Genomic DNA, 55774 nt, shown 5'->3' with positions numbered 1-55774 from the left:
CATGTCGAGCCAGGCTTCCGGCTTGCGCTCGGTCGCCGTCGCGAGCTTTTCCGGGCCACGCGTCAGCCGGCCGTGGGCGCCCGGGCCGATGCCGGCATAATCGCCGTAGCGCCAGTAGGTCAGGTTATGCCGGCTTTCAGCACCCGGCCGGGCATGATTGGAAACCTCGTAGGCCGGCATGCCCTCGCGTGCGGTGATCTCCTGCGTCGCCTCGTAGAGCAGCGCCGATTGCTCGCCATCCGGCACGATCAGCTTGCCGGCCTTGTGCAGACCGTAGAAGGGCGTGCCTTCCTCGATGGTCAGCTGATAGAGCGAAAGATGGTCGACTGCATAGGAGATCGCCTCTTTCAGTTCCTTTTCCCATTCCTCGACCGTCTGCTCCGGCCGGGCATAGATCAGGTCGAAGGACATGCGCGGAAAAATGTCGCGCGCCAGCCGGATCGCCTTCAGCGCGTCGGCGACATCATGCAGCCGGCCGAGGAATTTCAGATCCCGGTCGTTCAGCGCCTGCACGCCGAGCGAGACGCGATTGACGCCGGCCGCCCGGTAGCCGCGGAAGCGTTCGGCCTCGACGCTCGAAGGGTTGGCCTCCATGGTGATCTCGATGCCGGCAGGCACATGCCAGTGCCGTGCAATGCCGTCGAGAATGGCCGAGACCGTTTCTGGCTTCATCAGCGAGGGCGTGCCGCCGCCGAGGAATATGCTCGTCACCGTCTTCGGCCCGCTGATCGCCCGGACTGCAGCCATCTCCGTCAGGAAGGCGGCCGTAAAGCGCTCCTGATCCACAGGCTGGTGGCGCACATGGCTGTTGAAGTCGCAATAGGGACACTTGGCCGCGCAGAAGGGCCAATGCACATAGACGCCGAAGCCCGGCTCACCGGTATCGGGCAAAAGTGCTGCATCGCGCAGCAGGCTTGGCGTGTCTGATGTGCCCACGGACAGACCTTATGCCTCCAGGCAGGTTTCGACAAAGAGTTTGAAAGCGCGGGCCCGGTGCGACAGCGCTTGCGGCTTGCCGACGGTCCAGCCGTGTTTTTCCTCGCCGCTCATTTCGCCGAAGGTGATGTCGTAGCCCTTGGGCTGGAAGACCGGATCGTAGCCGAAGCCCAGTGTGCCGCGCGGCGGCCAGACGACGCTGCCTTCCACCTCGCCACGGAACAGTTCCGTGTGCCCATCCGGCCAGGCAAGGCAGAGCACGCTGATGAAACGCGCCGTGCGCTGTTCCGGCGTTGTCGCGCCGGCATCCTGCAGCGCCTTTTCCACCTTGGCCATCGCCATGTCGAAATCGCGCGTGCCGTCGGCCCTCTCCGCCCAGTTGGCGGTGTAGACGCCGGGATCGCCACCAAGCGCATCGACCACCAGTCCGGAATCGTCTGAAAGCGCCGGCATGCCGGCGGCATTGGCCGAGGCGACCGCCTTGATCGTCGCATTCTCCTCGAAGCTCGTGCCGGTCTCATCCGGTTCGACGAAATTCAACTCCGCCGCCGATTTGGCAGTGAAGCCGAGCGGCCCGATCAGTTCCTGGATCTCGCGGATCTTGCCGGCATTGTGGCTGGCGACGACGATGGTCTTGGTTTCAAGCTTGCGCATTCAGATATCCTGTTCGATGCCCCAGATTTTAGCCTCTGCGCATTCCAGGCTGTTGCCGGCCGGATCGCGGAAATAGATCGAGCGGCCGCCGTTCGGCCAGTGCACCTCGGATTCGATCGCCACACCCGCCGCCGCCAGCTTCTCGGCCATGGCGTCGATATTGCTGCCGGACACCCGGAAACAGGCATGGCCCTGGCCGGTCGTGCCGTGCGGCGGCACCTGCAGTGCTTCCGGCGCCGGCGGCTTCACCGTTTCCTCCGGGTTGAAGATTAGCAGAACGCCAGGCCCGCAGCGGAAGAAGACATGCCGGTTGGCGGCGCGGGCGATCTTTTCCAGTCCGAGAACGTCTTCGTAAAACGCCTCCGCCTGGTCGAGATCCCGCGCATAGAGCGCCGTTTCCAACATGCCTTCCAGCATGGGGTTCATCCTTCGACGGCTTGCTTCTGCAGCGCCACCAGTTCGCCGATGCCGTTTCTGGCAAGCTGCATCAGCGAGGTGAATTCGCCCTCGCTGAACGGCGTGCCTTCGGCCGTGCCCTGGATCTCGACGATCCCGCCGGTGCCCGTCATGACGAAGTTCGCATCGGTCTCGGCCGAGGAATCCTCGAGGTAATCGAGATCGATCACCGGCTGGCTGGCGAAGATACCGCAGGAAATGGCGGCGACATGATCCTTCAGGACCCGATCGACCTTGATCATGTTGCGGCTTTCCATCCATTTCAGGCAGTCGTAAAGCGCGATCCAGCCGCCGGTGATCGACGCTGTCCGCGTGCCGCCATCGGCCTGGATGACATCGCAATCGAGCGTGATCTGCCGTTCGCCGAGCGCCTGCAGGTCGACGACGGCGCGCAACGACCGACCGATCAGCCGCTGGATTTCCTGGGTACGGCCGCCCTGCTTGCCGGCGGCGGCTTCGCGCTTCATACGTTCGCCGGTCGCCCGCGGCAGCATGCCGTATTCGGCCGTGACCCAGCCCTTGCCGGTATTGCGCAGCCATGGCGGCGTCTTTTCTTCGAGGCTCGCCGTGCAGAGCACATGCGTATCGCCGAACTTCACCAGGCAGGAGCCTTCCGCATGCTTGGAAAAATTGCGCTCGAACGAGACCTTGCGCATCTGGTCGATTTTTCTGCCTGAAGGCCGCATTCTTATCTCCTGGGGTTTATTTGACCGCTTCTACGATTGGCGGCGCTCATTTGCAAATTCCCTTTTGCCACGGGTGTTAGTTTGACTATATTTTCGGGAAGTATCATCAGCGCGGGTTCGAAAGCTTCATGGGCATCAGGTCGACGTCGGTTTCGGATGCCGTAGCTGCGCTGGACGAGCGCTCCCGGGAAATTTTTCGTCGCATCGTCGAAGGTTATCTGGAAAGCGGCGAGCCGCTCGGTTCGCGCAACCTGTCCCGAATCCTGCCGATGTCGCTGTCGCCGGCCTCGGTGCGCAACGTCATGAGCGATCTCGAAGAGCTCGGCCTGATCTATTCGCCGCATGTCAGCGCCGGCCGGTTGCCGACCCAGATCGGCCTGCGCTTCTTCGTCGATGCCTTCATGCAGGTCGGCGATCTCTCCGCCGAGGAACGCGCCAACATCGACCGTCAGGTGCGTGCCGAAAGCGGCGGCAATCCCGTCGAATCGATGATGAACGAGGCAAGCCGCATGTTATCCGGCATTTCGCGCGGCGCCGGCCTCGTCATCACCTCGAAAAGCGATCCGGTGCTGAAACATGTCGAGTTCATCCGGCTCGAACCGACAAAGGCGCTGGCCGTGCTCGTCGGCGATCACGATCAGGTGGAAAACCGCATCATCGAGCTGCCGGCGGGCGTCACTTCCTCACAGCTGACGGAGGCGGCGAATTTCCTCAATGCCCATATGTCCGGCCAGACCCTGCCGGAGCTCCGCAAACAACTAAGCCGGCTGAAGGACGACGTCCGCCACGAGCTCGATGCCCTGTCGCGCGATCTGGTCGAGCGCGGCATTGCTGTCTGGGCCGGCAGCCCGGACGAGGGAAAGCCGACGCAGCTGATCATCCGCGGCCGCGCCAACCTGCTCGAAGGCCTCGCCGGCGCCGAGGATCTCGACCGGCTGCGCCTGCTGTTCGACGATCTCGAGAAGAAGGACAGCCTGATCGAGATCCTCAATCTCGCCGAAAGCGGTTCGGGTGTGCGCATCTTCATCGGCTCGGAAAACAAGCTCTTCTCGCTGTCCGGCTCGTCGCTGATCGTCGCGCCCTATCGTGACGACGACGATCGCATCGTCGGTGCCGTCGGCGTCATCGGCCCGACGCGGCTCAATTATTCCCGCATCGTGCCGATGGTGGACTATACGGCCCAGCTCGTCTCCCGCCTTTCGCGCAATCAGCTTTGACGCAACTGCCAGGCACGCGGAATTTTCGCTTCTTTGTCACGCAGACTTGATTTTTTTCGGTCAAACCTCGATATCGGGCGCATCTGAAGACACCAACCGGAGACCGTCATGACCGATGACACGACGAAAAACGGACCTGACGCAACTGCGGCCGATGCCGCAGCCGACGCTGCCGCCTACGTCGAGAACGAAACTGCGCAGCAAGAGCCCGCCCAGCCGGACCCGATCGAGCTTTTGAAAGCCGAAAACGGCGAGCTGCGCGACCGCTATTTGCGCCTTGCTGCCGAGATGGACAATCTGCGCCGGCGCACCGAGCGCGAGGTAAAGGATGCCAAGTCCTATTCCGTCGCGGGTTTTGCCCGCGATATGCTCGCCGTGTCCGACAATCTGCGCCGCGCGCTTGATGCCATCCCTCCGGAGACAAAGGCTGCAGCAGACGCCGGCCTGAGCACGCTGATCGAGGGTGTCGAGATGACCGAGCGTGCCATGCTGTCGGCTCTCGAGCGCCACGGCGTTCGCAAACTGGAGCCGGTTGGCCAGAAGTTCGATCCAAATTTCCATCAGGCGATGTTCGAGGTGCCGAACCCGGACGTGCCGAACAACACGGTCGTGCAGGTCGTGCAGGCCGGTTTCACCATCGGCGAGCGCGTGCTGCGCCCGGCCATGGTCGGCGTCGCCAAGGGCGGCCCCAAGCCGGCCGAAGCCGAAACCAATTCCGTCTTCGACGAAAAGGACGCCTGAGATCGTTTCCTTCCTCCTCGCGAGGAAGGGAAACCGAAGTTTTAGATGCGGGCGAAGCGTTCGACCAGCAGATCGAAGAAGCCGTCCGCATCGACATGGCGCATGACCCTGGCATTGCGCGTGCGCTCGGTCACGTGCCACCAGTCGACGACGGTCATACCGACGGTAAGTTCGGACTGGACCTCGATCTCGACATTGCAGTCCCGGCCGTTGAAAAGCTCCGGCTTCAGCAGGTAGGCGACGACGGTCGGGTCGTGCAGCGGCCCGCCGTCGGAGCCGTATTTCTCGATGTCGAAGCGTTCGAAGAATTCCAGCATCTCGACCATGGCCTTTGCCGGCGCCGTGCCGATCTCGGCCATGCGCTTCACCCGGTCCTTGCGGGTCAGCAATTGATGCGTCACGTCGAGCGGCATCATCACGATTGGAACGCCTGAGCGGAAGACGATATCGGCGGCCTCGGGGTCGACATAGATGTTGAACTCGGCCGCCGGCGTGATGTTGCCGCCCTCGAAGAAGCCGCCGCCCATCATCACCAGTTCGCGGATGCGGGGGACGATGTCGGGCGCCTTCTGGAAGGCCATGCCGATATTGGTGAGCGGCCCGAGCGTGCACAGCGTCACCGTGCCTTCCGGCTCGCGGCGCAGCGTCTCGATGATGAAGTCGACGGCATGGCCGGGCTGCAGCGCCATCGTCGGCTCACTGAGATCAGGACCGTCAAGGCCGGTCTTGCCGTGCACATGTTCGGCGGTCACCAGCTTGCGGGCGATCGGCGCGTCGGCGCCGGCGAAAACCTTCGTCTCAGTCCGGCCGCAGAGCTCGCAGACGATGCGCGCATTGCGGCTGGTGAGCGAAAGCGGCACATTGCCGGCAACTGTGGTGATTCCAAGCACCTCCAGCTCATCAGGGCTGCCGAAGGCAAGCATGATGGCGGCCGCGTCGTCCTGACCGGGATCCGTGTCGATGATGATCTTTCTTGCGCTTGCCATTCCGATCGTTCCATCCTCGCACTGCGTGTTATCGGGCATGCACCGATTTCTTCACGTCCCGTCACAAATCAGCACAATCCGCGCGGGCATGTTTTGATGCGAGGCAGCAGGCGCTTTGTCAAGGAAAGAGCCTGACGCCATCGCCTTAAAATCAGAGGTGACGCCGGCGCGGCGCGTCCGATGCCTTGCAGCGCCGGGCTCCTCTCCCCATATTAGCGCCATCCGGATGCTGCCGTTAAGGTCCGGGATGGTCGCTTGCATCAAGGACTTGAAAAGAGATGAGCCGCATTACCCCTTTCGCCAGTCCGCTGCTTCTGGGCTTCGATGCCATGGAAAAGACGCTGGAGCGCATTTCCAAGGCGAGCGACGGATATCCGCCCTATAATATCGAACGTATCGCCGCCGACAGCGGCGCGCCGGAACGTCTGCGCATCACCCTTGCCGTGGCCGGCTTCAGCGAGGAGGAACTCGACGTCTCCACCGAGGAGAACCAGTTGGTGATCCGCGGGCGCCAAGTGGAACAGGGCGAGCGGGACTATCTCTATCGCGGCATCGCCGCCCGTCAGTTCCAGCGGACTTTCGTTCTTGCGGACGGCATGCAGGTGCTGGGTGCGGCCCTGAAGAACGGCCTGCTCTCCGTCGATCTAATTCGTCCGGAACCCGCGCGCATGGTCAAGAAAATTAACATTTCGGTCTCACAGTAGCACAACGGTTTGTCGAACCGTTGGTCCCTTCTCCCGGAGGAACAGGAATGTTGATGAAAGAAGCCACGTCTCACTTGACCAAATCCGAGCTTGCCCACATCGGCAACGGCGAGGTCGCCTATATCAGAAAAATGCGGACCGATGAGGTCGCCAAGTGCTTTCCCGAAGCGCCGGATATCGATCCGAACGTCGATCTCTGGGCACTCTTCGGCGCCGACGGCACGCCGATCCTTTTGACGGACAACCGCTCCAGCACCTTTTTCAAGGCTGCCGAGGACGAATTGAAGACGGTCAGCCTGCACTGACCGTCAAGACCGTCTGTCGCGTTTCACTGCTTGCGGTGCACGGTCGCTCTATTCGATTTCGCTGCGGTCGGGACGGATGTCGCGACATATGCGCGTAGCTCTTTCGACGCCTTATGCGCGATGACGTTGAAAATTCCAGGATTCGGCAGCATCTGCACCAGCCTTATAGAGCTATGGCAACTATGCAGTCTTTGCTGCCGTTGCATCCATTCTGCTTACCGCGTCGCCAGCATTGGTAAGATCAAACCCCATCCGGTCTGTTGGGGTGGTCCAGACGGTTCGAACCCCAACTTCTTGTAGACGGCTATCGCCCGTTCATTGTCTGGATGCGGATCGGTCGCGATCACAGGTGCGCCCTCATCGAAAAGAGCCTGCATCCTCATTCCGATAAACGCTGAACCATGTCCAACGCCGACCCTTTCGGGGTCTCCGATATATTGATCAATTCCCCGCGACCCTTTGGGAAGGCCGGCAAAATGGTGATCTTCCCATCCGTGGACCGTGTAGTCCTGCAAGAACGCAAATGGCCGTTCGTTAATTGAAATGATCCAGCGAGCCACCCGAGGATCAACCAGTTCTGCTTCACCATACGGCTCACCAGAACCCCACCATTCCAGGACATGCGGGTTCGACCGCCAGGCCTTCAGTAAAGCGAGATCATCCAGGGTTGCTCTGCGAAACTCGTACGGATTGGTCGCGAACATTAGATCACTCTAGCAGATTGTGCGACGGTGAGTCTGGGCCGAAAGCCGTCAGGTAGGCCACTCGAGGCTTGATTGAGATCTCCCGCGCGCGACGGGCTCTCTTACGCGAACCGAACCGCCGATCTCGCGCGGGCCTTTGCCGCTACCTCTTCGCGATCACGAGGAGGTTGAGACGTTTCCAGCGAATCGAGCAACTCACGGGCGCATGCCGCGATCGAATTGACCGCGCGCTCGAATGCGACCTCATTGCGCTTCGACGCTTTCGTCGTTCCGCTCACCTTGCGCACGAACTGGAGCGCGGCATCATGGACCTCGTCGTCCGTCGCTGGCGGATCGAAATTGAACAGGGGTTTTATATTTCGGCACATGACTTGCTCCCGGTCATTGTCTCTCCATCTGAGAGGAGGGTGGCCAGCACAGAAAATAGTCGCGTGAGCGCTAATGGCAACCGGTCCATCGGCGGAACTCTGCGCGCCGCAAGTGAGGGCGCAGCTCGTTCAGTCCGGTCTGTTGTCGGCTTTAGCTATTCTAGATCCGGATGCCGGAAATTCATCAGGCAAGCGTCCCACGCGATTGTTCGCAGCGATGAACATCACGGCGTGTTCGCCGACTTGCCGCCAGCCTCAGATCTTCCTGAAAGTCAGATAGGCCGAAGACCGGCCCTCGCGGCGGGCCTTGGCCTCGTAACGTGTGCTCGGCCAGCCCTCATAGGGGGTCAGCCAATCGGCTGCATTGTCGGCGATCCAGTCGAAACCGCCATGGTCGCGGCATTTGATCAGCGTCCAGTTTACATAGGTGTCGATGTCGGAGGCGAAGCAGAATAGGCCGCCGGGCTTCAGCGCGCGATGAAAGCGGTCGAGATTGGTTTTCGAGACGAAACGCCGCTTCCAGTGCTTCCGCTTCGGCCAGGGATCGGGATAGAGCAGATCGATCTGATCGAGTGAGCCGTCCGGCAGCCAGTCGAGCAGCTGCGTCGCGTCGTCATTGTAAACGCGGATATTGGAGGCACCCGTCTCGCCTATGCGCGACAGCAGCTTCTGCAGGGAATTGACGAAGGGTTCGACGCCGATGAAGCCGGTCGAAGGCCTCTCCAGCGCGCGGTGGATCAGATGCTCGCCGCCGCCGAAACCGATTTCCAGCCGTAATCTTTCGACGGGAACCGGGAAGAGGGATGTCAGCGGCTCCGGGGGAGCCGCTGAGAGATTGATCAGGAATGCCGGCAAGAGACTGTTCAGCGTCTCGGCCTGCTGTTCGCGCAGGGCCTTGCCCTTGCGGCGACCGAAGAAGGCTTCGGTCGCCCGGCCGCGGCGTTCCATATCCGTCATGCTTTATCTCAGGCCTTCACGCTTTCCTTGAGCGCCTTCACGAGGTCGGTGCGCTCCCAGGAGAACGAGCCGTCGCGGCCGGCCTTGCGGCCGAAATGGCCATAAGCAGAGGTCTTGGCATAGATCGGCTTGTTGAGGTCGAGATGGCGGCGGATGCCGGTCGGCGAAAGGTCCATGTTCTTGCGGATCGCTGCCTCGATCTGATCCTCCGTAACCTTGCCGGTGCCGTGCAGGTCAACATAGATCGACAGCGGCTGGGCGACGCCGATCGCGTAGGAGATCTGGATCGTGCAGCGGTCGGCAAGGCCGGCGGCGACGACGTTCTTGGCAAGATAGCGGGCGGCATAGGCGGCCGAACGGTCGACCTTCGTCGTGTCCTTGCCGGAGAATGCACCGCCGCCATGCGGAGCGGCACCGCCGTAGGTGTCGACGATGATCTTGCGGCCGGTGAGGCCCGCATCGCCGTCCGGTCCGCCGATGACGAACTTGCCGGTCGGGTTGATGTACCATTTGCAATCGTCAGCGATCTTCAGCTCGCCGAGCGCTTCGCGGATATAGGGCTCGACGACGGCGCGGACCTTCTTCGAATCCCAGCTCTCGTCGAGATGCTGGGTCGAAAGCACGATCGAGGTTACTTCCGACGGCTTGCCGTCGACGTAACGCACGGTCACCTGGCTCTTGGCGTCGGGGCCGAGCTTGGCGACTTCGCCGTCGCCCTTCTTGCGGGCAACTGCGAGCAGCTGCAGGATCTTGTGGGAATAATAGATCGGGGCCGGCATCAGGTCCGGCGTTTCGCGGCAGGCATAACCGAACATGATGCCCTGGTCGCCGGCGCCCTCGTCACCCTGCTGGTCGGCGGCGCTATCGACGCCCTGCGCGATGTCGGCCGACTGCGAGTGCAAGAGCACGTCGATCTTGGCCTTCTTCCAGTGGAAGCCGTCCTGCTCGTAGCCGATATCCTTGATGGCGCGGCGGGCGGCGGCCTTGAACTTCGACGGGTTGATGACGTCCTTGCCGTCCTTGTCCTTCTTCATCAGGCTCGGCGGCAGGCGGACCTCGCCGGCGATGACGACGCGGTTGGTCGTCGCCAGCGTTTCGCAGGCAATGCGCACGCCCCATGGATTGACGCCGGTCTTGGCCGCTTCGCGGTAGACCAGATCGACGATCTCGTCGGAGATGCGGTCACAGACCTTGTCCGGATGACCTTCGGCAACAGACTCGCTGGTAAAGAGATAATTCGCGCGCATTTCGGGATTCCCCTCAAAGAATAAAAGCCAGCTAGTAGGTACTCAGTTCGAGGGCCGATGACAAGCGCAGAAGGACATAAATATATCTTTATATCTGCGGCAAAGTGACAAATTTTGCCCTAAAAACGCAAAAAAGGCGGCCTTTCGACCGCCTTTCGAATTCTGCGCTTGTCTTGGTTCAGTCGGCGTCGGCTTCAGCGGCCAACGCCTTCACCAGCTCCACGACCTTGCGGCGAACCTTGGGATCGGAAATCTTGACGAAGGCGCGGTTGAGCTGCAGTCCTTCCGAGGACGACAGGAAATCGACGACGTAATTCGAGCTGGAAGCTTCCATGCCGCCGCCGGCAGTGGAATGTTCGCCGGGCGCGTCCTCGAAGAAAAACGACACCGGAACATTGAGGATGTTCGAGATGTTCTGCAGACGGCTTGCGCCGACGCGGTTGGTGCCCTTTTCGTATTTCTGGATCTGCTGGAAGGTGATGCCAAGGCTTTCGCCAAGCTTTTCCTGGCTCATGCCCAGCATTGTACGGCGGAGGCGAATACGGCTGCCAACATGGATGTCGATCGGGTTAGGCTTCTTCTTGTTTTCAATCATGGTCGTGCCCTAGCTAAGAATTTCAACCTGTTTCTAACCGGCATGCCCCTGATCCATCCCAAAACGCCACGTTGCAAGCGGTGAGGAACCCACCTTCAAACATACGTTAAGAACGCCGATTGACATCACTATGCAATTTTAGGGGTTTTTGGTCAATTCAACCCGGAAATAAAACCTCTGCGAGAAATTAGCGCAATCAAAAACAGCAGCGCCTCGGTCAACCAGAAGTATGTTTGCCGGGGGAATGTCGTTCCGACTCCAGTGCTGATACTATCGAGCGTTGCATCGACGAAGCCGGTTGCTCCAAGATCGAGGCCCGCAATAATTTCCCCATGCGCATTCACCAGCGCTGAAATGCCGCTATTGGCGTCGCGAATCAGCGGCAGGCCGGTTTCAACAGCCCGCACGCGGGCCTGCTGGAAATGCTGGTAGGGGCCGGGCGTCGTGCCGAACCAGGCATCGTTGGTGATATTGAGGATCGCGTTGGCGTCTTTTATGTCACCGGTCATTTCGCCGGGAAAAATGATCTCGTAGCAGATCAGCGGATAGAGATTGAGCCCGCCGGGCAGTGCCAGCAGATGCCGGCTTGCCGCGGCCGAAAAGCCGCCCGGGATTTCGACGACATTCTGGATGCCGAATTCGGTGAGCACGTCCTCGAAGGGCAGATATTCGCCGAAGGGCACCAGATGCACCTTGTCGGACGCGGCGATGATCTGTCCGCGGCCATCGATCACGTAGATGGAATTATAGTAGCGCGGCGGCGTGCCTGGTCCCATCTCCTCGGCGCGAACGGCGCCGGCGATCAGGATCTGATTGTCGTCGAGCGTATCGGCAATCCGCGTCAGCGCATCCTGATTGTCGGTCAGGATGAAGGGGATCGCAGTTTCCGGCCAGATGATGATATCGGGCTTGCGCCCGCCATTCTTCGGCGCTTCAGCCGAGAGTTTCAGATGCGTCTCGAAGATCGCGGCGCGGTCGACGTCGTTATCCATTTTCTCTGTCTGGTCGATCGCCGGCTGCACCAGCCGCACCACCGGCCGCTTGTCCTCAGGCAATGTGTCCGGCCGCGGCGCGAGATGGAGAGCATAGGCGCCATAACCGAGATGGGCAGCAAATAGCAGGGCGGCGAGCGCGATGCCCGTCCGCGCCCCTTGCCGTGTTCCGGCAAGGGCAGGCGCAGAAAAGACGAAGACGGCAAGGGCCGTCACGCCCATTGCCCCGATCACATGCGCCGACTGCATCATCAGCGGAACCGGCATGATGCCGTAGCCGATGGCGTTCCAGGGAAAGCCGGTGAAGATCACGCTTCGAAGCCATTCCATCAGCCCGAAGCCTGCCGCAAGCGCGGCGATCCGCCCCATGCCATCAGACCAGACGATGCGCGCAAGAGCGGCCGCCAGGCCGTAGAAGATCGCAAGACAGGCCGGCAGCCCGAGGATTGCCAGCGGCAGCGCCCAGGCGAATTCTTCCTGATCGACCAACAGCGCATGGCCGAGCCACCAGAGGCCGGCGACGAAATAGCCGAAGCCGAACAGCCAGCCGGTGGCAAACGCCGGCCACAGCCTGCCGATCAGGCCGCTTTCAGGCGAAGCCGCCGCCCCGTCGATCAGCCAGACGAGCAGCGTGAAGGACACGAACATCGCCGCGAAAAAGCCGATGGGCGGCAGCGCCAGGACCGCGAATGCCCCGGCGGCCATAGCCAGCAGCGACCGTTTGAAACCCCAGACGAGGATAACCCTGTCCGCAAGCCGCTCCATGCGCACTCCCATCAAACCGCGAATCAACCCATTCGCAGTCTTTCAAAAAAGCGGCTCTTTGTCCCGTCAGTTGGGTCCAGTCAGTTGGCGGCCGATTCCGCCGGCCGGTCGTCGCCGGCCTCGGAGCCGGGAGCGGCGTCGCCATCCGCCTTGGCGCGGCGGCGAACCGCGTGGCGCTTGCGGGTGATGCGCAGCCGCTTGATGCGGCGCGGATCGGCGTCGAGGATGTGGAATTCGAAGCCCGGCAGCGCCTGGACGACCTCGCCGCGCACCGGAATGCGGCCGAGTGCGGAGAAGATCAGGCCGCCCAGCGTATCGACCTCGTCGACTTGCTCGCTGATGTCGAAATCCGGCCCGATCGCTTGGGCGATCTCTTCCAGCTCGACGCGGGCGTCGGCGATGAACATGTCCTCGGCGACGCGCTTGAACATCACCTCTTCGTCGTCATGTTCGTCATCGATGTCGCCGACCACCATTTCGACGATGTCTTCATGCGAGGCAAGCCCATCGGTGCCGCCATATTCGTCGATGACGAGCGCCATCTGCGTGCGGTTCACCTGCATCCGGCGCAACAGGTCGGACGCCAGCATCGACGGCGGCACGAACAGGATCTTGCGGATGATGCCGGCCTCGGCCAGCGTCTTTTGCAGGTCGACGCGGGCGAGATCGAAATTCTGCTTGGCAGAACGCGTGGTCTTCTGAATGTTCTCGGGCGCAACCTCGATCGCCGGCACGACAGCGGCCGGTTTCGTCGGGCCACGGCGCTTGTTGCGCGCCTGCTTGGCGACATAGGAGAGCAGGTCGCGGATATGCACCATGCCGCGCGGATCGTCGAGCGTATCGGCGTAGACAGGCATGCGTGAGCGGCCGGATTCCTCGAAGAGGATCATCAACTCGCCGATGGTGATGTTCTGATCGACCGCCTCGATATCGGCGCGCGGCACCATCACGTCGGCGACGCGAACCTCGCGAAAGCGCAGGATGTTGTTGAGCATCGCCCGTTCGTCGGGCGAAAAGGCGTCGTCGCCGGCCGCATCGGTCATCAGCGCGTCGGCGAGATCCTCGCGCAGTCGCGAGCCCTGCTGCGGGCGAAGGATGCGCGCGGCGCGCGACCAGAAGGATTGTGATCGGCCGGATGGCCGACTACTACTGCCTGCCTCGTCCGAAGAGGAGGATGGCTCGGAGTCCTTGGCGTCTGCCGCCGGCTTCGTCGTAAAGTCGCTCATGGTTCCATTTTAAGGTCTTGACCCTCGTAGGGATCAGATAGGCCGAGCTGCGCCAAAATGCGAGTCTCCAACCCCTCCATAATTTCGGCTTCGGCACTATTCATATGGTCGTAGCCGAGAAGATGCAAGAAACCGTGCACCAGAAGATGGGTCAGGTGGTCGTCGAAACTCTTTTCGAGCTCGGCCGCTTCCCGCTCCAGCGTCTCCCGGGCGATGATGATGTCGCCGAGCATCGGGCCGGGCATCTTGCCGGGCTGAACCGGAAAGGCCGGAAAGGAGAGCACGTTGGTCGCCTTGTCCTTGCCGCGCCATTCGGCGTTGATGTCCTGGATCGAGGCATCGTCGGTGAAAACGAGCGAAACCTCGGGCGGCAACGTCGGGAAGGGCTGCTTCTCGCTGTCGCTGAGATAGACCACTGCTGCGCCGAGCACGCGTTCGCAAAACGACAGCAGCGTCTCCTCGCCGGGCCAGCCGATGTCCTCGACGCTGATCTGGATGTCGAGTTCGGCCATTAGCCCTGCCGGCTGACGTCTTCGGCGACGGCATAGGTGGAATCATAGGCCCTGACGATGCGCCCGACCAGCGGGTGGCGGACGACGTCAGCATCCGTGAAGCGCACGATCGAGATGCCCTCGACGCCGTTCAGAAGCTGCAAGGCCTCGACGAGGCCGGATTTGACGCCGCGCGGCAGATCGATCTGGCTCGGGTCGCCGGTGACGATCATGCGGGCATTCTCGCCGAGACGCGTCAGGAACATCTTCATCTGCATCGACGTCGTGTTCTGCGCTTCGTCGAGGATGATGGCGGCGTTGGCGAGCGTGCGGCCGCGCATGAAGGCGAGCGGCGCGATTTCGATGACACCGGCAGTGATCGCCCGGTCGACCTTGTCGGCAGGGATCATGTCATAGAGCGCATCATAGAGCGGGCGAAGATAGGGATCGACCTTTTCCTTCATGTCCCCGGGCAGGAAGCCGAGACGCTCGCCGGCCTCGACGGCCGGGCGCGACAGGATGATCTTTTCGACAGCGCCGCGCTCCAAGAGCTGGGCGGCATGGGCGACGGCGAGATAGGTCTTGCCGGTGCCGGCCGGGCCGACGCCGAAGACAAGCTCGGCGCGTTCCAGCGCCCTGATATAGGCGTCCTGGGTTGGCGTGCGGGCGATGATCGTCTTCTTGCGCGTGGACACCTGCGCCATCGTCAGCTTGGCCTTGCGCTCCATGGTCGGCAGGCTGAGCTGATCGTCGGCGGCGACCGCCATGCGGATTGCACCCTCGACGTCGGATCGTTCCACGCTGCCGCCTTTCTGAAGTTTTTCATAGAGATAGTCGAGCGTGCGCCGCGCCTGATTGGTGGTCACGATATCGCCGGTGATGACGACCGAATTGCCGCGTGCCCGCGCATCGATGTTCAGCCGTTGCTCGAGCAGCTTGAGGTTCTGGTCGAATTGACCGAAGAGCTCGCTGGCGAACCGGTTGTTCTCGAACGTCAGGACGAAGTGATTGGTATCGCTCGGCGTGCGGGGGTGGCGCGGTGAAGAAGAAACCAATTCTTGTCCGTTCAAGCGGTCGGGCTCCTTGGGTTAAACCGCAGCCTCTGCGCGTTCCGCAAACAGGCTGTTTGTTCCGGTTCCTGTGATTCGCACTTTAATAATGTCACCGATTTGCGATGCTTTTGCATCAACATTCACGGATTGAAGCCAGGGAGAGCGTCCGATTAGTTGTTCCGGCATGCGACCGGGCTTTTCGAGCAACAGGTCGATCTCTTTGCCGATGCAGGATTCGGCAAATTCCTGCTGCTGCTTCAGGAGAAGCATTTGCAGGCGTTCCAGCCGTTCTGCCTTGATCTCTTCCGGCACCTGGTCCTTCAGTTCCGCGCCGGGTGTGCCCGGCCGTGTCGAGTATTTGAACGAGAAGGCCTGTGCATAACGGACCTCCTCCACAAGTCTCAATGTATCCTTAAAATCCTCATCTGTCTCCCCCGGAAAGCCGGTGATGAAATCGCCCGACAGCGCGATGTCGGGCCGCACCGTGCGGATGCGCTCGATCAGCGTGAGATATTCGGCCGCCGTGTGACGCCTGTTCATCGCTTTCAGGATGCGGTCCGAGCCCGACTGCACCGGCAGGTGCAGATAGGGCATCAGTGCGCTGAGGTCGCGATGGGCATTGATCAGCCGGTCGTCCATATCGCGCGGATGGCTTGTGGTATAGCGCAGCCGCGCCAGGCCGGGGATCTCGGCCAGCCGGTAGAGCAGGTCGCCGAGGCTCCATGCCTCGCCCTGGCTCCCGGCGCCGTGCCAGGCGTTGACGTTCTGCCCGAGCAGGGTGATCTCGCGCACCCCGCTGTCGACAAGCTTTTCAGCTTCCTCGACGATCTGGGAAACCGGCCGCGACACTTCCGAGCCGCGTGTATAGGGCACGACACAGAAGGTGCAGAATTTGTCGCAGCCCTCCTGCACCGTCAGGAAGGCGGTGACGCCGCGGGCGCGGATCCTTCGGCTCTCGGCGATCGGCAGATGCTCGAACTTGTCCTCGATCGCATATTCGGTGTCGACGACGCGCTGGCCTTGCTTGGCCAGGCGTAGCGCCTCCGGCAGGCGATGATAGGTCTGCGGGCCGATGACGACGTCGACGGCGGGCGCGCGGCGCAGGATCTCTTCGCCTTCGGCCTGGGCGACGCAGCCGGCAACGCCGATCATCATCTCCCGTCCGTCCGCCGCCTTCTTCTTTTTCATATCGCGCAGCCGCCCGAGCGCCGAATAGACCTTCTCGGCCGCCTTCTCGCGGATGTGGCAGGTATTGAGGAGAACGAGGTCCGCCTCTTCCATATCTTCAGTCGGCTCATAGCCGTCGCGGGCGAGCGCATCGCTCATGCGCGTCGAATCGTAGACGTTCATCTGGCAGCCATAGGTCTTGATGAAGACCTTGCGGCTGTTGCTGCCGTCGCGGAGAAACGGCTCCGGGGCCTGGAGAAGGGCGCTGTCCTGTGTCATGGCGCGCTATTTAGTGGTTTTTGCCGCCCGAGAAAATCGAAATCTTCTTTCAGGAGATTTCTCGCCCGCGCAACCGGCTGTTCAGGAGGTTGCGGATGCGCAAGGCGATCGTCGCGCTCACCTCCTTGCGGCTGGTCTCGGCGCGGTAATCCACCGCCTCGCCGAAGGAAACCTCGGCGTCGATCGCGCCGCAGCGCACGATGTCGAGGAGGTGCGGCAGCAGCTCGATATCACCCGGCCACGCCGCGAGCGGCCGGTGATAGCGCCCCATGGCGATGCCGTGCACCCTGGTATAGGCAACCGCCACCGGCTGCACCACGACGGTCCCGGTCGGCGAATAGGGCACCGCCATCGCCGCGGCGCCGAACAGCGAGGACTTGACCTCGAGCAGCCGGTTGCCGTCCGAGGTCGTGCCTTCCGGGAAGAGCACGACGATCTCGCCGTCTGCCATGCGCCCGGCGATCTCGTTTGCCTGGTGACCGGTCTTGCGCCTCTCCTCGCGCACGACGAAGACGCTCTTCTGCAGCTTGGCAAGCGTGCCGAAGATCGGCCATTTGCTGACCTCGATCTTGGCGATGAAGGCGACGTCGGCAATGGCCGACAGCACCATGATATCCAGCCAGGAGGAATGGTTGGAACAGAGCATCAGCGGTCGGCGGTCTTCGAGCTTGCCCATCACACGGACGCGGATGCCGAGGCAATAGCATACGATTCGGTGCCAGACGCGCGGCAGCCTGCGCCGCAGCCGCCAGTCGAAGCGCAGCGCCAGCAGCTGCAGCGGCATGAGCACGATGCTGACCGCAAGGATGACAATCGCGGCGAAGGCGATGCGCAGCCAGGCGATCAAATGCTGGTCTCCCGGGCTGCCATTGCTTCAGAGATCTTCTTTCTTCAGCGGAACGCCGTAGAGCTCCAGCCGGTGGTCGACCAGCCGGAAGCCGTGCTCGCGGGCAATGCGCTCCTGCAGCGCCTCGATTTCCGGCGAGCGGAATTCGATGACCGTGCCGGTCTTCAGGTCGATCAGGTGGTCGTGATGCTCTTCCGGCACCGTTTCGTAGCGCGAGCGTCCGTCACGGAAATCGTGGCGGGCGATGATGCCGGCATCCTCGAACAGCTTTACGGTGCGGTAGACGGTCGAGATCGAGATCTTCGCGTCGACCTTCACCGAGCGGCGGTAGAGTTCTTCGACGTCGGGATGGTCTTCCGAGTCTTCCAGGATGCGCGCGATCACGCGGCGCTGCTCGGTCATGCGCATGCCGCGTTCGGTGCAAAGCTCCTCGAGGGTCTTGGCTACATCAGTCATCGCCGGCCTATAGAGATATTCGTGTTTCGACAACGCCGCTGGGGCATTTGCGCCAGCCTGCATGTCATCTCGCTGGCAGGAACTACCGAAGAACGCGCTTCATGACAAGCGCCGTGGAGAGGGCGCCGTTTTCCTGTCTGTAGTAACCCTGACGTTCGCCGACCTTTTCGAAGCCGAGCTTGCGGTAGAGGCCAAGCGCTGCCGTATTGCCGTTGTCGACCTCGAGAAACATGCTCTCGCCGCCGCGCGAGCGCGCTTCCCGCATCGCCGCCTGCATCAGCCGCCAGCCAAGTCCGGCACGGGCGACCTTCGCCTGCACGGCAATGGTCAGGATCTCCGCTTCGCCGGCGACATGGCGGGCGAGAATGAACCCCGGAAGCGGCTTTTTCAGGATGGCATTGGTCTGGCGCGCGACGAAGCCGAAGACGGTATCCTGCATCAGCAGGCCGTGAAATTCACCGTCGCCCCAGGGCCGGGCGAAGCGCTCGCCGTGCAGGATGGCGACATCGCGGCAATCCTCGCGCTCCATGGCGATGATCTCGAATTCCGGTTTCAGCGTCAGATAGGCTTCCAGCATCGTCATACTCGTCGGGCAATCGCATACCCGGCCTGCGGCTTGGCATCGGGTCCGCGCAGATAAAGGGGCTTCGGCTTTCCGGCATCGGGGGAGGCGGCAGCGCCCAGGCGCGCCACGACGGAGATCGGGAATCTGTTGGTGTGATCGCTGCCGGCGTCGGCCTTCAGGAGGGGCGTCGCCGAACCGGTGATCTCGCCGTCGAAGCCGGCAGCATATGCCTGCGCTTCTGCAACGCTGACTGACCTTGGCGCGTCGAGGGGCGAACCGTCGGCTGCGAAGGACTGGAGGTAGATTTCGTCCCGCTTGGCATCCATCGCCGCCAGCACGGCGCGATGAGGCGTCTTGTCGCGCTGGGCCGATGCCATGACTTCGAGGGTGGTGACGCCGACGGCCGGCACATTGAGGGAAAGCGCAAAACCGCGGGCTGCGGCAACACCGACGCGGATACCGGTAAAGGAGCCGGGACCGATGGTAACGGCAAGGCGGTCGACATCCGAAAGGGCCAGTCCCGCCTGATCGAGTGCGCGATCGACGATACCCATCAGATGTTCAGCATGCCCCTTGCCGATCATGTCCGATGCCTCCCCCAGCACCGTACTCCTGCCGCTGTCATAGACAGCGGCAGCGCAGTCCACACCCGCCGTGTCGAGCGCCAGAATGATCATGCCATCAATTTCCGAATAAACCAGTGTCGCCTATCGATAAATCCGTTCGACCGAACCTGAGATGAACGGCCGGACGAATTCAGGATTTTTATGCGGCGATCACTTCCTGCACTTCCGGAACGAAATGGCGCAGCAGGTTCTGGACGCCGTGCTTCAGCGTTGCCGTCGAAGACGGGCAGCCGGCGCAGGAACCCTTCATGTTCAGATAGACCTTGCCATCCTTGAAGCCGCGGAAGGTGATGTCGCCGCCGTCCTGGGCAACGGCCGGGCGCACGCGGGTCTCCAGAAGCTCCTTGATGGTCAGCACGATCGATTCATCGCCTTCGTCGAAGAATTCGTCGCCGGCATCGGCGTCTTCGGACAGGATGGAGGCATCGCCCATGACCGGCTTGCCGGACATGAAGTGCTCCATGATCGAGCCTAATATAGCCGGCTTAAGATGCTGCCAGTCGGCATTATCCTTGGAGACGGAAATGAAATCATAGCCGAAATAGACGCCGGTGACGCCCGATATTTCGAACAGGCGGGCAGCGAGCGGCGACGCTTGAGCCTCTTCAGTGCTGCGGAACTCGGCAGTGCCGTTTTCCATCACCACCTTGCCCGGTAGGAACTTCTGCGTGGCGGGGTTCGGCGTGGCTTCGGTCTGAATGAACATCTGATTCTCCATGCGGCCGGCCCATGGTCTCGGCCGTCTTTAGAATTCTTCAAAAGAAGATAAGCCGATTGACGGCTCTAATCAAGAGACTTGTACTCAAGAAATGCTACAGTTAGAGCATGATGTCGTCCGAAAACCGCTCACAGTTTTCGGGATCACGCTCTAGCAGAGAGCGTCGATTTCCTCGTTGGTCAGCGTATCCGGCAGCACGGTGACCGGGATCGGAAACGCCGCCGCGCGACCGGCGACCGAGGAGACCAGCGGCCCGGGACCTTCCTTTGCCGAACCGGCGGCCAGAACCAGGATCGCCACATCGCGGTCTTCCTCGATCACGGCGTTGATCTGTTCGGCAGCACCGCCCTCGCGGATGACGACCTCAGGCTCGATGCCGATGGTCTCGCGCACGATCTGGGCGATCTTGGCAACCACCGCCTCGGCCTCCTCACGCGCTTCGGCCCGCATGATTTCTTCGACGCCGAGCCATTGCTGGAAATCCCCATCCGGGATCACGTAGAGCAGCACCAGCCCGCCATTGGAATTCTTCGCGCGCCGGCCGGCATAATGAACGGCGCGTTGGCATTCGGGTGTACCGTCGATTACCGCCATGAATTTGCGGCGGTGACCTTCGAGCCGTGAGAGTCGCTTCGATACCATGGCGCGGACTCTGACACCCGAAGCGGAAAATTTGCAAGCCCAGTTTTTGCCCTGATGCCCGAGAAGAAATCCCCTTCTCCCCAGGGGAAGGTCCCCTTCTCCCCTGGAGGGAAAAAGGGGAGATCTATCTCAATAGAGGAAGCCGATGACGTCGCGCACTTGTTGCATCGTCACCTCGGCGCGGGCCCTTGCGCGTTCGCCGCCCTTGCGCAGGATAGCGTCGATATGGCTGGTATCGTCCATCAGCCGGCGCATTTCGCCGGTGATCGGCGCCAGCACGTTGATTGCCAGGTCGACCAGCGCCGGCTTGAAGACGGAGAATTGCTGGCCGCCGAATTCGGCAAGCACGTCCGCCTTCGATTTGTCGGCGAGTGCGGCATAGATCGCCACCAGATTGTCGGCTTCCGGACGGCCCTGCAGCCCGTCGATCTCGCTCGGCAAGCCGTCAGGATCGGTCTTGGCCTTGCGGATCTTCTTCGAGATCGCGTCCTCGTCATCCATCAGGTTGATGCGCGAGAGATCGGAGGGGTCCGACTTCGACATTTTCTTGGTGCCGTCGCGCAGCGACATGACGCGCGGCGCCGGCCCGCCGATCAACGGCTCGACCATCGGGAAATAGGCATGCACCGGCTCGTTGCCGACGGTGATGTCGACGCCGTAACCGGTCCTGCTGATATGCTCGGCATAGTCGAGGTTGAACTTCATCGCGATGTCGCGGGCAAGCTCCAGATGCTGCTTCTGGTCCTCACCAACAGGCACATGGGTGGCGCGATAGACGAGAATGTCGGCGGCCATCAGGCTCGGATAGGCATAGAGCCCGAGCGAGGCCTGCTCGCGGTCCTTGCCGGCCTTGTCCTTGAACTGGGTCATCCGGTTCATCCAGCCGATGCGGGCGACGCAGTTGAAGATCCAGGCGAGTTCGGCATGCTGCGGCACGGCCGACTGATTGAAGACGATATGCTTTTCCGGATCGATGCCCGCGGCGATGAAGGCGGCGGCGATCGAGCGCGTCTGGCTCGGCATGTCCTCATGCACGAGCTGAGCGGTGAGCGCATGCATGTCGACGACGCAGTAGATGCAGTCATTGCCTTCCTGCAGCGCCACGAACCGGCGGATCGCGCCGAGATAGTTGCCGAGATGCAGATTGCCGGTTGGCTGCACGCCGGAGAATACGAGTTTCTTGAATTCGCTCATGTCGTCCTCAATAGGCTGGTGGAGGGCCCACGCTGTCACATTTAAATTGCTGCAGAATGCAGCAGGGCTTTGCGCCCGTGTTGCTAACGCCGCGGCTTATGCACGGGCAACCGGTCGCAATCAAGGGGTTCAGGCAGCCGTGTGCTGGATCAGATCGAAAGTGTTGCCGTAGGGATCCGCAAACACCGCCACCGTGCCGTAAACCTCGTGACGCGGCTCTTCCAGAAAGCGCACGCCGACTGCCAGCATCGCGGCATGGTCGCGGGCGAAGTCGTCGGTCTTCAGAAAGAAGCCGACACGCCCGCCGGTCTGATTGCCGATGGCCGCGCGCTGCGTCTCGTCTGCCGCCTGCGCCAGCAGAAAGGCGGCTCCATCCCCACCCCTCGGCTTCACCACCACCCAGCGCTTGCCCTCCGGCTGCAGCTCGTCCTGCAGGCAATCGAAACCGAGACCATCGCAATAGAAAGCCTTGGCGCGGTCGTAGTCGTCGACAACGAGGGTGACGAGGAAAAGAGACTGGATGGTCATGTGCTGCCTCGCGTTTGAGATGTTTATTCCACTTTTGAGCCGCAATTCCCCGGATTTTAAGCCGAATTGATCAACTGCCTTACTCATAATTGAGTATAAAATTTCACAAAAAAGCTTTTTTTGAACCGAAAATCCTGCGCCTGGTGCTGGCGCCGTTGGGGTCGCTGGATAGCCGATCGGAGCGACCATGCAGAACGCAATTTTGCTCGCCATGGCAGGCCTTTTCGCCTTTCAATCAGCAACGGGTGCCGTCGGTCAAGACATGAAAAGGCATGGAGTTCATCTTGCAAAACATCAGGCACGTCTAGCCTACACGGTCCAGACCGTCAGCGTTCGTGCCGGCTGCTTTCCAGGGCGACTGCGAGCTGTCCTGTCGCATATTGCTGCGAAGACCGGCCGCCGCCCTGTGATAACCTCGGGCCACAGGCCGCATCCCCGCCGCCACGGGTCCCTGCACGGGAAATGTCTGGCGGCCGATTTCAGGATGCCCGGCCTGTCGGAGCGCACGATCATTGCTGCCGCAAGAAGCGCGCCGGGCATCGGCGGCATCGGCAGCTATTGCAACGGCATCATCCATGTCGACGTCGGACCGCAGCGACGATGGGTGGATTGCTGAGGAATCATCCGGTCCGCCTTTTCCCGTTCCGGTTCAGGGTCGCCGATTCAGCGGCGGCGAAAGGACCTGCCGCGACCACCTCTATTGGCCACTCCGGGGCGTCACCGCCACCCGCAGGAGGCGCATGAATAGTTTTGTATCGTCGTCGAGGCTGGAACCATTCCATTGCGCGTGTTTGATCCCATCCATTGCAGCCATCATGATATTGGCCAGTTGAAGAGGCGAGGCTTGCAGCGGTTTGAGATCGATTTCCCTGGTTTCCGCGGCGGCATTCAGCGTCTGCGTCAGCATCGTCAATAGCCGTGTCCGCGCGTCGAGCGTGATATCCGCAGCCAAGGCCATATTGGCGGCAAACAGTTCTTCTGCATCGGAACTGCCGCCAAAAGGGGCGATTAGCTCCCGCTGAAACACGGCTATGGCCATTTCCATGCGGTCAAACGCGTTTCCCTGTCCTGCCAGAGCCGCTCCCACCTCCTCCAGTGCGCGAGTATGCGCTCGCATGGAACCGGCTCGGAAAAGCTCTTCCTTACTGTTGAAGCTCAGATAGAGCGATGCTCGCGAAATTCCTGCGGCGCGCGCAATGTCGGCCATGGAAGTCTTGCGAAAGCCGAAACGCACGAACACCGGCAGGGCAGCATCCAGGATTTGGGTGATTTTCCGATCATTCTGCATCATTTGGACAGACTGACATTTCATGACCACTCTGTCAAAAGACGAGTAGACAACTAATGTTTATCTGTCTAAGTCGATGAAGGCGCATCGATGCGCAGTCAGGAGATACCCGTGAGTATCACGTCAGATAATTCTAACGATGCCACCGTACTGGTGACCGGCATTGGCGGATTTCTCGCAGGCCACATTGCCTTGCAATTGCTCAAGCGGGGGTATCGGGTCAGAGGAAGCCTGCGCCGCATCGGTACAAGCGCGGCGATAGTCGGTCAGCTTGGAGCGCACACCGACGGGCAACTGCAAAAACTCAGTTTGGTGCAGGCCGATCTTGACAGCGATGGCGGTTGGGCTGCGGCTGTCGAGGCATGCGACTATGTCATTCACACCGCATCGCCTTTCCCTCCGGGATATCCCGAAAATGAGAATGCGCTGATCCGGACAGCCCGCGATGGTGCGTTGCGCGTGCTTCGTGAGGCACATCGGGCACGGGTCAAACGTGTGGTTCTGACATCCTCCATAGCTGCCACCAACCATGGCGACGGACAGGCGCCCTTTACCGAAGAGAATTGGACCGACCCGGAAAGCCCGCGGGCGACGCCTTATTACAAATCCAAGACGCTGACCGAGCGGGCTGCGTGGGCTTTTGCTCACGAAGTCGGGCTCGATCTGGCCGTGATCAATCCAAGCGTCATCCTCGGGCCGTTGCTCGGCACAAACTTCGGGACGTCTGTTGGATTGATCCACCAGTTGATGACGGGACGATTCAACGGTATCCCGCGCTTTGGGTTCTCGGTCGTGGATGTGCGCGATACCGCCGATGCCCACATTCGAGCGATGACCGATCCTGCTGCCGGCGGCCAACGGTTCATCATCGGTGGCCGGTTTTTTTGGCTCAAGGACCTTGTGGCCATTCTTGCCCATTCCTTTCCCGACCATGCGTCCCGGCTGCCGTCCGGGGAAGTCCCTGATGAGATCGTTAGGGTCATGGCGCAATCCGACCCCAATGCACGAACCATTGTTCATGAGCTCAATCGCGATCTCAGCGTCAGTGCGGCAAAAGCCCACTGCGTCCTCGGGTGGAGCACACGCCCAGAAGAGGAATGCATCCGCGCCAGCGCCCAGAGCCTCATCGACTTGGGATTGGTGCCGGCCCAGCACGATGCGTAGATTCAAATAGCTTTTGCTTTCAATTGGAGAACGGACATGACAATCCCGACCGTCGACGCATCCTCGCCGGCCAGTGAGGCCAACCTTCTTCGCGAAACGGAGCACGCGAGGCTGCGCGCCCTGGTCAAAGCCGATATTGTTGGGGCACAACAGCTTCACGCTCCGGACTTCCAGCTGATCACGCCAATCGGTGCCGCGCTTTCAAAGGAAGAATATCTAGGTGCGATCGCCTCCGGGCAGATCAAATACCTGACCTGGCAGCCGGCCGATATTGCCGTGCGCCTTTATGACGGGGTCGCCGTTCTTCGATATCGCGCTCAGCTGGAGGTTGTCTTCGGCGGTCACAAGGTCGCTCTCAACGATTACTGGCACACTGACATGTATGAGCGCCATGACGAACGTTGGATGGTTGTCTGGTCGCAAGCCACAGCCATCAACTAGCCAGAGTCACGGTAGTTACGACTGGCCTCACCCGTCCTTAGCTGGCGCCGGCTTGCGGTTCAGATTGCGTCGGATCATGCCGAGATTTGCCCCGCCGACCAGGAAGGCGGCGGCGAAATAGATCAGCATGGCGATTGCAATCAGCAGCCCAAGGGTGCCGATCTTGGTGAGAAGCGGCGCGTCGGAAGCAAGCCACGGCGCCCAATATTGCTTGAGGAAGACGATGGCCGCACCCATGACCGCCGCGGCGACGATCAAAAGGGCGGTGCGCTTTGCCAGCGCCCATTCCCATGTCAGGTGACCGCGGCGCAAAAGTGTGGCGAACAGCAGCACGGTGCTGATCCAGCCGGCGGTGGCTTCGGCAACGGCGATGCCAGGCGCGCCCATATAGGGGAAGAGCGTCAGCGCCGTGGCGCAGTTGGTCGCAACCGCGATGGCCGAAAAGCGCATCGGCGTCTTGGTGTCCTCGCGGGCATAGAAGCCGGGCTGCAGCGCCTTGATCAGCACGAAGGCCGGCAGGCCGATGCCGTAAATCGCCAGGATCGACCCGACGACGGCAGTGTTTTCCTGATGGAAGGCGCCGCGCTCGTAGAGCACGCGGATAATCTCGTCAGACAGGATCCAGAGCGCGAAAGCGGCGGGGATCGTCAGGAACAGCACGAATTCGATCGAGCGGTTCTGCAGGTTTCCGGCCTCGCGCAGGTTGCCGCCCTTCAGCGCCCGGGCCAGTTCCGGCAGAAGCACCACGCCGACGGCGACTCCGACGACGCCGAGCGGCAGCTGATAGATGCGGTCGGCATATTGCAGCGCTGCGATCGCGCCGTCGCGGGACGACGCAATCGCCTGGCCGATCAACTGGTTGATCTGGGTGATGCCGCCGGTCACCGCAGCCGGCACTGCCAGGATCAGCAGCCGCTTGACGTTCGGCGTCATCTTCGGGAAACGGAAGCCGATGCTCATGCCGGCCGCAAGCACGCCGACATAGACGACGGCAAGCTGCAGGCCGCCGGCGGCAAGAACGCCCCAAGAGAGATACCAGGCGGTCGCTAGCGGATCGGCGCCGGTGTAAAGCGCATAAAACAGCGCCCCGATCATCACCACGTTGAGGAAGACGGGTGCGATGGCGGCGGCGAAGAAATGATGCAGCGAATTCAGCATGCCGCTCATCATCGCCGTCAGCGACATGCACATCAGATAGGGAAACATCACGGCCGCCATGCGGATCGTGATCGAGAACTTTTCAGGATCGTCGGCAAAGCCTGGCGCGATGACGAAGCGCACCAGCAGCGGCATGGCAAGCTCCATCACGATGGTGATGAGGAGCAGCACCGAAAACAGCACGCCGAAGACTTCTTCCGAAAAGCGCTTGGCGCCATCCGTGCCGTTCGCCTCGATCTCTTTGGCAAAGAGCGGCACGAAGGCGGCGTTGAAGGCGCCCTCGGCAAACAGCCGGCGGAAGAGATTCGGAAAGCGAAAGGCGGCGTAGAACACGTCGGCCATCGGTCCGGTGCCGAGGGCCGCAGCCATCAGCGTTTCACGGGCGAAGCCGAAGATGCGGCTGCCGAGGGTGGCGCCGCCGACGGTCGCGAATTTCTTGACCAGGCTCATGCGTTTGGGCTCATGCGTGGGGACTCATGCTTTCAAGCTCATATGGGGGAACCGGCCTTCTTGTCGGCGGCAGGCGGGGTCCGGGCGGTGGCGGCGGGTGCGATGATGCCGGAGGGCATGCGCTCGCGCAGCTCGTCTTCTTCCTCGGCCATGACGGCCTTCATCCGGGCGGTGATGTTGGCGCGCTTGCTGTCGCCTGATATTTTCTGGCCGACCAGATCGGTGACGTAGAAGGTGTCGATCACCTTCTCGCCGAAGGTGGTGATGCGGGCCGATTGGATGTCGAGCGACAGATCGGAAAGTACGGCGGTGATCTCCGACAGCAGCCCCGGCCGGTCGAGGCATTCGACTTCGATGACCGTGAACTTGTTCGACAGGCTGTTGGTGATGTTGACCGATGGCGGAATGACGAAGGCCTTGCTTTTCTTGCGGTTGCGCGCGCGTGTCGCGATGACCTCGGGCAGCCGCTTGCGGCCGGACAGCACGTCCTCGATCATCCGGCCGATCGTCGCGGCCCGGCGCAATTCGTCGGCATCGTCGGTGAATTCGCGGCTGACATGGATCGTGTCGAGCGCCCGCCCGTCCGATGTCGTGAAGATCTGCGCGTCGACGATGTTGGCCCCGGCCGCGGCACAGGCGCCGGCGATGACGGCGAGCAACCGCGGATGGTCGGGCGACAGCACGGTGATCTCGGTGATCGCGTGGAAACTGTCGGTGCGCACCGTGGTGGCGAGCGCCTGGCCCGCCTTATCCGCCTGGCGGATGAAATCAGCGTGGCGGATCTGGTCTTCCAGCGGCACGGAGAGCAGATAGGGCTGGTAGTGCAGCTTGGTATAGGTGTTGCGGTCCTTCTGGCTCCAGTCGGCGAGTGCTGAATGCAGCGCCTCGGCGGCGGCATTGGCGCGTTCCTTGCGGGAGACCTCCGAAAAGCCGCCGGCGAGCAGCAGCTCGGTTTCGTAATAGAGCGTGCGCAGCAACTGGCCCTTCCAGCCGTTCCACACACCCGGACCGACGGCGCGGATATCGCAGATCGTCAGGATCAACAGCATCTTCAGCCGATCGAGCGACTGCACGCGGTCGGCGAAATCGGTGATGGTCTTGCGGTCGGTGAGGTCGCGGGTCTGCGCCACCATCGACATGGTCAGATGTTCTTCGATCAGCCAGACGACGATTTCCGTCTGCTTCTGCGACAGGCCGAAGCGGGCGCAGAGCTTGCGGGCGACGCGGGCGCCGGCGATCGAATGATCCTCCTGGCGGCCTTTGGCGATGTCGTGGAGGAGAACGGCGACATAAAGCGCCTCGCGATCCTCGATGCCGGGCATCAGCTTGTTGGCGAGCGGATGCAGATCCTCGGCGCGTCCCTTGTCGATCTCGGAGAGAATGTCGACGGTGCGGATCAGATGTTCGTCGACCGTATAGTGGTGATACATGTTGAACTGCATCATCGCGACAATCTTGCCGAATTCGGGGATGAAGCGGCCAAGCACGCCGGCCTCGTTCATGCGGCGCAGGATGAGCGCGGGATCCCGCTTCGACGTCAGGATCGACATGAACAGCCGGTTGGCCTCGTCGTTTTCCCGCAGGCTGTTGTCAATCAAGGCGAGGGAACGGGTAACGCGTTTCAGCGCGTCCGGATGGAATTCCAGCCCGTTGATGTCGGCGACGTGGAAGAGCCGGATGATGTTGACCGGATCACGCTTGAATACTTCGGGGTCGGCCAGCGCAATGCGGCCGCGGTCTTCGACGAATTCGACGCTGCCGGCAATCTTGCGGTTGCGATGGGTGAAGCGGCTGATGACGCCGGTGAGGCCGGGGATCGACTTCGCCTGCTGGTCTTCAAGTGCGGCACAGAGGATGCGCGTGAGATCGCCGACATCCTTGGCGACGAGGAAATAGTGCTTCATGAAGCGCTCGACGGCCGAAAGGCCCGGGCGGGTGTGATAACCGAAGGCTTCGGCGATCTCGCGCTGGATGTCGAAAGACAGGCGCTCCTCGGCCTTGCCGGTCAGGAAGTGCATATGGCAGCGCACCGCCCAGAGAAAATCGTCGGCTTTCTCAAGCAGACGGTATTCGTGCTTGGACAGCACGCCGAGCTTGACCAGCTCCGCCTGGTCGCGCACGTGATAATAATATTTCGAGATCCAGAACAGCGTATGCAGGTCGCGAAGCCCGCCCTTGCCTTCCTTGACGTTCGGTTCGACGAGATAACGCGTGTCGCCCGCCTTGCGGTGGCGCTCGTCGCGCTCGGCAAGCTTGGCGGCGATGAATTCGGGACCGGTGCCGGTGACGATCTCCTTGTCGAAGCGAGTCTCGAGTTCCGTTTCCAGCCGCTGCAGGCCGCAGATATAGCGCATCTCCAGGATGGCGGTGCGGATCGTCATGTCAGACTTGGAAAGCGCAATGCATTCCTCCACCGTGCGGGTGGCATGGCCGACCTTGAAGCCCATGTCCCAGAGCACGTAGAGCATGAATTCGACCGCCTTGTGCGTCTCTTCGGCCGGCCTCGGCAGGAACAGGAAGAGCAGGTCGATATCGGAGCCCGGCGCCAGCGTGTCGCGGCCGTAGCCGCCGACGGCGGTGACCGCGAACTTGTCCTTCTGCTGCGGAAAGATGTGGGCGGTGGCGAAATTGTAGAGGACGGTGGTGATCTGGTCCTGCAGCCAGGAAATCCGGTAGGCACAATTCAGCCCGCCGCCGTCGGCCATCAGTGCCTCGCGCGCCTTCTGCCGGCCTTCGGTGCTCGCCTTCTTCAGTACCGCCAGAAGATCGGCGCGCAGGACGTCGGGCCGGTTCCGGTTGGCCTCGGCAACGGCGTCACACTGCTTCTGCAAGAGCTCGACGTCGAGGATATTGGAGAAATCGAGGTCGCGCATCGCTATCGCCGGGGCGGTTTCCTGTTCATGCCGGACTGCCGGTTCACGGCCTGCCGCTTGTTTCGTCTGCATGCGCTATAGCCCCTTTGCCCGGCGATTGACACGGGCCTTCATACTGCAAGAACCTTTAAATTTGGCGAAATGGTGTTGGTTCGCCGCAAGAGGCGACGGCGCTTTGACACAAGACGCCGGCTTTCCCGAAAATCGTCAGCCGGCGGCCCGCGCATTCAGCAAATGCAGCACCTGCCGTGTCTCGCGCATGATCTCCTCGAGCGCCTGCCTGTCGCATTCGCGATAGCCGGCCTTGGCAATCGACGTGCCGAGCTCTGAGATCACGGCGCAGCAGCGGGTGATTTTCAGCATGCCAATCGGCGACGTCCAGCCGCGGGCATTGCGGTCCTTATCGGCGCGCCGCATCGTATCGAGCATGGAGCAGATCAGCGAGAGGCGCTCGGTTTCGCGAACCAGTTTTTCCATGAACATGGCGCGCCGCTCCTATTTCAGCTTTTTCTTGAGGTCGTAAAGCGCATCCATTGCCTCGCGCGGCGTCATGTCGTCAAGGCTCATCGCCTTCAGCGCCTCCTCGACCTTGGAGGTCCCGCGGGCCGTTTCCTCGCGGCGCACCGCCACCTGGAAAAGCGGCAGGTCGTCGATCAGCTGGCTCGCCGGGTTCTTGCGGTCGGCATCTTCCAGACGGGTAAGCACGTCGCGGGCGCGTGCCACGACCGAGGCCGGAAGTCCGGCAAGGCGCGCGACCTGGATGCCGTAGGAGCGGTCCGCCGCACCCGGCCCGACCTCGTGCAGGAAAATCACGTCGCCGTCCCATTCCTTGACGCGCATCGTCGCGTTCGATAGCCGGCCAAGCTTTTCCGAAAGAACGGTCAGCTCGTGGAAATGCGTGGCGAAGAGCCCACGGCAGCGATTGGCCTCATGCAGGTGCTCGACGGCGGCCCAGGCGATCGATAGGCCGTCGAACGTAGCGGTGCCGCGGCCGATCTCATCGAGGATGACGAGCGAACGGTCGCTCGCCTGGTTGAGGATCGCCGCCGTTTCCACCATCTCGACCATGAAGGTCGAGCGTCCGCGCGCCAGATCATCGGAGGCGCCGACGCGCGAGAAAAGCCGGTCGACGATGCCGATATGGGCCGATGTCGCCGGCACGAAGGAGCCCATCTGCGCCAGGATTGATATCAGCGCGTTCTGGCGCAGGAAGGTCGACTTGCCGCCCATGTTCGGGCCGGTCAGCAGCCAGATCGCCCCGTCCCGGTCGCCGGTCCTGGGCGACAGATCGCAATGATTGGCGACGAAGGGGCCGCCCGCCTGCCGCCGCAGCGCCTGCTCGACGACCGGATGGCGCCCGCCCTCGATGGCAAACATCTTCGAGCCGTCGACCTGCGGGCGGCAATAAGCCTGCTCCTCGGCGAGAAGCGCCAAGCCTGCGGCGACGTCGATGACGGCGAGCGCCCGGGCGCCCGACTTGATCGCCTCGGCTTCCGCAACGACGGCCGCTGTCATTCTGTCGAAGGCTTCGAGTTCGATTGTCAGCGCCTGGTCGGCGGCATTGGCGATGCGGCTTTCGAGGTCGGCAAGTTCGGTCGTGGTGAAGCGCATGGCGTTCGCCATGGTCTGGCGGTGGATGAAGCGGGCCTTCGCCTCCGCCGTCTCCGTCATCGGCGAGGCGTTGCCGGCGGTGACTTCGATGAAATAACCGAGGACGTTATTGTGCTTGATCTTCAGCGACCGGATGCCGGTCTCCTCGGCATATTGCAATTGCAGGCCGGCGATGACGCGACGCGACTGGTCGCGCAGTGCCCGGACCTCGTCGAGCTCGGCGCTGGCGCCGTCGCGCAGGAAGCCGCCATCGCGTTTCAACAGCGGCAATTCGTCGGCGAGCGTTTCGGCAAGCAGCTTTTCCAGTGCCGCGGGAAGGGCCTGCAGGCCGGATAGCGCCTGGCCGAGCTCTTCGGGCAGCATCGCCTTGCCGAGCATGGCCGCAACTCCGCCCGCCGCGTCAAGGCCCTGGCGGATCGCCCAGAGATCGCGCGGGCCGCCGCGGTCGAGCGCCAGGCGCGACAGGGCGCGCGGCATGTCGGGCACATGTTTCAGCGTGTCGCGCAGATTGCCGCAGAGCAGGGGTTCGTCGATCAGGAAGCCGATCGAATCGAGCCGCGCATTGATGCGGGCGGGGTCGGTCAGCGGCGACATCAGCCGCTCGGCAAGAAGCCTGGCGCCGCCGCCGGTGACAGTGCGGTCGATCGCCTTCAAGAGCGAACCGTTGCGATCGCCCGAAAGCGTGCGGGCAAGCTCGAGATTGGCGCGGGTGGCGGGGTCGATGAACAGCGTCGAGGCCGCACTTTCCCGCTCCGGCTTTCCAAGCGGCGGCCGCTCGGCAATCTGCGTCTTCTCGACATAGGCGACGGCGGCGGCGGCCGCCGCCAGCTCGGCGCGTGAGAAGGTGCCGAAGCCGTCGAGCGTCGCGACGCCGAAATACCGCGCGATCCGGCCTTCAGCACTGGCGCTGTCGAAGAGCACGGCCGGCTGCGGCACGGCTGTCCGGCCGAGCACGTCGAAGACTAGCTTGAGTTCGGGATCGTGGAAGATCGTATCGGGCAGGATGAGTTCGCGCGGATCGATGCGCAGAATATCGGCAAGCAAGCGCGAGGCTTCGGTCTCGGCAAGCCGGAAGACGCCTGTGGAAATATCGATCCAGGCAAGCGCCAGCAGGGCCTCGCCGCTGGCGCGAATGCGGGTCAGCGCCATCAGATAGTTGGATTCCGAGGGCGAAAGCAGCTTTTCCTCAGTGATCGTGCCGGGTGTGACCAGGCGGACGACGTCACGCTTGACGACGGATTTCCCGCCGCGTTTCTTCGCTTCGGCCGGATCCTCGATCTGCTCGCAGACGGCGACGCGGAAGCCGAGCGAAATCAGCTTCTGCAGATAATCGTCGGCCGCATGCACCGGAACGCCGCACATCGGGATATCCTGGCCCATGTGCTGGCCGCGCTTGGTCAGCGTGATACCGAGCGCGCGTGAGGCTTCCAGCGCATCCTCGAAGAACAGCTCGTAGAAATCGCCCATGCGATAGAACAGAAGCGAACCGGGATTGTTCGCCTTGATCTCGATATATTGCTCCATCATCGGCGTCGCCGAGGCACGGCTTTCCGCCGTGGCGAGCTCGGCAGCCGAAAAGGCCTCATTCCCTGTGTCTATTCGTGCGTTCACGGAGGTGGAGTTTTTCCCAAAAAAACAGGTGCCAACCCTATCCGCGCGCCGCTATAGATGACAACAGCATTTGAGGAAGAGCAAAGCGTCGCCCACAGGACGTTGGAGGATTTATGCCCGATATTGATAAGAAGGACCGGCCGGTGACCTCGGTTACCGACCAGGAGGCGCTCGAATTTCACGCAATGGGCCGGCCCGGCAAGCTGGAGATCAACCCGACCAAGCCGATGGCGACGCAGCGCGATCTCTCTCTCGCCTATTCGCCGGGTGTTGCGGTGCCCGTCAAGGCAATCGCCGCCGATCCGCAGACGGCCTACGATTATACGGCGCGGGGCAATATGGTTGCCGTCATTTCCAACGGCACGGCGATCCTCGGCCTCGGCAATCTCGGCGCACTGGCGTCCAAGCCCGTCATGGAAGGCAAGGCGGTGCTGTTCAAACGCTTCGCCGATGTCGATTCCATCGACCTCGAGATCGATACGGAAAATGTCGATGAGTTCATCAACTGCGTACGTTTCCTCGGTCCTTCCTTCGGCGGTATCAACCTCGAGGATATCAAGGCGCCGGATTGTTTCGTCATCGAAAGCCGGCTGCGCGAGCTGATGGACATTCCGGTGTTCCATGACGACCAGCATGGAACGGCGATCATCGCCGCCGCCGGCCTGATCAACGCGCTTGAGCTGACCGGCCGCGACCTGAAAACGACGAAACTCGTCTGCAACGGTGCCGGTGCTGCGGCGATCGCCTGCGTCGAACTCATCAAGGCGATGGGTTTTGCGCCTGAGAACGTCATCCTCTGCGATACCAAGGGCGTCATCTACCAGGGCCGCACCGAGGGCATGAACCAGTGGAAATCCGCGCATGCGGCAAAGACCGACATGCGCACGCTGGAAGAGGCGATGAAGGGCGCGGACGTCGTTTTCGGCCTGTCGCAGAAGGGCGCGTTTTCGGCCAAGATGATCCGCTCGATGGCGGAGCGGCCGATCATCTTCGCGATGGCCAATCCCGATCCCGAGATTACACCGGAAGAGGTGGCCCGCATCCGCGACGACGCCATCATGGCGACCGGTCGTTCGGACTATCCGAACCAGGTCAACAACGTCCTCGGCTTTCCCTATATCTTCCGCGGCGCTCTCGATGTCCGTGCCTCCACAATCAACGACGCGATGAAAATTGCCGCCGTCAACGCGCTGGCAAACCTGGCCCGCGAGGACGTTCCGGATGACGTGGTGGCCGCCTATCAGGGCAACCGGCCGCGTTTCGGGGCGCAATACATCATCCCCGTTCCCTTCGATCCCAGGCTGATCTCGGCGATCCCGGTCGCGGTCGCGCAGGCCGCGATCGAAAGCGGCGTCGCCCGCAAGGTCATCACCGACATGGCCGGTTATGCCCGCGAGCTTTCGGCGCGCCGCGATCCGATCGCCTCGACGCTTGCCAGCCTTTATGAGCGTGTCCGTCGCCGCCCGAAGCGGATCGTCTTTGCCGAGGCCGAGGAGGAACAGGTCCTGCGTGCGGCGATGTCCTATGCCAACCAGCAGCTCGGCACCGCCATCCTGCTCGGCCGCGAGGACCTGATTCGGGCGACGGCGGAACGTGCCGGCATCGATCTCAACCGGCCGGGCCTCGAAATCGTCAATGCCCGGCTTTCGACCCGGGTCGAGGCCTATATCGACTATCTCTATGCGCGGCTGCAGCGGCACGGTTATCTCCACCGCGACGCCCAGCGGCTGATCCATAACGACCGCAACCACTTCGCCGCCACCATGGTGGCGCTCGGCGACGCCGACGGCATGGTGACGGGCATCACCCGAAACTATTCGACGGCGCTCGAAGATGTGCGCCGCTGCATCGACGAGAAGCCCGGCCACCGCGTCATCGGCGTATCCCTGGCGCTCTGCCGCGGCCGCACGGTCTTCGTCGCCGATACGGCAGTGCACGACATGCCGACGGCCGAGCAGCTTGCCGACATCGCCGAGGAAGCTGCAGGTCTCGCAAGGCGCATGGGTTATCCGCCGCGTGTCGCCATGCTGGCCTATTCCACCTTCGGCCATCCCTCGGGCGAACGCTCCGAGCGGGTGCGCGAGGCGGTAAAGATCCTCGACAAGCGCCGCGTCGATTTCGAATATGATGGCGAGATGGCGGCCGATGTCGCTCTGAACCGCAAGGTGATGGAGCAATATCCGTTCTGCCGCCTCTCCGGGCCGGCCAACGTGCTGGTCATGCCGGCTTTCCACTCGGCCTCGATCTCGACGAAGATGCTGCAGGAACTCGGCGGCTCGACGGTGATCGGCCCGATCCTCGTCGGCCTCGACAAGCCGGTGCAGATCACCTCGATGGGCGCCAAGGATTCCGACATCGTCAACATGGCGGCGATCGCCGCCTACGGCGGTTCGTAAACTCCTCCGCGCATATGAGATGGCATTCCGTGCCCGGCCGACCGCCCGTCGGCCGGGCACAGCGTTTTTGTGGATTGTCCTTACCCGGCTTCGCATAGGCTGCGATTTACGCTAAGCTGCCGATTGAACTGATTCGAGGGGGATTTTGCTTCTTGCGAAATCCAGATCCTTAAACTAAGTTGATTGAACTAAGTTTATGGATGCCGAAGCGACATGCGAATCATCAACATCCATGAGGCAAAGACTCATCTGTCGCGGCTCGTCGAAAACGCCGCGAACGGTGAGGTCTTCGTGATCGCCAAGGCCGGCAAGCCGCTGGTCAAGGTGGTGCCGCTCGATGCCGGCGGTGCGCAGCAGATCCGGCGTGTGGGTTTCCTGAAGGGGCGGATCTCTGTGCCGGATGATTTCGACCGCATGGATCTGCAGGATGTCGCAAGGTTTTCAGAGCCGCGATGAAGCTCCTGCTCGACACGCTGCTGCTGATCTGGCTTGCGGAGGATTCGTCGAAACTGCCGACTGCTGCGAAGGAGCTGGTCGCCGATCCCCTCAACCAGCTGTTCTTCAGTCCCGCAAGCTTTGGTGAACTCAGCGCCAAGCGCGCCGTCGGCCGCGACGATTTCAATCTCGATCCGCCGCTCTTCTACCGTGCCCTCATCGACAACGACTATTGCGAATTGCCGATCACCGTCATGCATACGCTGGCGGTGCATCGATTGCCGGCAATCCACGCCGACCCCTTCGACCGGATCCTCATCGCGCAGTCGATCGTCGAGGGCATTCAGTTGCTGACGACGGATGAGACCGTCGCGCTCTATCCCGGCCCGATCCGGCTCTTCCGTTAGCGCTCGTCCAGTCCGGCCGGACGACGGCGCTCAGCTGACGAAGGCGATCAGATTGCCGTCGGGATCGCGAACAATGAAAGTCTGGGCACCCCATGGCTCGATTCTCAAGCCCTGATGGAACGGGACCTCAGCTCTCGTATATTCCAGGAACAGTGCTTTGGCGTCGTCAAGCGTGATGGTTGCCGAAAGCGCGTCTTCCTCATGAAGCCGGAAATCCGGATGGAGAAAAGGCATGTCGACTGAGCGAAGATTGAGCCGCGCCGCACCCCGGAAGACCTGAGCATAGAAGGCGGGCTCGCCATAGGCGAAGGCAAGCTCAAAGCCGAGCTTGCCGATATAGAATTCGCAGGAGCTGCCGATATCCCGGACGAAGAGTTGCGGTTGCGCGTCGATGAATGTCGGTGTCGAAACTTTTGATTGTTGAGGCGTGTTCATCAAGGTCAGTCCCTGTTTCAGCGCCGTCCAGCTTTCGAAACCTTCCTTTGCCGCAACGAGCTCCTGCGCATCGGCGAGCTTGAACGCGCAGTCGAGAATCTGCCGATCGTCCAGGCCGCTGTAACGGGGGAGCCACCGCCGGATTTCGGCGGCGACAGGATGATACCTGTTCTGATGCCAACGTTTATAGAGCTTGGCTCTCTTGCGGAGGTTTTCAAAATTCGACATGGCGCATGGTTGAGATGTGTGGGCGGGCATAGCCCAGCCGGCACAATGCCGATGCGCCCCACGGAAAACGCGATGTCAGGATGAAGGGATGGCGGGGGATCGTCAAGCCTTACAACGCCGCGCCTTTTTTTCAGACGCGCAAAGGACGCTGCAACACTTTGAATTGCCGCCGGTCCTTGGCGTTTAGCTCGCGAAGCGGCCGGCGTCGGCGCCGTAATAATTCAGGTAGCGGTCCGAAATGCTGGAGATCGGCAGCACGATCAGCACGTCGGTCGTGTTGAAGGCATGATCGACGACCGCGTGGGAGCCGACCATCGCACCGAGGCGCAGATAGCCCTTAATCAGCGGCGGCAGGGCCATCAGCGCCCGCTTCGGGTTGATGGCCTCGATCGGCATCAGGTCCATGTTGCGGGCCAGATGCGGAAGGGCGCCGACGGCCCATTCGTTCTTCGCCAGCACATTGTGGTAGAGGAAGGACAGCGCCAGCGCGTGGCTTTCGAGATAGACGCCGGGGAAAGAGGCGCAGCCGAACATGGCGCTGACGCCATGCTTCAGGGCGTAGGCCCAGTTGCCCTGCCACAGGAGTTCGACGGTGCGCTTGGTGCGGTATTCCGGCAGCACGCAGGAGCGGCCGAGCTCCATGAAGCGCTTGTCCGGATGTTTGGCGATAAGGCCCTCGATTTCGAATTCGGAAGCCGAGTAAAAACCGCCATTGGCGATGGCGACATCCTGGCGCAACAGCCTGTAGGTGCCGACGATCTGGTCTTCGGGATCGCCCTCGATCGAGCGGTCGAGAACGAGAAGATGATCGCAGACGGCGTCGTAGGCGTCGACATCGCGCTGGCGGCGCATGGCGTCCAGCGGCAGCTGCGCTTTCATTTCGTCGACGAAGACCCGGTAGCGCACGGCCTGGGCGGCATCGATCTCGCGTGCCGTGCGGGCAAGGCGGGTCTCCAGATTGCCGATGCGGCCGAGGATATCGCCGTCCTTCTGTACAGCAGCCGTCGAGGGCCGTGCTGCCTCCGCGGTGGTGTCACGATTCAGGATGTCGATGGCGGACATGACGATTCTCCCGTTGCCGGCTTATCGACGCCATAAAACACTTCTCTACGACAGGAAAGTGACATTTTGAATTTCCAAGCGCAAGAAGCGTGCCGGTTTCCGAGGCGCTCAGCGCGCCTCTGCCCGACGGGCGGAAAGGGCGGCGACTGCCTGAACTTCGGTCAGCAGCCGAACCGGATCAACCGGCTTTATCATGACGCGGTTGGCGCCGTTGAGCAAGACTTGGCGGCGCGATTCGTCGCTCTTGTCGGCAGTCAGCACGATCACCGGCACAGAGGCGAGATCGAGCCGCCGCTCGTGGCCGCGCAGGCGTCCCAGCATGTCGATGCCGTTGCCGCCAGGCATCGAGAGATCGCTGATGATGATATCGGGCCGGGCATTGGCCTCGCAGAGCGCGCAGTCGAGCAGCGCCTCGAAATCTTCGACATGGCGCACCTTATGCCCGCCCTTTTCCAGAACGACACGCACCAGCATGGCATTGATCGGATCGTCTTCGCCGAGCAGGATGCTGAGCCCACTGGCGGCAACCAGCGTCTCCGCCACTGAAAGGCCGAAGCCCGGCTGGTTGTCGTTCAACGCGTCGCGCTTCTCCATGCCGCGCATGCGCCCGCGCAGCACGTCGATCAGCGACTGTTCGCGCAGCGGCCGGATGAGCCAGGCATCGAAGAGGTCGAGCGGATGGGCGCTGCGCTCTTCCGGATTGACGAGCAGGACCTTGCGCAAGCCAAGTGCGGCGATTTCGGCGCGATCGGCAAGATGGGCGGAAAATTCCTCCGACATGCGATGGTCGATGATAATATCGGTCGGCCGCTTTCCGCCTTTTGCCAAGCCGAGCAGCGTTGCCCGCGCGCTTTCGCCGTCGGCGACGAGATGGCAGAGGCCGCCGAGCGCGGTGATCGTCTCGGCGATGGCGGCGCGCGCCGCACCTGCCGGCGCCAAAAGCACGACGCTGTTGCCGGCAAGCAGCGTGTTTCGCCGGTCGGGGCGCTCGCTGCCGATATCGATGGGGAAGCGAATGGTGAATTCGCTTCCTCTGCCCTTTTCGCTGGCAACCGTCAGCGCGCCGTTGAATTCGCGCATGATGCGGGCGGAGATCGCAAGGCCGAGCCCGGTCCCGCTGCTCTTGTCGGCAACGCTCCCGCCCTGCTCGAACTCGCCGAAGACGCGCGCCTGCTCCTCCGCCGTCATGCCGGGACCGCTATCCGTGACGGTGATCGATAGGTCGTCCGCGTCGAGCGACACGCGGATGAAGACGCCGCCAACCTGGGTGAACTTCACGGCGTTGCCGATAACGTTGAACAGAACCTGGCGCAGCCGCGCCGGGTCGAAGCTCATATTTTCGGGCACGTCGGATGACACGGTGGCGCCGATCTCGATACCCTTTTCATGCGCCCGGTGGGCGAGCATCTCGACGACGCTTTCCAAGAGCTTGCGCAGCGATTCCGAGCGCGGATGCAGCGCGAAACGGCCGACCTCGATCGTGGAGAAATCGAGCAGGTCCTCGACCAGCTGCGTCAGTGCGTGGCCGGATTGGCGGATATTCGCCAGATAGTCCTGCTGCTCCTGCGTCAGCCGCGTCTCGGCGAGCAAGTGTGTCATGCCGAGGATGCCGGAAAGCGGCGTGCGCACCTCGTGGCTGACGGTGGCAAGCAGCCTCGATTTGGCGGCGCTGTTATATTCGGCCTTCTGGCGGGCCTCCTCGCGGCCCTGCGCGATCAGCCGCTCGTCGGTCACGTCGCGGGCAACGCTCTGCAGCAGCAGACGGCCGTTCGCCGGGTCGCGGGTGACGACGTCGCGCCAGAGGAAGATACGCTGGCCCTCCGGCGTCGAGATCTCGACATCGTAGCAATGCGGTATCGGACCGGGGCGGAAGGCAAGCCCGATCTCCTCGCAGGTGCGTCCTTCCGGACGCAACCGCCCGGTCAGGCGGCGAAAAGTATCGTTGGCGGAGATGATGCGCCGGTCCATGGTGCGGCCGACCGTAATATCGCCGAGCACGTCGTGCACGTCGGCGAACAGCTTTGCGCCGACGTTCCAATCCGGCATGGGTTGACCGGGGCGCTGTCCGGCCCCGCGCGAGCGAACCATCAGCAAGGCATAACTGGCGATGACGGCAAGGCCAAGAACGACGAGACCGCCCGAAAGCAGCAGCGGATCGCCGGCATGGGCAAGCAGCATCAGGATCGTTGCGGCAAGAAGGCCGGCGCCGCCAAGCCAGTAGAACAGCAGGCGCCGTGTCGGTGCAGGCCCGCCCTGGCGGTCATCGGCACCCCGGGGTGCCGCTGCGTTCGGCCGTGAGAAGACCGCCTCCATCCGCTTTTCATGCGGCTTGGCGGCGGGTCCACCGAAGGCGGCGGACAATCTTTCGTGCAACTGTCCCAGGTTCTGCATGCTATCTGGCTAACATGAGGCCCGTTCCGAATGCCTTCAGGATTTCGATAAGATTTTAGCGGCCGGCCTTTTTCGGCAACAGCAGCTCGTCGAGAATGACGCAGCCGGCCCCGATGGTGATGAAACTGTCGGCGAGATTGAAGACCGCGAAGGACCAGCTCTCGGTGTAGAAAAGAATGTAATCGATCACATGCCCATAGGCGAAGCGGTCGACGAGATTGCCGATCGCGCCTGCGATGATCAGCGCATAACCGAGATGGGCGATCCAGCGATCCTTCGCCGTGCGGTACCACAGCCAGATGACGAAGGCGACGATGACGAGCCGCATGCCGACGATGAACCAGCCGTCCATGCCGGACAGCATCGAAAAGGCGACGCCGAGATTGTAGGTCCGGTAGAGCGCCAGCATCGGAACGACGGGCACCGCCTCCTGCAGCGGCAAGTAATGATCAACAGTGATCTTGACGGCCTGGTCGATCAGAACGGCGACGACGATGAAGAAGAGGATCGGTGCCGGGCGCGAAAACAGCGCCGGGCGTGCATGCGTCTGTTCGGTCATTTGCCCTCGGCAAGTGAGAGGAGATGGCGGCGTGCCTCGAAAAGCATGACGGCGGTGGCGACGGCGAGGTTCAGTGAATCGGCGCGGCCCTGCTGCGGAATGCGGGCAAGCGCGTCGGCCTCTTTCGCCAGTTGCTCCGGCAGGCCGGATTGCTCGTTGCCCATCAACAGCACGACGGGCTTTTTCCGGTAGTCGATCGTCCGGTAATCGACCGCGCCGGCAAGATGCGTCGCGACGACGGAAACGCCGGCCGATTTCCGCCAGGCGATGAATTCCTCAGGCGTCGCCCGCGCGACCGGAACGGCAAAGACCGAGCCCATGGTGGCGCGTACCGTTTCGAGCGAGAAGGGATCGGTCGTCTCGCCGAGGAGAATGATGCCGGAAGCGCCGGCCGCATCGGCGGTACGGATGATGGTGCCGAGATTGCCGGGGTCGCGCACCCGGTCGAGCGCCACCCAGGTCTCGCCATCCATCGGCCGGATATCCCGGAGCGGCTTCCAGCGCTGCTCGAAGATGCCGACGACCATCTGCGGATTGTCGCGGCGGGTGATCGAGGCGATCACCTTTTCGCTGACCTCGAGCACCAGTCCGCCCGAGGCGACGGTCCTTGCCGCCATCTGCTCGACCAGCGGCTTGCCCTTGGCGGCCTTGGCATAGACGAGCGTGCGGATCGCCCAGCCGAGTTCGATCGCATCGATGACGAGCTTCAGTCCTTCGGCCAGGAACGTCCCGCTTTCCTCGCGCGATTTCTTGTTCGTCAGCGCCTTGATGTCCTTGATGATCGGGTTGGCGAGCGAGGTCACTTCCTTCACCTGCCCGACCCTGCGCGGTCCCTGATCGTGGAAGTCCTTGCTCATTTCGGCACCCAGCGGGAAAAGAGGGAGGTGGAAAGCGCGCGGCCCTGCGTTTTGCCGTCGGTGCCGGCTTCGCGAATCACCAGCTCGCCGGATTCGACCACGCCGCCGGCGCCCCGCATCGTCTCGCGCATCAGCTCGTGGATCGAATAGAAGCTGGCGCGGATCGAATAGGCCGTCAGCACCAGGCCCACTGCCTTCGGCGACAGGATCTCGCGGCAGACATCGAGCATCAACGGCAGATGCTCGAAAAGATGCCAGACTTCGCCATTTGGGCCGCGGCCGAATTTTGGCGGATCGGTGAGGATGATATCGTACTGGCTGCCGCGGCGCTCCTCGCGCAGGATGAATTTCATCGCATCCTCGCAGATCCAGCGGATCGGCAGCTTCTCCATGCGCCCGAGCGCCTGGTTTTCCCGCGCCCAGCCGATCGCCTTCTTCGAGGCATCGACATGGGTGACCTCGGCGCCGGCTGCGGCGGCAACCAGCGAGGCGACGCCGGTATAAGCGAAGAGGTTCAGCACTTTCAGCGGTCGGCCGGCCCTTTCGACCTGCTCTTTCATCCAGCTCCAGTGCACGATCTGTTCGGGGAAGACGCCGACATGGCGGAAGGAGGTGAAGCGGCCGAGGAAATCGACGCCGAGCAGATTGAGCGGCCAGGTCTCGCCGAGCGCCTCCTTCGGAAAGCGCCAGCGGCCGGTGCCTTCCTCGTCGGTATCGCCAGTGAAGGCGGCATCGACCTTTTCCCAAACGTGCGCGGGCAGCGAAGGCCGCCACAGCGCCTGGGCCTCCGGGCGGATGATGCGATAGGGGCCGTATTGCTCGAGCTTTTCGCCGTTGCCGCTGTCGATCAGGTGGAAGTCGCCGGCGCCGAGCGATTCGAGGATGACAGGCACGCGCTCAGCCGGACGCTCGCCGCTGCGCGTCATCAGAGGGCGCACGACGGCGGCAGGCGCAGCAGCCTCGCGGCTCGCCGCAGGCCGCGCGAGCGGCTTCGGCGGCCGCCCTGTCCGATCGTCCCTGCGGCTTTCACCGGAAGGACCTGATGTTTTCTTCTGGCCCGGCCGGCCTTCTCTCTGTTTCAACGTGTTCTTCCGCGTCTCTGTCGGGGTGTCTTATCGGCTTTGCGTCCGCTCCAGCGTCGCGCGTCTTGAAACGCGCAAATCGCACTGCGGCACTTTGAATATGCAGTAGCCCAGAAAAGCGGGGCGGATCAACTGCGCCGCCGGCCAAGCCCGGGCAAGAGGAGGGGATCTCCCCGATGCGGCGTCTATTTCAAGCCCTCGGAGGCCTGCGTGCGAAGCCAGCTTTCCGCCGCATAGAGGGCTGCGACATGCATAGACTGCATGATGACGGCGCCGGACTGCAGTTCGCCGAGGATGGCAGCAAGATCCGCAAACAGCAGCTCGACCTTCTCTCCGGGGTCGAAAGACGGTTCGCCGACCCGGCTGAGACCAAGCGCCAGCCAGCTCGTCACCAAATTGCTGTGGCTGGCGGCATTCGGATAGGAGGTGAGCAGCTTGACGAAGGTCGAGGCTTCATAGCCGGTCTCTTCCCGGAGTTCGCGCTGGGCCGCCGTCATCGCCGGATCGCCGGTCTTGCTGTCGCCGGGTTCGAGGCTGCCGGCGACCAGACCGAGCACGATCTCGCCGCGGCCGTGCCGATATTCCCGTGTCAGCAGCACGCGCCCGTCGGGCATGACTGGGATAACGTTGATCCAGTCGGGATAGTCCAGCACATGGAAGGGCGCGACGACGGTTCCATCGGCGGTGACGCAATCGTCGCTCCGGATCCGGATCCATCGATCCTCATAGGTGATGCGGCTTGCCGTCACGCTCCAGGGCTTCAGTTCGTCGTTCATCGGCCCCATCCCTTATGTGCCAGATCGCAACCGGCAGATAACATTCCGTGCCGCCTTGGCAAAGCGCTTTCCCGCTGGGATAAGATGAGCGAATCGAAGATGGGGTCGTCAAATGGATTTCACCGGCGAAGAACGCATCGCCGCGCCGCGGGACATCGTCTGGGCAGCACTCAACGATCCCGAGATCATGCGCGACTGCATTCCAGGCTGCGAAGGCATCGAGCGGCTGTCGCCTGATGTCTTCGAGGCGACGATCAAGGTCAGGTTCAGCCTGCTGTCAGCCACCTTCCACGGGCTGCTGACGCTTTCCAATGTCGATGCGCCGAAGAGTTACACGTTGTCGGCCGAAGGCAAGGGCGGTCTTGCCGGCTTCGCCAGGGGGAGTGCCGATATCGTGCTTGAGGAAAGGGGTGCCGAGACGATCCTGCACTACCGGTCGAAGGCCGAACTCGGCGGCAGGCTCGCCCAGCTCGGCGCGCGTCTGCTCGATTCGACCTCGCAGAGGCTCGCCGAAGGTTTCTTCTCGGATTTCAATGCTGCCGTCGTCGCCAAAATGGCGGCCGGTTAGGCTTGGCGCAGATTGAGGCTTCGTTTAAATCGGAATTATGACGTGGACCATCAGGCCGCCGCGGGCGGAAGATCAGGAAATGCTCGCGGAGATTTATCTTTCCGTGCGCCGCGAAACATTCGTCTGGGTCGATCCGGGCAAATTCCACCGCGAGGATTTCGCCGCCCATACCAATGGCGAGACGGTCTTCGTCTGCGCGCATGAAAGCGGCAGCGTCGCCGGCTTCCTGTCGCTCTGGCCGGAGGACGATTTCATCCACATGCTCTACCTAAAACCGGAATTCCAGGGCCAGGGTGCAGGCACGGCGCTGCTGCGCGCCCTGCCGGAATGGCCGCAACACCGGTACCGGCTGAAATGCCTGGTGAAGAACCGGCGGGCGAAGGCATTCTATCTCGCCCACGGTTTCCAGGTAACCGGCAACGGCGCCTCGCCCGAGGGCGACTATGAGGAATTGAGCTATTTTCCGGTTTGACGGGCCGCAGAAATACCGAGCCTGTCGAATATTGACCCGTTTTACCGCGCCGGCAGCTGTCCGGCGATTTCCTCGGCACGGTTCTTGTGGCGATCGGCCTCACTCTGCCAGCGGATGGCTTCCTTGGCCTCGGTACGGGCACGCTTGCGGTGTTTGCCCTGGCTGAACCAGGTGGCGGCCGCGCCGATCAGCATGCCTGTGATCAGCGAGACGACCAGGAAGACGAAGAAGGGCGCGGAAATCGCAAGCACCTGGTCTTCCGGCCGGAACGGATTGAAGGCGAGCGTGACGCTCTGCCGGTTGGCGACGCAGAAGACGATGAGGATGACGCCGAGCGGCAGCAAAATCAACAGGTTGACGATCTTCTTGGCCATTTGAGGTCTCCACGCGGCAGATTGCGCCGGTCTTTTTGAAGGGCGCGTTTCATGCTTGCAGCGCTATGCGTCCTTGTAAGACGCATAAAGCACGATGCGTTACCAAGAATAGGAAAACGGGCATCGAGTTCAAGTGCGGTTTCGCCGCAGGCAGCGACGGCTCAATCCTCTTCGTCGGCCTGACCGGGATTAAGCCGCTCGCGCAGCTCCTTGCCGGTCTTGAAGAAGGGAACCCACTTCTCCTCGACGAAGACGGTATCGCCGGTCCGCGGGTTGCGGCCGGAGCGCGAAGGGCGGTTCTTGACCGAAAAGGCGCCAAAGCCGCGCAATTCGACTCGGTTACCCGCAGCCAGTGCATCCGTGATCTCGTCGAGAACCGCGTTGACGATATTCTCGACGTCGCGATGATAGAGATGCGGGTTGCGTGCCGCAACAATCTGCACCAATTCGGACTTGATCACATTCGCCCCCTTAAATTATTGATTTCTTATCAATCGCGGCCAACCTGCCAAACTGAAAGCAGCCCGTCAAGAAGCAACTTTGGGGGCAGGATTCCATTGATATCCTGGGTTTTCACGAGATCATCATAACCGAAGATCGCAATCAACCGAGAAACAGCCCCAGCGAGCAGAAAGGGCGTATTGCTCTTCCTGTCCCAGTCCACCATCGGCAGATCGGCGTTAACGCCGCGTGACGTCAGATAGGCGCGGATCTCAGCCTCGCCGCCGATCGCATCGACGAGTTTCACCTTCAGCGCCTGGCGGCCGGTATAGATCGTGCCGTCGGCCAGTTTCAGCACCTCGTCACGCGGCAGCTTGCGCCGGTCGGCGACCAGGTCGACGAACCAGTTGTAGCTGTCGACCACCATGTTGCGGATCATCGCCTTGGCGTCCTCGCTCGCCTCGTGAAAGGGTGAGGGCTCGGCCTTCAGCGGCGAGGACTTGATCTCCTGCAGCGAGACGCCGATTTTGTCGAGCAGCGGCTGGATCTGCGGATACTGAAAGATGACGCCGATCGAACCGGTGATCGAGCTGTCGCCGGCAATAATCGTATCGCCGGCGGTGGCGATCATGTAGCCGGCGGAAGCGGCAAGCGTGCGCACGTCGGAGACGACGGGCTTCTTGGCAGATATCGCCCGGATCGCCTTGAAGACTTTCTCGCCGCCATAGGTCGTGCCGCCGGGCGAGGAGATCGAAATCACCGCTGCCTTCACCTGATCGCTGGTCTCGACCTTCTTCAGCCGCTCCAGAAGCTCGTCGTCGTCGACGATCAGCCCGGATATCGTCACATGGGCGATATGTGGGCGCTGCGTCCCCGCCTCGCCGAGGGCAAAGCGGTAGAAGGCGAAACCAAGTGCCACGATGAGGGCCACCGCGATGAGGCGCCAGAAGCCCAGCTTGCGACGCAGCCGCCGGCGATCCGTGATGATCGAACTGTCCATAGAAACCTCCAGCGCTGGCACCGGCGTCGGCATGGCGCCGATCGATCCGGTGAAATAGGGTGGCAGCGGCCCGTACGAATGCCACTTTTCAATGTTTTTCCGTTTTGTTGCTTGTTGCAGAAAAAATTCCATATTGGCAAGCCAATGTAATAATGCGAAACGAACTGTGATTGGCGGCCGGCTTTGTTATCGAGGCGCGGCGATCACCGCACATGGACGAGGCCTATGCTCGATACCCTGAAGAACAACGGACATGCCGCCTATTCAGGGTCCGGCAACAGTGCCTATGGCGATGCGTTGTTCCATTCCGCCCGCGTGCGGCGGCTGAAGATATTGCTGCCGGTGGCGGCCCTCATCGTCGCGGCGAGCCTCACCGCGGTGGCGTTGGTCAGCATCTATCTGCCCGAAAACATCAAGATGGAAGGCGCCAAGATCGAGAATGGCAAGGTCGTGATGGAAAAGCCGGCGATATCAGGTCGCAATTCCGACGGTATCAATTATTCGATGCTGGCCGAAAGAGCGCTGCAGGATATCCGCAATCCCGATCTCATCACCCTCGAGACCATCAAGGCCGCCGTGCCGATGAATGACGGTCTGATCGCCCGCGTCGTCGCCTCGACCGCCGATTACAACCGCGCCACCGACAACCTGCATATGACGGCCCCTTTCACCCTGGTGCTGAGCAGCGGCCTCAATGCGAATTTCCAGTCCGCGCAGCTCGACATCAAGGGCGGAAACATGCGGAGCGACGACCCCGTCACCATCACCAAGGACAATGCCTCCATTGTTGCGAAGACGCTTCAGATAACCGATAAGGGGCGGGTGATCACATTCGAGGGGAATGTTCGCATGAATGTCGATCCTTCCACCATCCATAAACAGGGCACTTAACCAGCCGGGTCATCCATGACAAAAGATTGTCGCATTTCCACTTGCAAGACAGGCATGGCATTCATTGCCGGCGCATTTGCCCTTATTCTGACGGCCACGGGCGCCGGCGCGCAGCAGGCTACGGCGACGATGCCGGGCATGAAGCTGTCCAACGACCAGCCGATCCAGATCGAAAGCGACAAGCTGGAGATCCACGACCAGGAACACACCGCGCTCTTCACCGGCAACGTCAAGGTCGTCCAGGGGACGACGACGATGCAGTCCGGCAAGATGACCGTTTATTACAAGGACAAGGCGGCAAAGCCGGCCGCTGACGGCGCGCAGCCCGCAGCGCAGCCGCAGCAGTCGGCCTCGCTTGCATCGGGAAGTGCCGATATCGACAAGATCCTGGTGACGGACAAGGTCTTTTTGACCTCGGGCACGCAGACGGCGACCGCCGATGACGGCAATTTCGACATGGCCTCGCAGACATTCATCCTCACCGGCAAGCAGGTCGTGCTGTCGGACGGACCGAACGTCTTCAAAGGCTGCAAACTGACGGTTCACATGCAGACTGGCCAGGCGGAGCTTGAAAGCTGCGGCGGGCGTGTCCAGATTCAGCTCGATCCGAAATCGCAGCCGAATGCGCAGCAGCAGAAGCAGAACTGAGAAGCCGGCCTCCCACGTGAAATTATCATCGCTATCCACCATGTTCGGCAAGCCCGGGCCACAAGCTGCGGGCGCTGCCGACAAGAGCCGCTATCAGGGAACGCTGATCGCACGGGGTCTGACCAAGACCTATGCGACGCGGCGCGTCGTCAACGGCGTCTCGCTGGTGGTGCGCCGTGGCGAGGCTGTCGGCCTGCTCGGCCCGAACGGCGCCGGCAAGACCACCTGTTTTTACATGATCACCGGCCTGGTGCCGGTCGATGAAGGCACGATCGAGATCGATGGCAACGACGTCACGACCATGCCGATGTACCGCCGCTCGCGCCTCGGCGTCGGTTACCTGCCGCAGGAAGCCTCGATTTTCCGTGGGCTGACGGTGGAAGAGAATATCCGCGCCGTCCTCGAAGTGCATGTGAAGGACAAGGCCGAGCGCGAGCAGAAGCTGAACGAGCTGCTGGAGGAATTCCATATCCAGAAGCTGCGCAAGAGTGCCGCCGTCGCCCTGTCCGGCGGTGAGCGCCGCCGCCTCGAAATCGCGCGTGCGCTTGCGACCGACCCGACCTTCATGCTGCTCGACGAACCCTTTGCCGGCGTCGACCCGATCTCGGTCGCCGATATCCAGAATCTCGTTCACCACTTGACGGCGCGCGGCATCGGCGTTCTCATCACCGACCACAATGTGCGCGAGACGCTGGGTCTCATCGACCGCGCCTACATCATCCATGCCGGTGAGGTGCTGACCCATGGCCGGGCCAACGACATCGTCAACAATCCGGAAGTGCGCCGGCTCTACCTCGGTGACAATTTCAGCCTGTAACGCCGGATGTCGCAGAAATTCACCGTGCCGTCATACTTCCGCTTGACCAAATACAATAAAAAAGCAATTTTTGGGCCAACTTGGATTTCCGTGGCCTGAAGCCTTGATCGGACGCGGTTTCCCGGAGGAATCGAGGGGAGTTTCGCGTCCGTCATGGCACTGTCCGCCAATCTTTTCCTGCGCCAGACCCAGTCTTTGGTGATGACACCGCAACTGATGCAATCCATCCAGTTGCTGCAGATGACGCATTTCGAACTCAACCAGTTCATCGCCCAGGAAGTGGAGAAGAACCCGCTGCTCGAATTTCCGTCGAACGACGGCGAGGCGGGCGGCGAACGCGGTGAAGCCGAAGATGGAGAATATGCTCATCAGCCGGAGGATGCCGGGTCGGACGACGGCTACGACAACCGCACCGAGGCGCTCTCCAGCGATTGGTATGACAATGGCGGCAGCGCCAGCACCAGTCGGCTGAACGACGAACTCGACGCCAATTACACCAATGTCTTTCCTGATGATGGTGCCCCGCAGCGCCTCGATGCGCCGGAGCTCGTCAGCCAGTGGAAGTCGATGCCGGGCAGCGGCGAGGGCGCCGACTACGATCTCGACGATTTCGTCGCCGGCCAGGTGTCGCTGCGCGATCATCTCGCCCAGCAGATCCCCTTCGTCCTGCCTGACATGGCCGACCGGCTGATCGCGCAGAATTTCGTCGACCAACTCGACGACTGCGGTTATCTGCAGGCCGATATCGTCGAGGCCGGCGAGAGGCTGGGCACGAGCCTCGCACAGGCCGAGCGCGTGCTCGCCACCCTCCAGAGCCTTGATCCGCCGGGTGTTTTCGCCCGCAGCCTCGCCGAATGCCTGGCGATCCAGCTCAGGCAGAAGGACCGATACGACCCGGCCATGCAGGCTCTGGTCGAAAACCTTGAACTGCTTGCTCGGCGCGATTTTGCCACGCTGAAGCGCCTCTGCGGCGTCGACGAGGAAGATCTTCTCGACATGCTCGGCGAGATCCGCCAGCTCAATCCCAAGCCCGGCAGCGGGTTCGAGGCGGGCGTTTCCGAAGCGATCATGCCCGACGTGGTCGTCAGAGCCTCTTCGGACGGCGGCTGGCTGGTCGAGCTCAATCCGGATACGCTGCCGCGCGTGCTGGTCAACCAGTCCTATTTTTCCCGCGTGACCCGCAATGGAGAGGATCACGCCTTCCTCTCCGATTGCCTGCAGAGCGCCAACTGGCTGACACGCAGCCTCGATCAGCGGGCAAAAACCATCATGAAGGTGGCAAGCGAAATCGTTCGTCAGCAGGACGCCTTCCTGCTGCACGGCGTCGATCACCTGCGCCCGCTGAACCTGAAAACGGTCGCCGAGGCGATCAAGATGCATGAATCCACCGTCAGCCGCGTCACGTCGAACAAATATATGCTGACGCCGCGCGGCCTGTTCGAACTCAAATATTTCTTCACCGTCTCGATCAGCGCCGTCGCCGGCGGCGACAGCCATTCGGCCGAGGCGGTGCGTCACAAGATCCGTGCGCTGATCCTGCAGGAGAGCCCGGAGGCGGTGCTTTCCGATGACGATATCGTCGACATGCTGAAGAAGGGCGGTGTCGATCTCGCCCGCCGCACCGTTGCGAAATACAGGGAGGCAATGAACATTGCCTCTTCGGTCCAGCGCCGCCGCGAGAAGCGGGCGCTCGCCAAGGTCGCGGGCTTCTGACGCAGCAATGCTTCGACCTCGATCGAAGCATCCGGCCTGCAAATCCCATTATTCCTCTCCAGCGCCCAGCGTCTTTTCAGACGCGCAACGGCTGCAACCCTTTGAATTGTCTTCAACGAAGATCGAAATGCCGACGATGACGCCGCAAAATCCGAACCTTACCAGGGAGCTTTTCCTGCTGCTGGTGCTGGCGACCCTCTGGGGTTCCTCCTACAGCTTCATCAAGATCGGCGTCGAGACGATCCCGCCGATAACGTTGATCGCCGCCCGCACGCTGATTGCCGGCGGCATTCTGCTGGCCGTCCTGCGCCACCGGCGTGTCCGTCTGCCGCGCGATCGTGCGACCTGGCGGCGGTTTTTCGTTCAGGCCTGTCTGAACAGCGTCGTCCCCTTCACGCTGATCGCCTGGGCGGAGCAGTCCGTCGATGCCGGACTGGCGGTCATCCTGAATTCGGCAACGCCGATCTTCACCTTCCTGCTGGCCGTGCTGATCACCCGCCATGAGCAGGTGACGCTGCGAAGGCTCTTCGGCGTTATGGCCGGGCTTGCCGGCATCTGCCTCGTCATCGGCGTCGAAGCGCTCGGCGGTCTCGGTGAAAACCTGATGGCGCAGCTTGCCATCATCCTGGCGACAATCTGTTATGCAGGTGCCGCGATTTTCAGCAAGAACTTCAAGGGGCTTGATCCCGCAGTGCCGGCGGCCGGTTCGTTGACCTCAGGCGCGGTCATTCTCTTGCCGATAAGTCTCGTCGTCGATCGGCCGTGGGAACTCGATCCTTCGGCGGCATCGATGCTGGCGCTGCTGGCCCTCTCTGCCTTTTCGACGGCGCTCGCCTTTGTGATCTATTTCCGTCTCGTTCAGACGCTGGGTTCGGTCGGAACCACCGCGCAAGCCTATCTCAGGGTGCCGATCGGTGTTGCGATCGGCATCGTCTTCCTCAGCGAGAGGCTGAGCCCGACGGCTTGGATCGGACTCGTCTGCGTCATATCGGGTGTCGCCGCCATGACGATCCCCGCAAGAAGGGACGCAACGCAAGCGCGAAACGCGTAAGATGTATTGGGTGGCGATCGGCGGCATGCCCTGCCAGGCAAGGTATCCGCCACCCGTTGACCGTGTGCCGCCGAGGGTGATTCGGCGCCCTATTGACTTTTCGGCAAGCTCTGGCTAGAAGCCCGCCGCAATCGATGCCGCGAACGGCGTCTGGAGTTATCCCCAGCATCAGAAGGGCACCAAGGACCCGCAGGCCTAAGCCGATCTTGCTTGAGATTGTGCGAAGTGCTTGGATGAACCTGAGGCTTGGCGTAAACTGATACCCGCAAACGACCATAAGAAGGGAAACTCCATGAGTGTGCGTGTATCCGGGAAACATATGGAAATTGGTGAATCCTTCCGTCAAAAGATCGAGGACCAAATTGGTATGGCCATCACGAAATACTTCGACGGGGGATATTCCGGCCAGGTGACCGTGGAAAAGGCGAGTTCTCGTTACTCGGCGGATTGCAAGCTGCATCTCGACAGCGGCGTGGTGTTGCATGCGGCCGGCGAGGCGACCGACCCGCAATTGGCTTTCGACGCCGCCTCCCAGCGGATCGAAAAACGGCTGCGGCGTTACAAGCGCAAGCTGAAGGACCATCACGCCGGAAACCATCTGAATGGTTTTGCAGAGGTTTCCTACACGGTCATGGATTCCGTTCCTGATCACGATGATGAAATCGCCGACGATTTCGCTCCGGCGATCGTCGCAGAAAGCACGAAGCAGTTGAAGACCATGTCGGTCGCCACCGCAGTGATGGCGCTCGACATGACCGACGAGCCGCTTCTCCTGTTCCGCAGCCCCGGCAAGGAACATCTGAACATCGTTTACCGTCGGCACGACGGAAATATTGGCTGGATCGATTCAGCCAGTATCAAAGGCTGAGATCAGCGTGGTGAGCGGCGGCATTGCCGCCGCTCCTTGCATTTGATCCCGGCGACAGAAGGAAAAAGAAATGGCATTGGCAGATTTGCTCCATCAGGATGCGATCATTCCCGCCCTCAGAGTAAATTCCAAGAAACAGTTGCTTCAGGAATTGGCTGCAAGAGCCTCCAGGATCACCGGGCTTTCCGAACGGGAGATCTTCGACGTCATCCTGCAGCGGGAACGCCTGGGCTCGACCGGAGTCGGCAACGGCATCGCCATTCCCCACGGCAAGCTGGGAAACATCCATTCGATCGTCGGCATCTTCGCCCGGCTGGAGCAGCCGGTCGATTTCGAGGCGCTGGACGACCAGCCGGTCGACCTCGTGTTCCTGCTGCTTGCACCGGAAGGCGCGGGCGCCGATCATCTCAAGGCTCTGTCGCGTATCGCCCGCGTGCTGCGCGATCACGATCTGGTCGCCAAGCTGCGCGCCACCGATTCCGCCTCGGCGATCTACGCCTTCCTCAACGAAGAGCAGACGTCGAACGCTGCCTGAGCTGCATTAATCCCCGAATGTGAAAAGGCGCCGGGTCTCCCAGGCGCCTTTTGCATTATGAGGGGCTGAACGATCAGAACTCTTCCCAGTTGTCCTGTGCCACGGTAGCGGATCCGCGCGACGGGGCAGTCGCGCGACGGACCGCCGGGGCGCTGGCGCGAGGCGAAGGGGCTGAAGTCGCCGGTGCCCGCATCTTTTGCGCGACAGAGGCAAGGGCTGCGGCGTTGCCCGAACCCGAGACATTGAAGCGGGTGGCGAGCGCCTTCAGCGTTCGTGCCTCGTCGTTGAGTGCGACGCTGGCCGCGGTCGCTTCCTCTACCATCGCCGCATTCTGCTGCGTCACCTGGTCCATCTGGTTCATGGCCTGATTGATTTCCTTCAGGCCGACAGCCTGTTCGCTGGCCGATGCCGAAATCTGCCGGATGAGGTCGTTGATGCCCATCACCTGTTCGGCGATCTTGTGCAGCGTGCTGCCGGCGCGCCCGACGAGATCGACGCCCTCCTTGACCTGGACGGCCGAACTGTTGATCAGCGTCTTGATTTCCTTGGCGGCATTGGCAGAACGCTGTGCAAGTTCGCGCACCTCCTGGGCGACGACGGCAAAACCCTTGCCGGCTTCCCCGGCACGCGCCGCCTCGACACCGGCGTTCAGGGCGAGCAGGTTGGTCTGGAAGGCGATCTCGTCGATGACGCCGATGATCCGCGAAACCTCCGTCGAAGATTGTTCGATCCCTTGCATCGAGGCGATTGCCTTCTGCACCACTTCACCGGACTTTTCGGCATCCTGGCAGGCGAGGTTGACGTTGTCGGCTGCCGTGCGCGCATTTTCGGCGCTGGAATCGACCTGCGCGGTGAGCTCGTTGAGCGCGGCCGCCGTCTCTTCCAGGCTGGCTGCCTGCTGCTCGGTGCGCTTGGCGAGATCGGAAGCGCTGTTGCTGATTTCACCGGTGCCGGAGCCGATATTGGCGACGCTGAGGTTCATCGTGTTGATGGTCTCTTCGAGGCTCGCGAGCGCGGCGTTGAAATCCTGTTTCAGCTTGCCGTATTCGCCGGGGAACTCGTCGGTGATGCGGTAGCCGAGATTGCCCTGCGACAGCGCGGAAAGGCCGGCGCCGACGATTGAGACGATATGGCGCTGCAGCGACACCGATTCCTGGCGTTCCGATTCCGAGCGGCTGCGCTCGGTCTCGGCGGCTTGCCGCTGGTCGGCGGCCTCGTCTTCGAGGCGGCGGCTGTCGGCGAGCGTGAAGCGAAAGCCTTCCAGCGCCTTGGCGACCGAACCGACCTCGTCGCTGCGGTCCTGGGCAGCGACCGGTTCGTCATATTGGCCGTCGCTCAGCGCCCTGACGCTGGCGACAAGCCCGCCGAGCGGCCGCTGCACGAAAGAGCGGACGGCGAAATAGAGCGCCAGCATGACGGCGCCAAGCACGATCAGCCCGTTGATGATCATCATGTAGGTCTGGTCTCGCACCGGCGCGTTGATCGCCGTGTGCGGCACGTCGACGAGCACGACCCAGGTGGCGTTGACGCCGGGAACCGAGAAGGGATAGACGACGCGATCGAAGGGATCGAGGCCGTCATAGGTGAGGTTCCTGACGAGGCCGGGCTGTTTGCTCGACAGCGCCGACTTGACGATGTCGGCACCTTCGCCGTCATATTCCTTGGTCATCAGGTCGGGGATCGGCGCGACGATCCAGTTGCCGGCCTGCGACAGCAGCGTGACGCGGCCCGAACCGAAGGGATGCAGCGCCTGCAGCTTGTCGGTCAGCGACTTCAGCGAAATGTCGACGCCGCCGACGCCGATCATCTTACCATCAGACATGACCGGATAGGCAATCGAGGTCAGCAGCGTTGGCACGTCGGTTCCTTCGGCCATATAGGGCGTGGTGATCGCGCCCTTGCCGCTGTCGGCGGCGAGCTTCCACCATGCGGCGGTATAATCATTGTCGAAGGTCGAATATTGGATGCCGCCGTCCTTGGTCTTCGACCAGTAAGGCGTGAAGGCGCCATTCTTGTTCGTGCCTTCGTCATTGTTGTTGGCGATCTCGGTGCTCTTGCCGTCAAGCGCGCCGAGCTGCTCGCAGAACCAGCTGCCGAAGGCGAAGGCATTCTGCTCGAGATTGGCCTTCAGCACATTGATCATGCCCTTGCGATCGAGCGACTTACCTTCATGGCCGCGGCCGATGACGCCCGACATGGTGCGCGCGGCGCTGGCAAGCTCGCCGACATTGGCGGCGATTTCATTGGCGATCGATTTTGCTTCGAGGTTGGCCTGATCCATGGTCAGCGTCTGGACGCGATCCCGGGTCTGCCCGATGAGGAAAAAGTTCGAAACGATGAGAACAAGTGCGATGGCGATGCCGGTGATGACGATGAGTTTCGCGGCAAGCGATTTCATGCGAAAAATGAACATGGGGTCCTCGGGCAAGGATGCGCCGAACGGGCATTCTCCGGCGCAGGAGCAAAGGCTTCGCCCCGTCATGGAGCCGCCGCCTACAGCGCCGCGCGTCTTTTCAGACGCGCAAAGGACGCTGTAGCACTTTGAAACGCTGCATAATTTTATCCTTAAATCGATTCCGATTTAAGGAATTATGCAGTGACGGCCGGATTCCAGAAGGAGGGAGGCGCCGGCGGCCATGAGGAACATCGCCGGAAATCTCTTAAATTTGAATGAAACTCTATCGAACGGGGCCAAGAAAATCGCCGGAACGCCCTGAATTACAGGGAGTTTTGCCGGCGGCTTCGCAAAGAGACGCGGACTATATCCTGTCTGCGACTTCCTCGCTCAAAGGGATCGAAGGTTGCGCCCCGGCCTTGAGGCATGCGAGCGAACCGGCAACCGCCGCACGGCGTAGCGCCGAGACAAAATCGAGGCCGTCGTCGAGGCTGGCGGCGAAATAGCCGCAGAAAGTGTCTCCGGCGCCAACCGTATCGACAGGTTCGATCTTGAGACCCTGCGCTCGTGAAATTGCACCGTCGCGGATGGCGATGACCCCGTCGGCGCCGAGCGTCACGATCAGCGTCTGGCCCGTCTCCGCATGCAGGCGCACAAGGGCGGCCTCGCGCGC

The 55774-nt window shown here is 61.9% G+C and carries 59 protein-coding genes (2 of these 59 running past the window's edge); 19 read left to right on the top strand and 40 right to left on the bottom strand.

Going from position 1 to position 55774, the window contains the following annotated elements:
• The 4 genes in view from hemW to rph are tightly spaced (at most 9 nt apart) and all read right to left on the bottom strand, a layout consistent with a single transcriptional unit that may run on beyond the window.
• Window positions 1-936: the 5' portion of a radical SAM family heme chaperone HemW gene (hemW, locus tag OIU37_RS17430; protein WP_180693973.1), read on the bottom strand. It extends 267 nt beyond the left edge of the window; only the first 936 of its 1203 coding nucleotides appear in the window; the start codon lies at window positions 934-936; the stop codon falls past the left edge of the window.
• Between the two features lie 9 nt (window positions 937-945).
• A complete protein-coding gene (gene rdgB, locus OIU37_RS17425; protein WP_180693972.1) occupies window positions 946-1590 on the bottom strand; it encodes an RdgB/HAM1 family non-canonical purine NTP pyrophosphatase in 645 nt (214 codons plus the stop codon).
• Window positions 1591-2016 carry a VOC family protein gene (locus OIU37_RS17420; RefSeq protein ID WP_180693971.1) on the bottom strand — a complete coding sequence of 142 codons (426 nt, stop codon included), beginning with the start codon at window positions 2014-2016 and terminating at the stop codon, window positions 1591-1593.
• The gene (rph, locus tag OIU37_RS17415; RefSeq protein WP_011650181.1) at window positions 2013-2732 is read right to left on the bottom strand and encodes a ribonuclease PH; all 720 of its coding nucleotides are present in this window, start codon (window positions 2730-2732) and stop codon (window positions 2013-2015) included. The genes OIU37_RS17420 and rph overlap by 4 nt, the downstream gene beginning before the upstream one ends.
• Window positions 2733-2860: 128 nt before the next feature.
• Here rph and hrcA point away from each other — a divergent pair, with 128 nt between their 5' ends.
• The gene (hrcA, locus tag OIU37_RS17410; RefSeq protein ID WP_003556035.1) at window positions 2861-3949 is read left to right on the top strand and encodes a heat-inducible transcriptional repressor HrcA; all 1089 of its coding nucleotides are present in this window, start codon (window positions 2861-2863) and stop codon (window positions 3947-3949) included.
• Between the two features lie 108 nt (window positions 3950-4057).
• Window positions 4058-4690: a nucleotide exchange factor GrpE gene (gene grpE / locus OIU37_RS17405; protein WP_003544834.1), complete on the top strand. Its 633-nt coding sequence runs from the start codon at window positions 4058-4060 to the stop codon at window positions 4688-4690.
• Between the two features lie 41 nt (window positions 4691-4731).
• On the opposite strand, the gene OIU37_RS17400 is transcribed toward grpE, so the two are convergent.
• The gene (locus tag OIU37_RS17400) at window positions 4732-5676 is read right to left on the bottom strand and encodes a nucleoside hydrolase (RefSeq protein ID WP_264258144.1); all 945 of its coding nucleotides are present in this window, start codon (window positions 5674-5676) and stop codon (window positions 4732-4734) included.
• 278 nt (window positions 5677-5954) lie between these two features.
• On the opposite strand from OIU37_RS17400, the gene OIU37_RS17395 reads away from it, so the two are divergent.
• Together OIU37_RS17395 and OIU37_RS17390 are read left to right on the top strand one after the other, a co-directional pair.
• The gene (locus tag OIU37_RS17395) at window positions 5955-6380 is read left to right on the top strand and encodes an Hsp20 family protein (RefSeq protein ID WP_171601836.1); all 426 of its coding nucleotides are present in this window, start codon (window positions 5955-5957) and stop codon (window positions 6378-6380) included.
• Window positions 6381-6427: 47 nt separating this feature from the next.
• Entirely contained in the window at window positions 6428-6685 is a 258-nt protein-coding gene (locus tag OIU37_RS17390) for a DUF1150 family protein (protein ID WP_003544838.1), read from the top strand.
• 215 nt (window positions 6686-6900) lie between these two features.
• Here the strand turns inward: OIU37_RS17390 and OIU37_RS17385 are convergent, their stop codons facing one another.
• The 18 genes from OIU37_RS17385 to OIU37_RS17300 all read right to left on the bottom strand — a co-directional run bounded on the left by OIU37_RS17385 (window position 6901) and on the right by OIU37_RS17300 (window position 22104).
• Window positions 6901-7389 carry a GNAT family N-acetyltransferase gene (locus OIU37_RS17385; protein WP_180693969.1) on the bottom strand — a complete coding sequence of 163 codons (489 nt, stop codon included), beginning with the start codon at window positions 7387-7389 and terminating at the stop codon, window positions 6901-6903.
• A 101-nt stretch (window positions 7390-7490) separates the two neighbouring features.
• Complete coding sequence (locus tag OIU37_RS17380) at window positions 7491-7757, bottom strand: DUF2277 domain-containing protein (RefSeq protein WP_180693968.1); 267 nt, start codon at window positions 7755-7757, stop codon at window positions 7491-7493.
• Window positions 7758-8012: 255 nt separating this feature from the next.
• Window positions 8013-8714 (bottom strand): tRNA (guanosine(46)-N(7))-methyltransferase TrmB, encoded by a 702-nt coding sequence (locus OIU37_RS17375; protein WP_180693967.1) that lies wholly within the window; start codon window positions 8712-8714, stop codon window positions 8013-8015.
• 8 nt (window positions 8715-8722) lie between these two features.
• Complete coding sequence (metK, locus tag OIU37_RS17370; protein ID WP_168314615.1) at window positions 8723-9961, bottom strand: methionine adenosyltransferase; 1239 nt, start codon at window positions 9959-9961, stop codon at window positions 8723-8725.
• Window positions 9962-10139: 178 nt separating this feature from the next.
• Entirely contained in the window at window positions 10140-10556 is a 417-nt protein-coding gene (locus OIU37_RS17365) for a helix-turn-helix domain-containing protein (protein ID WP_064648423.1), read from the bottom strand.
• Between the two features lie 152 nt (window positions 10557-10708).
• Window positions 10709-12313, bottom strand: a complete 1605-nt coding sequence (lnt, locus tag OIU37_RS17360) for an apolipoprotein N-acyltransferase (RefSeq protein WP_264258143.1) — start codon at window positions 12311-12313, stop codon at window positions 10709-10711.
• Between the two features lie 80 nt (window positions 12314-12393).
• Entirely contained in the window at window positions 12394-13539 is a 1146-nt protein-coding gene (locus OIU37_RS17355) for a hemolysin family protein (RefSeq protein WP_264258142.1), read from the bottom strand.
• Window positions 13536-14051 carry an rRNA maturation RNase YbeY gene (gene ybeY / locus OIU37_RS17350; protein WP_012755778.1) on the bottom strand — a complete coding sequence of 172 codons (516 nt, stop codon included), beginning with the start codon at window positions 14049-14051 and terminating at the stop codon, window positions 13536-13538. Before ybeY ends, OIU37_RS17355 begins: the two co-directional genes overlap by 4 nt.
• A complete protein-coding gene (locus OIU37_RS17345; RefSeq protein WP_264258141.1) occupies window positions 14051-15100 on the bottom strand; it encodes a PhoH family protein in 1050 nt (349 codons plus the stop codon). Before OIU37_RS17345 ends, ybeY begins: the two co-directional genes overlap by 1 nt.
• An 18-nt stretch (window positions 15101-15118) precedes the next feature.
• On the bottom strand, window positions 15119-16528 hold the full coding sequence (gene miaB, locus OIU37_RS17340) for a tRNA (N6-isopentenyl adenosine(37)-C2)-methylthiotransferase MiaB (protein WP_264258140.1): 1410 nt from the start codon (window positions 16526-16528) through the stop codon (window positions 15119-15121).
• A gap of 49 nt (window positions 16529-16577) precedes the next feature.
• Entirely contained in the window at window positions 16578-17375 is a 798-nt protein-coding gene (locus OIU37_RS17335; protein WP_264258139.1) for a 1-acyl-sn-glycerol-3-phosphate acyltransferase, read from the bottom strand.
• 27 nt (window positions 17376-17402) lie between these two features.
• Complete coding sequence (locus tag OIU37_RS17330) at window positions 17403-17831, bottom strand: Fur family transcriptional regulator (protein ID WP_003544875.1); 429 nt, start codon at window positions 17829-17831, stop codon at window positions 17403-17405.
• A gap of 82 nt (window positions 17832-17913) precedes the next feature.
• Window positions 17914-18414 carry a GNAT family N-acetyltransferase gene (locus OIU37_RS17325; protein ID WP_171601828.1) on the bottom strand — a complete coding sequence of 167 codons (501 nt, stop codon included), beginning with the start codon at window positions 18412-18414 and terminating at the stop codon, window positions 17914-17916.
• Window positions 18411-19073 (bottom strand): tRNA (adenosine(37)-N6)-threonylcarbamoyltransferase complex dimerization subunit type 1 TsaB, encoded by a 663-nt coding sequence (gene tsaB, locus OIU37_RS17320; RefSeq protein WP_264258138.1) that lies wholly within the window; start codon window positions 19071-19073, stop codon window positions 18411-18413. Before tsaB ends, OIU37_RS17325 begins: the two co-directional genes overlap by 4 nt.
• Before the next feature lie 88 nt (window positions 19074-19161).
• Window positions 19162-19728: a NifU family protein gene (locus OIU37_RS17315; RefSeq protein WP_012755783.1), complete on the bottom strand. Its 567-nt coding sequence runs from the start codon at window positions 19726-19728 to the stop codon at window positions 19162-19164.
• Between the two features lie 162 nt (window positions 19729-19890).
• Entirely contained in the window at window positions 19891-20382 is a 492-nt protein-coding gene (locus OIU37_RS17310; RefSeq protein WP_003544884.1) for a universal stress protein, read from the bottom strand.
• Between the two features lie 129 nt (window positions 20383-20511).
• Window positions 20512-21576: a tryptophan--tRNA ligase gene (trpS, locus tag OIU37_RS17305; RefSeq protein ID WP_017995867.1), complete on the bottom strand. Its 1065-nt coding sequence runs from the start codon at window positions 21574-21576 to the stop codon at window positions 20512-20514.
• A 129-nt stretch (window positions 21577-21705) separates the two neighbouring features.
• Complete coding sequence (locus tag OIU37_RS17300) at window positions 21706-22104, bottom strand: VOC family protein (protein WP_025392899.1); 399 nt, start codon at window positions 22102-22104, stop codon at window positions 21706-21708.
• Between the two features lie 187 nt (window positions 22105-22291).
• On the opposite strand from OIU37_RS17300, the gene OIU37_RS17295 reads away from it, so the two are divergent.
• Window positions 22292-22720: a D-Ala-D-Ala carboxypeptidase family metallohydrolase gene (locus OIU37_RS17295; RefSeq protein WP_264258137.1), complete on the top strand. Its 429-nt coding sequence runs from the start codon at window positions 22292-22294 to the stop codon at window positions 22718-22720.
• Between the two features lie 81 nt (window positions 22721-22801).
• Here the strand turns inward: OIU37_RS17295 and OIU37_RS17290 are convergent, their stop codons facing one another.
• Window positions 22802-23395 (bottom strand): TetR/AcrR family transcriptional regulator, encoded by a 594-nt coding sequence (locus tag OIU37_RS17290; RefSeq protein WP_264258136.1) that lies wholly within the window; start codon window positions 23393-23395, stop codon window positions 22802-22804.
• Window positions 23396-23503: 108 nt separating this feature from the next.
• Between OIU37_RS17290 and OIU37_RS17285 the strand changes: the two genes are divergently transcribed.
• Window positions 23504-24556: an aldehyde reductase gene (locus tag OIU37_RS17285; RefSeq protein WP_264258135.1), complete on the top strand. Its 1053-nt coding sequence runs from the start codon at window positions 23504-23506 to the stop codon at window positions 24554-24556.
• 36 nt (window positions 24557-24592) lie between these two features.
• Entirely contained in the window at window positions 24593-24997 is a 405-nt protein-coding gene (locus OIU37_RS17280; protein ID WP_264258134.1) for a nuclear transport factor 2 family protein, read from the top strand.
• A 27-nt stretch (window positions 24998-25024) separates the two neighbouring features.
• On the opposite strand, the gene murJ is transcribed toward OIU37_RS17280, so the two are convergent.
• The 4 genes from murJ to mutS all read right to left on the bottom strand — a co-directional run bounded on the left by murJ (window position 25025) and on the right by mutS (window position 32700).
• On the bottom strand, window positions 25025-26605 hold the full coding sequence (gene murJ, locus OIU37_RS17275) for a murein biosynthesis integral membrane protein MurJ (RefSeq protein ID WP_264258133.1): 1581 nt from the start codon (window positions 26603-26605) through the stop codon (window positions 25025-25027).
• A 38-nt stretch (window positions 26606-26643) separates the two neighbouring features.
• Entirely contained in the window at window positions 26644-29550 is a 2907-nt protein-coding gene (locus OIU37_RS17270) for a [protein-PII] uridylyltransferase (RefSeq protein WP_264258132.1), read from the bottom strand.
• 135 nt (window positions 29551-29685) lie between these two features.
• Window positions 29686-29961, bottom strand: a complete 276-nt coding sequence (locus OIU37_RS17265; RefSeq protein ID WP_003544896.1) for a hypothetical protein — start codon at window positions 29959-29961, stop codon at window positions 29686-29688.
• A 12-nt stretch (window positions 29962-29973) separates the two neighbouring features.
• Window positions 29974-32700 carry a DNA mismatch repair protein MutS gene (mutS, locus tag OIU37_RS17260; protein WP_264258131.1) on the bottom strand — a complete coding sequence of 909 codons (2727 nt, stop codon included), beginning with the start codon at window positions 32698-32700 and terminating at the stop codon, window positions 29974-29976.
• A gap of 113 nt (window positions 32701-32813) precedes the next feature.
• Here mutS and OIU37_RS17255 point away from each other — a divergent pair, with 113 nt between their 5' ends.
• The 3 genes from OIU37_RS17255 to OIU37_RS17245 all read left to right on the top strand — a co-directional run bounded on the left by OIU37_RS17255 (window position 32814) and on the right by OIU37_RS17245 (window position 35938).
• The gene (locus OIU37_RS17255) at window positions 32814-35096 is read left to right on the top strand and encodes an NADP-dependent malic enzyme (RefSeq protein WP_264258130.1); all 2283 of its coding nucleotides are present in this window, start codon (window positions 32814-32816) and stop codon (window positions 35094-35096) included.
• Window positions 35097-35309: 213 nt separating this feature from the next.
• Window positions 35310-35552 carry a type II toxin-antitoxin system Phd/YefM family antitoxin gene (locus tag OIU37_RS17250; RefSeq protein ID WP_182210600.1) on the top strand — a complete coding sequence of 81 codons (243 nt, stop codon included), beginning with the start codon at window positions 35310-35312 and terminating at the stop codon, window positions 35550-35552.
• The gene (locus OIU37_RS17245; protein WP_264258129.1) at window positions 35549-35938 is read left to right on the top strand and encodes a type II toxin-antitoxin system VapC family toxin; all 390 of its coding nucleotides are present in this window, start codon (window positions 35549-35551) and stop codon (window positions 35936-35938) included. The genes OIU37_RS17250 and OIU37_RS17245 overlap by 4 nt, the downstream gene beginning before the upstream one ends.
• A gap of 30 nt (window positions 35939-35968) precedes the next feature.
• Here the strand turns inward: OIU37_RS17245 and OIU37_RS17240 are convergent, their stop codons facing one another.
• From OIU37_RS17240 to OIU37_RS17210, 7 genes are all read right to left on the bottom strand, one after another.
• Window positions 35969-36601, bottom strand: a complete 633-nt coding sequence (locus OIU37_RS17240; RefSeq protein WP_180693952.1) for a VOC family protein — start codon at window positions 36599-36601, stop codon at window positions 35969-35971.
• A gap of 183 nt (window positions 36602-36784) precedes the next feature.
• Window positions 36785-37663: a GNAT family N-acetyltransferase gene (locus OIU37_RS17235; RefSeq protein ID WP_264258128.1), complete on the bottom strand. Its 879-nt coding sequence runs from the start codon at window positions 37661-37663 to the stop codon at window positions 36785-36787.
• A 108-nt stretch (window positions 37664-37771) separates the two neighbouring features.
• Window positions 37772-40054: an ATP-binding protein gene (locus tag OIU37_RS17230; RefSeq protein WP_264258127.1), complete on the bottom strand. Its 2283-nt coding sequence runs from the start codon at window positions 40052-40054 to the stop codon at window positions 37772-37774.
• A 55-nt stretch (window positions 40055-40109) separates the two neighbouring features.
• Window positions 40110-40613 carry a signal peptidase II gene (gene lspA / locus OIU37_RS17225; protein ID WP_164025280.1) on the bottom strand — a complete coding sequence of 168 codons (504 nt, stop codon included), beginning with the start codon at window positions 40611-40613 and terminating at the stop codon, window positions 40110-40112.
• Complete coding sequence (locus tag OIU37_RS17220) at window positions 40610-41470, bottom strand: RNA methyltransferase (RefSeq protein ID WP_264258126.1); 861 nt, start codon at window positions 41468-41470, stop codon at window positions 40610-40612. The genes lspA and OIU37_RS17220 overlap by 4 nt, the downstream gene beginning before the upstream one ends.
• On the bottom strand, window positions 41467-42552 hold the full coding sequence (locus OIU37_RS17215) for a class I SAM-dependent methyltransferase (protein WP_264258125.1): 1086 nt from the start codon (window positions 42550-42552) through the stop codon (window positions 41467-41469). The genes OIU37_RS17220 and OIU37_RS17215 overlap by 4 nt, the downstream gene beginning before the upstream one ends.
• A 185-nt stretch (window positions 42553-42737) precedes the next feature.
• Window positions 42738-43328, bottom strand: coding sequence for an NUDIX hydrolase (locus OIU37_RS17210; RefSeq protein ID WP_171601813.1), 591 nt, complete (start codon window positions 43326-43328; stop codon window positions 42738-42740).
• Between the two features lie 112 nt (window positions 43329-43440).
• On the opposite strand from OIU37_RS17210, the gene OIU37_RS17205 reads away from it, so the two are divergent.
• Both OIU37_RS17205 and OIU37_RS17200 read left to right on the top strand, forming a co-directional pair.
• Entirely contained in the window at window positions 43441-43896 is a 456-nt protein-coding gene (locus OIU37_RS17205; protein ID WP_171601812.1) for a carbon monoxide dehydrogenase subunit G, read from the top strand.
• Window positions 43897-43933: 37 nt separating this feature from the next.
• A complete protein-coding gene (locus OIU37_RS17200; RefSeq protein ID WP_264258124.1) occupies window positions 43934-44368 on the top strand; it encodes a GNAT family N-acetyltransferase in 435 nt (144 codons plus the stop codon).
• 41 nt (window positions 44369-44409) lie between these two features.
• Here the strand turns inward: OIU37_RS17200 and OIU37_RS17195 are convergent, their stop codons facing one another.
• The 3 genes from OIU37_RS17195 to sppA form a co-directional block, all read right to left on the bottom strand.
• Complete coding sequence (locus OIU37_RS17195; RefSeq protein ID WP_171601811.1) at window positions 44410-44742, bottom strand: LapA family protein; 333 nt, start codon at window positions 44740-44742, stop codon at window positions 44410-44412.
• A gap of 161 nt (window positions 44743-44903) precedes the next feature.
• The gene (locus tag OIU37_RS17190) at window positions 44904-45203 is read right to left on the bottom strand and encodes an integration host factor subunit beta (protein WP_003544934.1); all 300 of its coding nucleotides are present in this window, start codon (window positions 45201-45203) and stop codon (window positions 44904-44906) included.
• A gap of 29 nt (window positions 45204-45232) precedes the next feature.
• The gene (sppA, locus tag OIU37_RS17185) at window positions 45233-46183 is read right to left on the bottom strand and encodes a signal peptide peptidase SppA (RefSeq protein ID WP_264258123.1); all 951 of its coding nucleotides are present in this window, start codon (window positions 46181-46183) and stop codon (window positions 45233-45235) included.
• Window positions 46184-46408: 225 nt separating this feature from the next.
• Here sppA and lptC point away from each other — a divergent pair, with 225 nt between their 5' ends.
• The 7 genes from lptC to ptsN all read left to right on the top strand — a co-directional run bounded on the left by lptC (window position 46409) and on the right by ptsN (window position 52706).
• Window positions 46409-47074, top strand: coding sequence for an LPS export ABC transporter periplasmic protein LptC (gene lptC, locus OIU37_RS17180; protein ID WP_171601809.1), 666 nt, complete (start codon window positions 46409-46411; stop codon window positions 47072-47074).
• 15 nt (window positions 47075-47089) lie between these two features.
• Complete coding sequence (locus OIU37_RS17175) at window positions 47090-47722, top strand: LptA/OstA family protein (RefSeq protein WP_171601808.1); 633 nt, start codon at window positions 47090-47092, stop codon at window positions 47720-47722.
• 40 nt (window positions 47723-47762) lie between these two features.
• Entirely contained in the window at window positions 47763-48539 is a 777-nt protein-coding gene (gene lptB / locus OIU37_RS17170; RefSeq protein WP_003556077.1) for an LPS export ABC transporter ATP-binding protein, read from the top strand.
• 153 nt (window positions 48540-48692) lie between these two features.
• Complete coding sequence (gene rpoN / locus OIU37_RS17165; protein ID WP_171601807.1) at window positions 48693-50252, top strand: RNA polymerase factor sigma-54; 1560 nt, start codon at window positions 48693-48695, stop codon at window positions 50250-50252.
• 127 nt (window positions 50253-50379) lie between these two features.
• Window positions 50380-51303, top strand: a complete 924-nt coding sequence (locus OIU37_RS17160) for a DMT family transporter (RefSeq protein ID WP_264258122.1) — start codon at window positions 50380-50382, stop codon at window positions 51301-51303.
• A 292-nt stretch (window positions 51304-51595) separates the two neighbouring features.
• Window positions 51596-52171 (top strand): ribosome hibernation-promoting factor, HPF/YfiA family, encoded by a 576-nt coding sequence (gene hpf / locus OIU37_RS17155; protein ID WP_017958734.1) that lies wholly within the window; start codon window positions 51596-51598, stop codon window positions 52169-52171.
• A gap of 70 nt (window positions 52172-52241) precedes the next feature.
• Window positions 52242-52706: a PTS IIA-like nitrogen regulatory protein PtsN gene (gene ptsN / locus OIU37_RS17150; protein ID WP_017995882.1), complete on the top strand. Its 465-nt coding sequence runs from the start codon at window positions 52242-52244 to the stop codon at window positions 52704-52706.
• A 73-nt stretch (window positions 52707-52779) separates the two neighbouring features.
• On the opposite strand, the gene OIU37_RS17145 is transcribed toward ptsN, so the two are convergent.
• Both OIU37_RS17145 and OIU37_RS17140 read right to left on the bottom strand, forming a co-directional pair.
• Window positions 52780-55119, bottom strand: coding sequence for a methyl-accepting chemotaxis protein (locus tag OIU37_RS17145; protein ID WP_264258121.1), 2340 nt, complete (start codon window positions 55117-55119; stop codon window positions 52780-52782).
• Window positions 55120-55465: 346 nt separating this feature from the next.
• Window positions 55466-55774, bottom strand: the 3' portion of a protein-coding gene (locus tag OIU37_RS17140; RefSeq protein WP_264258120.1) for a ribokinase. It continues 591 nt past the right edge of the window; the window shows 309 of its 900 coding nt (coding positions 592-900); the start codon falls outside the window, past its right edge — the gene reads right to left on this strand; its stop codon occupies window positions 55466-55468.

This window comes from Rhizobium sp. BT-226 (genome assembly GCF_025847085.2).
GTDB lineage: Bacteria > Pseudomonadota > Alphaproteobacteria > Rhizobiales > Rhizobiaceae > Rhizobium > Rhizobium sophorae.
The sequence above is the reverse complement of the archived record's forward strand: the minus strand, read 5'-3'. Positions and strand labels throughout refer to the sequence as shown.

Coding starts and splice junctions, on each gene's coding strand:
- rdgB (WP_180693972.1), bottom strand. CDS start 1,590: ATGCGCAAGCTTGAAACCAAGACCATCGTCGTCGCCAGCCACAATGCC.
- OIU37_RS17420 (WP_180693971.1), bottom strand. CDS start 2,016: ATGAACCCCATGCTGGAAGGCATGTTGGAAACGGCGCTCTATGCGCGG.
- rph (WP_011650181.1), bottom strand. CDS start 2,732: ATGCGGCCTTCAGGCAGAAAAATCGACCAGATGCGCAAGGTCTCGTTC.
- hrcA (WP_003556035.1), top strand. CDS start 2,861: ATGGGCATCAGGTCGACGTCGGTTTCGGATGCCGTAGCTGCGCTGGAC.
- grpE (WP_003544834.1), top strand. CDS start 4,058: ATGACCGATGACACGACGAAAAACGGACCTGACGCAACTGCGGCCGAT.
- OIU37_RS17400 (WP_264258144.1), bottom strand. CDS start 5,676: ATGGCAAGCGCAAGAAAGATCATCATCGACACGGATCCCGGTCAGGAC.
- OIU37_RS17395 (WP_171601836.1), top strand. CDS start 5,955: ATGAGCCGCATTACCCCTTTCGCCAGTCCGCTGCTTCTGGGCTTCGAT.
- OIU37_RS17390 (WP_003544838.1), top strand. CDS start 6,428: ATGTTGATGAAAGAAGCCACGTCTCACTTGACCAAATCCGAGCTTGCC.
- OIU37_RS17385 (WP_180693969.1), bottom strand. CDS start 7,389: ATGTTCGCGACCAATCCGTACGAGTTTCGCAGAGCAACCCTGGATGAT.
- OIU37_RS17380 (WP_180693968.1), bottom strand. CDS start 7,757: ATGTGCCGAAATATAAAACCCCTGTTCAATTTCGATCCGCCAGCGACG.
- OIU37_RS17375 (WP_180693967.1), bottom strand. CDS start 8,714: ATGACGGATATGGAACGCCGCGGCCGGGCGACCGAAGCCTTCTTCGGT.
- metK (WP_168314615.1), bottom strand. CDS start 9,961: ATGCGCGCGAATTATCTCTTTACCAGCGAGTCTGTTGCCGAAGGTCAT.
- OIU37_RS17365 (WP_064648423.1), bottom strand. CDS start 10,556: ATGATTGAAAACAAGAAGAAGCCTAACCCGATCGACATCCATGTTGGC.
- lnt (WP_264258143.1), bottom strand. CDS start 12,313: ATGGAGCGGCTTGCGGACAGGGTTATCCTCGTCTGGGGTTTCAAACGG.
- OIU37_RS17355 (WP_264258142.1), bottom strand. CDS start 13,539: ATGAGCGACTTTACGACGAAGCCGGCGGCAGACGCCAAGGACTCCGAG.
- ybeY (WP_012755778.1), bottom strand. CDS start 14,051: ATGGCCGAACTCGACATCCAGATCAGCGTCGAGGACATCGGCTGGCCC.
- miaB (WP_264258140.1), bottom strand. CDS start 16,528: ATGACACAGGACAGCGCCCTTCTCCAGGCCCCGGAGCCGTTTCTCCGC.
- OIU37_RS17330 (WP_003544875.1), bottom strand. CDS start 17,831: ATGACTGATGTAGCCAAGACCCTCGAGGAGCTTTGCACCGAACGCGGC.
- OIU37_RS17325 (WP_171601828.1), bottom strand. CDS start 18,414: ATGACGATGCTGGAAGCCTATCTGACGCTGAAACCGGAATTCGAGATC.
- tsaB (WP_264258138.1), bottom strand. CDS start 19,073: ATGATCATTCTGGCGCTCGACACGGCGGGTGTGGACTGCGCTGCCGCT.
- OIU37_RS17315 (WP_012755783.1), bottom strand. CDS start 19,728: ATGTTCATTCAGACCGAAGCCACGCCGAACCCCGCCACGCAGAAGTTC.
- OIU37_RS17310 (WP_003544884.1), bottom strand. CDS start 20,382: ATGGTATCGAAGCGACTCTCACGGCTCGAAGGTCACCGCCGCAAATTC.
- trpS (WP_017995867.1), bottom strand. CDS start 21,576: ATGAGCGAATTCAAGAAACTCGTATTCTCCGGCGTGCAGCCAACCGGC.
- OIU37_RS17300 (WP_025392899.1), bottom strand. CDS start 22,104: ATGACCATCCAGTCTCTTTTCCTCGTCACCCTCGTTGTCGACGACTAC.
- OIU37_RS17295 (WP_264258137.1), top strand. CDS start 22,292: ATGCAGAACGCAATTTTGCTCGCCATGGCAGGCCTTTTCGCCTTTCAA.
- OIU37_RS17290 (WP_264258136.1), bottom strand. CDS start 23,395: ATGATGCAGAATGATCGGAAAATCACCCAAATCCTGGATGCTGCCCTG.
- OIU37_RS17280 (WP_264258134.1), top strand. CDS start 24,593: ATGACAATCCCGACCGTCGACGCATCCTCGCCGGCCAGTGAGGCCAAC.
- murJ (WP_264258133.1), bottom strand. CDS start 26,605: ATGAGCCTGGTCAAGAAATTCGCGACCGTCGGCGGCGCCACCCTCGGC.
- OIU37_RS17270 (WP_264258132.1), bottom strand. CDS start 29,550: ATGCAGACGAAACAAGCGGCAGGCCGTGAACCGGCAGTCCGGCATGAA.
- OIU37_RS17265 (WP_003544896.1), bottom strand. CDS start 29,961: ATGTTCATGGAAAAACTGGTTCGCGAAACCGAGCGCCTCTCGCTGATC.
- OIU37_RS17255 (WP_264258130.1), top strand. CDS start 32,814: ATGCCCGATATTGATAAGAAGGACCGGCCGGTGACCTCGGTTACCGAC.
- OIU37_RS17250 (WP_182210600.1), top strand. CDS start 35,310: ATGCGAATCATCAACATCCATGAGGCAAAGACTCATCTGTCGCGGCTC.
- OIU37_RS17245 (WP_264258129.1), top strand. CDS start 35,549: ATGAAGCTCCTGCTCGACACGCTGCTGCTGATCTGGCTTGCGGAGGAT.
- OIU37_RS17240 (WP_180693952.1), bottom strand. CDS start 36,601: ATGTCGAATTTTGAAAACCTCCGCAAGAGAGCCAAGCTCTATAAACGT.
- OIU37_RS17235 (WP_264258128.1), bottom strand. CDS start 37,663: ATGTCCGCCATCGACATCCTGAATCGTGACACCACCGCGGAGGCAGCA.
- OIU37_RS17230 (WP_264258127.1), bottom strand. CDS start 40,054: ATGCAGAACCTGGGACAGTTGCACGAAAGATTGTCCGCCGCCTTCGGT.
- lspA (WP_164025280.1), bottom strand. CDS start 40,613: ATGACCGAACAGACGCATGCACGCCCGGCGCTGTTTTCGCGCCCGGCA.
- OIU37_RS17220 (WP_264258126.1), bottom strand. CDS start 41,470: ATGAGCAAGGACTTCCACGATCAGGGACCGCGCAGGGTCGGGCAGGTG.
- OIU37_RS17210 (WP_171601813.1), bottom strand. CDS start 43,328: ATGAACGACGAACTGAAGCCCTGGAGCGTGACGGCAAGCCGCATCACC.
- OIU37_RS17205 (WP_171601812.1), top strand. CDS start 43,441: ATGGATTTCACCGGCGAAGAACGCATCGCCGCGCCGCGGGACATCGTC.
- OIU37_RS17200 (WP_264258124.1), top strand. CDS start 43,934: ATGACGTGGACCATCAGGCCGCCGCGGGCGGAAGATCAGGAAATGCTC.
- OIU37_RS17195 (WP_171601811.1), bottom strand. CDS start 44,742: ATGGCCAAGAAGATCGTCAACCTGTTGATTTTGCTGCCGCTCGGCGTC.
- sppA (WP_264258123.1), bottom strand. CDS start 46,183: ATGGACAGTTCGATCATCACGGATCGCCGGCGGCTGCGTCGCAAGCTG.
- lptC (WP_171601809.1), top strand. CDS start 46,409: ATGCTCGATACCCTGAAGAACAACGGACATGCCGCCTATTCAGGGTCC.
- OIU37_RS17175 (WP_171601808.1), top strand. CDS start 47,090: ATGACAAAAGATTGTCGCATTTCCACTTGCAAGACAGGCATGGCATTC.
- lptB (WP_003556077.1), top strand. CDS start 47,763: ATGTTCGGCAAGCCCGGGCCACAAGCTGCGGGCGCTGCCGACAAGAGC.
- rpoN (WP_171601807.1), top strand. CDS start 48,693: ATGGCACTGTCCGCCAATCTTTTCCTGCGCCAGACCCAGTCTTTGGTG.
- OIU37_RS17160 (WP_264258122.1), top strand. CDS start 50,380: ATGCCGACGATGACGCCGCAAAATCCGAACCTTACCAGGGAGCTTTTC.
- hpf (WP_017958734.1), top strand. CDS start 51,596: ATGAGTGTGCGTGTATCCGGGAAACATATGGAAATTGGTGAATCCTTC.
- ptsN (WP_017995882.1), top strand. CDS start 52,242: ATGGCATTGGCAGATTTGCTCCATCAGGATGCGATCATTCCCGCCCTC.
- OIU37_RS17145 (WP_264258121.1), bottom strand. CDS start 55,119: ATGTTCATTTTTCGCATGAAATCGCTTGCCGCGAAACTCATCGTCATC.